Origin of the sequence: Streptomyces sp. NPDC051738, assembly GCF_044453205.1 — a bacterium.
Lineage (GTDB): Bacteria > Actinomycetota > Actinomycetes > Streptomycetales > Streptomycetaceae > Streptomyces.
In genome coordinates, this window is record NZ_JBITCM010000001.1 from 454660 (window position 1) to 510561 (window position 55902).

Below are 55902 nucleotides of genomic sequence, written 5' to 3' on the forward strand. Positions count from 1 at the left end.
GCGGGCAGCGCGGCCCGTGCCAGCGCTTCCGCGCTCGGGTAGCGTCCGATGAGGCTGACCACGTTCACCACGCACACCAGGTCCCCGTCCGGGGCATGGACGGGGTGGCCGAGGGCGATCAGGCCGGGCTCCAGCCACTGGTCGTCGAGAGACCAGCCGTTGGCCTTCGCGGCGGTGGCGCGTTCGCGGAGATCGTCCGTACACGCCTCGATGAGGTTCCCGCCGCGCACGCAGGGGTGGTGCGCCCGGTGGTGTTCCCATTCGGCGGGGCTCCAGGTGGCGGCCAGCAGCGCGCCCGGCGCCGAGGCGTCGAGTGGCAGCCTGTCGCCGATGCTGCAGACGATTCCCATCCGCCGGTCGCGCTCCGCCGAGTGGACGAAATGGGCGCCGTGCCGGTCCGGCACGGTCAGGGTGACCCCCTCGTCAAGTTCCTCGGCCAGCGCGTCGGCCCGTGGTCCCAGGAGTTCGGGAATCCTGGCAGCAGTCAGGTAAGCGTTGCCCAGCTCCATCAGTGGCGGGGCCAGCACGGCTCTACGCCCCTCGATGTGGACGTAGCCCATGGCGCCGAGGGTGACGGTGATGCGGTCGAGGGTGGCCCGTGCGAGGCTTGTGCGGTTCGCGAGCTCTTGCAGGTCCTCCTGCCCGCCGGCGTCCGCAAGAGCCTTGAGGACGGCGATCCCACGTATCAGAGGGCCGACCGCCTCGGTGGGCACCTGCTCCGTTGCGGCGCCGTCCACCTCACTGGCCGCGACCTCGGCCGTCATGCCGTCACTCCTTGCTTCGGTGCAGGCAACAGTAGCCGATCAGTCCTCCAGAGGGCCTGGGAGTCCGGGTCGCTCCGCCAAGGACGGGCGACGGAGCGCGGTTGTATCGGTCGGAAACCGGCGACGCAGAAATCCCTGGTACGAGTGTGTGTTCCGGGAGGCGATCCACCGGCTCGACGAGATTGAGCCGGCCTGCCTGGACCGTCGACGGGCGGGAGGCCGTCCCCGCCCGCTCGTCCGTGAATGCGTCGCCGACCGGAGCGCCGGTGTCAGTCGTTGAGTGCGCTGCGCAAGGTGGTGGCCATCAGATCGATGGCCTGTTTCGCCGCCGGCACCGGGCCGGTGTGGGTGAAGTAGTGGTCGACCCCCTCGAAGACACGGTGGGTGACCGGGACGCCGGCGGCCTCCAGAGCCTTGGCATAGGCGTCGCCTTCGTCGCGCAGGCGGTCGTTCTCCGCGGTGATGACCAGGGCGGGAGGAAGTCCGGCGAGGTCGTCGGAGAGTGCGGGAGAGACGAGGGGATGCGCGCGGTCGGCGGGATTCGAGACGTAGGCGGCGGTGAAGATCCGCATGAGCTGAGGGCTGAGCAGCGGTTTGGCTATGAGGGACTGCTTGGTGGCCGGGTCGGCGAGCTGGTCGAGCGGTGCGGAGTCGATGATCTGGAGGCGGGGCGAGAAGGTGCCGCGGTCCCGGGCCAGGCGGCAGACCGCGGCGGTCAGGTTGGCTCCGGCACTGTGCCCGCCCACCGCGAGGCGCGAACCGTCCCAGCCGCCCTCGGGACCGTGCTCGGCGACCCACGCGGTGACGTCGTACGCCTGGGTCACGGGACCGGGGAACTGCCGCTGCGGGGCGACGGCGTAGTCCACGTTGATCACCACACAGCCGGCCGTGGCGGCGATGGAGCGGCAGATGTGGTCGTCCTGCTCCGGGCGGCCGACCACGAAACCACCGCCGTGGAAGTTGACGTACACGGGAGCGAGGGATCCGGTCGTGGCCGGCGGGCGGTAGACGGTGCAGGTCACCGGTCCGGCACCGGTCTCCACCCGGAGGGTTTCGGTGCGCTTCGGGACGTCGGTGAAGCGCAGGTCCTTGTGCACGCGGGACATCATGCGGCCGAGCAGCAGTTGGATGCCTCTGGCCTGGACTCTTGAACTGAACGCCATGGCGTTGCCCACTTCTTCACGGTTCGAATGACAGGTTGGAGGGGCGGAGAGCACCGAGCCGACCACCGCGCGCGCCGCCGTACCTCGTGGCGCATCACCAGGGGTGCGTGCAGTGTCACGGGCCGGCCCCGTGCCGTGCGGTGTGTCAGGCCCCGGCCTCCTGTGCGGCGAAGTCCTTGCTGCGGTCGGGCGCCTCCGTGTCCGTGTCGCCGCTGAGGTGTTTCGCGCGTTGGATCTGTTCGTAGACGTGCGCGCGCAGTTCGGCGAATCGCGTGCTGGAGCGGGTGTGCAACTGGTCGCGCTCGTCGGGAAGATCGATGGTCAGATCCTCCTGCACGACGGTCGGCGACTTGGACAGGATGATGGTCCGCTGGCCGAGGTAGACCGCTTCGTCGATGTCATGGGTGACGAACAGGACGGTGACGCCCAGGTCGTGCCACAGGCGCCTGATGAGGTCCTCCAGCTCGGCGCGCGTCTGTGCGTCGACGGCCGCGAACGGCTCGTCCATCAGCAGCACCTTCGGTTCGAACGCGACGGCGCGGGCGATCGCGACGCGCTGCTGCATTCCTCCCGAGAGTTGCCAGGGGTAGGCATGGTGGGCATCGGCGAGACCGACCACCTCCAGCGCGTGGTCGACCAGTTCCTTCTCCCTGGCCTTGCCCAGCTTCTTGCGGCGAAGCGGCAGGGCCACGTTGTCGCGCACGTTCATCCAGGCGAACAGGGACCGGCCGTACTCCTGGAACACGACGGCCATGGCGGGTGGCGGTCCCGCGATGGGACGGCCTTCCAGACGGACTTCGCCGCTGGTGGGGTCGAGCAGCCCCGCCATGCATTTCAGCAGAGTCGTCTTGCCGCACCCCGACGGTCCGACCAGACACACCAGTTCTCCGGCAGCGATATGAAAGGTCAGGTTCCGCAGAGCTTCGACGCTGCGGTTGCGTCCGGTGTAGATCTTCTGCAGATTGCGTACGTCGAGCATCGACGTCTCCTTGTCAGGGATTGCGCTGAGCCCGGCGCAGGCCGTGGTACCAGGCCAGGACCTGGTTCTCCGTGAACCGGAAGAGCAGCGACAGGACGAAACCGAGCAGGCCGAGCAGCAGGACGCCGCTCCACATCTCGGGGATGGCGAAGGACCGCTGGAACTGCACGACGGCGAACCCGAGTCCGTTGCTGGCGGCGAACATCTCGCTGATGACCATGAGGATGATGCCGATCGACAGGGACTGACGCATGCCGGTGACGATCTGCGGGCTCGCCGAGCGCAGTACCAGGTGCCACAGGCGTCGAGTGCCGGTGATGCCGTACGAGCGGCAGGTGTCGCTGAGTACCTCGTCGACGGCACGGACACCCTCGACCGTGTTGAGCAGGATCGGCCACATGCACCCGCTGACGATGACGAGCACCTTCATGGTGTCGCCGATGCCCGCGAAGAGCATGATGATCGGTACCAGCACCGGGGGCGGTATGGCCCTGAAGAGCTCCATGACCGGCTCCAGGAAGTCGCGCACGAGGCGGCTCATGCCGATCACCAGCCCCAGCCCGACTCCGACGATGACGGCCAGCAGATAGCCGGCGGTCAGCCGAATCACGCTGGGCACCACGTCGGATGCCAGCCGCTCGCCCGTCCAGACGTCTGCGAATCTCCCCAGGATGGTGGAGAGCGGAGGGCTGTAGAAGTCGGTGCTGCCGGCGGTGAGGGACCACCACAGTCCGAACAGGACCAGGGGCAGGCCCAGGACCAGCGAGGCCCGACGGGCCGCGTTGAGGACAGTCGTCCGGATCATCCGGCTACCCTTCCCTGCGGATGGACTGATGCCAGTGCAGCGCCCGCCGCTCGACGGCACGGGCCACCAGGTTGATCGCGATGCCCAGCAGCCCGGTGACCAGGACCAGGGCGTAGACGTCGGGTACCGCGCCGGAGGTCTGGGCGACAGCGATCTGGTTGCCCAGCCCAGGCGAGCCGATGACGAGTTCGGCGGTGATCGCCAGGACCAGCGCCACGGTGGCGGCCAGCCGTACGCCCGTCATCACATACGGCAGCGCGGTGGGCCACATGACGTGGCGCACCCGTCCCCACGTGCCCAGCTGGTAGCTGCGGGCGGTGTCGTCGGCGACCGGGTCGACGTCCTGCATCCCGGCCAGCACCTGGACGAGGACCTGCCAGAAGGAGGCGTACACCACCAGCAGCAGTTTCGATCTCAGGTCCGTGCCGTAGAGCAGTACGGCCACCGGGATCAGCGCCACCGACGGGATGGGCCGCAGGAACTCGATCGTCGAGGCGGTCGCCGCCCGCAGCACGGGCACCGATCCGATCACGATGCCCGCCGTCACGCCCGCCACGACGGCGATGGCCAGTCCGATACCCCACCCGGTCAAGGTGTCGCCGAGCGCGGTCCAGAACGCGTCCTCGGCGAGCACCTGCCACAGGGCCCGGCCCATCTCCGACGCGGGCGGGAGGTAGTCGGCGGAGACCAGACCGGTGTGGGGCAGCACTTGAAGCAGGACCACCACGCCCACCAGGCCCGCTGCCCCACGCAACATCGTGGCGGCCTTCCCCGGAGAGCGCCGGGCACGTCGCGTGTCCGGCCCGTCGGGACCGCTGACGGTCCCGACGGCGCCGCCGCTCTTCGTCAGTACAGAGGTGCTCTGGGAACCGCTCATGAGAACAGGGCGTCCAGGTCGGGCTTCTTGCCGCCGAAGAGGCCGTCCTGCTCGCCGAGGGAGGCGAGCTTCTCCAGGGACTTCATGTCGTACTCCGCGGTCCAGCTCGGCAGCGTCAGGTTCTTCAGCACCTCACCGCTGATCTTGGTGTAGGTGGTGAGGATCTGGCGCGCTTCGTCGGGGTGTTCCGCGGCGTACTCCAGGGACTCGGTCATCGCCTCGGTGAACTTCTTCACCAGCTCGGGGTCCTCCTGCGCCAGCTTGGTGGAGGCGAAGTACGTCGCGACGGTGAGCTTCGGGTCGGTGTCGGCGAACGGGGACGCCACGACACGGGCGCCCTGTCCCTTGGCGATGGTCAGCGCCGGCTCGGCCATCCAGGCGGCGTCGACCCGTCCGCTGTCCAGCGCGGCCGGCATCTGGTCGAACGGCAACTCGACGAACTTGACCTTCGAGGGGTCTCCTCCGTCCTTGCGCACCGACTCCTGGACGGTGGTGTCCCCGATGTTCTTGAGGGTGTTGACAGCCACCGTCTTCCCGGCGAGGTCCTTCGCGGACTTGACCTTGCTGTCCCTCTGGACCGCGACTCCCGTGACGTCCTTCCCGGTGACGCCGGTGGAGGCGACACCATTGACCACGGACTTGACCGGCACACCCTTGGACTGCGCGATCATCAGCGAGGTGACGTTGCTGAACCCGAACTGGAACTCGCCGCTCACGACACCGGGGATGATCGCGGCACCACCCTGGGCGGTCACCAACTCCAGCTCGATGCCGCGACTGCTGAAGAAGCCCTTCTTCTCTCCCAGATACAGCGGCGCCACATCGACGATGGGAATGACCCCTACCTTGACCTGCGTTGCCTTGCCCCCGCCCGAGGGCGAGGAACCGCCTGCCCCAGAAGACGAGGATCCGCATCCGGTCGCGGCCGTGAACGTGACCGCTGCTATGGCAAGCCCGATGATGCCTCTTCGCATGGGCCTCTCCTGACGAGTGTGTGCGCTGTGCGAAATATTGTCCGTATCCCGAACGGTAGCGGGAGGCTATGGCCGGGTTCGCGGTGCGTCAATAGGTGGCGTGACACGGGTAGTGCTTGGTCAGGCAGGCGCGCGGCGAGCCGGATCCCCGCCACCGGCCGAAGTGCACTCCTCTGTCGGGGCGTTGCTGGTGTGCCGAGATCATCGCTCGGTCCGTAGCAAGGCTGTGCCGTTGGCCGTTCCGTCAGCGGCCTGACCCGAGCGGTGGGCGACCGTGCCGGACGTCTCGCCCAGCCGCGAGGTGCCACCGAGCGGCACCTTTCACCTTTCGACTTCTACGGAGGTGTGAGCAGTGCGAGTGGCGGCCAGGCGCAGGTCCGTGCGGAGATCGAGCGGGACCGCATCGCTGGGGCCGGCCGCCGCATGCCAGGAGTCGTCGATCGCCGAGGGGAAGAGGGCACGGGCGGCACGAAGGGTCGCCGCCGCGGGGGCAGTGGCCTGCGTCTTTTCTTCCGCGACCCATTGCCTCCGCGCTTCGGCGAGCCTCGGCTGGATTGGAGGAGTCAGGGCCACACCATCACATCTACGTTGTGCCGCCTCGCCGAGATGGGGCTGCCCGTCATCGAGGGCGCACCGCTGGACGCGCCGGTCACCGGGCGGTTGGACGGCCGGCCCTGGCGCGACGCGGCCATCGACTACACCGAGGCCGGCTTCCTTCCCCGGCACCTGGGCACGGCCTGCTTCATCGTGATCAGCTACCTGTCGGGGATGCGGGCAGGCGAAGTCCTCAGCCTGGAACGCGGCTGCGTCGAACGAGACCAAGCCCACGGCCTGGTCCTCCTGCGCGGCAGACACTGGAAAGGTGTCCGCGACGCTGCCGGCGACAAGATGCCTGAGGGTGAGATCCGGGCCGATCCGTGGGTCGTCACCGAGGTCGTCGCTACCGCCGTCGCCGTCCTGGAACGGCTGCACACGAGCACCTGGCTGTTCCCGGCGACGTTGTTCACCGACGGCCGTGACGGCGCGACCATCCTGCGCAGCCGCGTCGGCGGCTCCCGGTCGGAGACCCGGATCAACCACGACATCGCCGAGTTCCTGGCCTGGGTCGAGACCTACTGCACCGAGCACGGCCGCAGTGACCGCATCCCGCCCGACCCGGTCCACCCGGTCATCTACTCCGCTCGCCTGCGCCGCACTCTGGCCTGATTCATCGTCCGCCGGCCGCGGGGCCTGGTCGCCGCCGCGATCCAATACGGACATCTCCGCGTCCAGATGACCCTCGGCTACGCCGGAAGCTACGCCTCGGGCTTCCCCGACGACCTCGCGTTTGAGGACTGGTTGGCCCGGTTGGACACTCTCGCCGACGCACACCAGCGCCTACGTGAAGGCGAGCAGGTCAGCGGCCCGGCAGCCGAGACCTACCAGCACCGCGTCCAGGCCGCCACGCGCTTCGCCGGGAGAGTCCTGCGCACCAAGCGGCACGCCAACGCCATGCTCACCAACCCCGACTTGCAGATCTTCCCCGGCAAGGGCATGACCTGCGTCCTGGACCCGAAGCGAGCAGCCTGCCGCCTGCGGAGCGAGGAGGACGGCACCCGCCGCACCCCCGACCTCGACGACTGCCGCCCGAACTGCGTCAACATCGCGCGGACCGATCGCGACATCGAACACGTCCACGTCCAGATCGAGCGGCTACGGCCGCTCGTCGACGACCCGCTGGCTCCCGCCTTCCGACACGCCCGCGAACAGCACGAGCTCGACCGCCTGGAACGCATCGTCACCGCCCACGACCACACTGGAGAACCCCACGATGGCCACTGACCGCGACGCCGAACGCGACGCCATCACCGCAGCGATCCAGCGGCTGTTCGACGGCCGTCCAATCCGGTCCACGGGGGCGCTCACCACGCTGCAACTCGCCGCAGAGGCAGGCGTCAAGCGCTGGGTCCTCACGCATAAGCACGTCGACTTGAAAGAAGAGTTCACCCGCCGAAAGTCCGAGGCGAACGGCATCCCGCCCGCGTTCCAGCATCTGCACGCCCGCCCAGCAGACGCCGAAGCCGTCGCCCGCGCACTGCGGGAGGACAACGGCCGGCTCCGCGAGCGCGTCGCCGTCTATGCCCAGGTCATCCACGAACTCCGCACCGAGCTGGACCGGCGTACCGACAACAGCACCCAGCCCAGCCCCGTCCGGAGCCTCCCCACCAGCATCACCTGACGCGCGAGGCGGTCGCGGCGCTGACCCTTTCCCAAGCCTGGTACGTGTCACAAGAACTGCGATGCGTGTCTGGGATGGGGAACTCCGTCGACCGCATCAGCCGGTCGAGTGGTACCGGCCCGGCCGCTCGGGCTCCATCCGGAAGCATACGAAGCGGGTCTTCGCGGCGGCCGTGCGTAGCTCGTCGTCGGTGGGCTGCCGGTCGCCTGGGAGGCCGAGCATCAGCCCCTTGGCGGCCTTGGGCCCTTTGCGCCGGCCGAACTCAGCCAGCAGGGCGGCGACTTCCTCAGGGTCCTCGACGACCGTCGGGACGGCGCCGTGGTCCTGGCCCCGGATGCGCAGCCGGACGGCGGACCCTTGGCGCATGCTGGGGATCCAGCCGAGCTGGGAGGACATGGCGAGCACCGTGCCGGGATCCCAGTCGAAGTAGCCGATGGGGACCGTGAATTGGCGACCCGTCCTGTGCCCCTTGTACGTGAGCAGCATCAGGCGCCCGCTCAGCGGCTTGTGGAAGCGGGAGGCGAGCAGCGGCCGTACGATCTTGTTGGCGGCTCGGAAGATCTTCACCATGGGTGGCCTGGCCGTGTTCGCCGCAGGTGTGCCGGAGGTGCTCATCTGATGCCGCCGGGGGCGGTGTGGACGATCTCGGCCTGGTCGCGCTTGGTGTAGGCGTCCCAGTAGTGCTCGGCGATGGTCTCGGGCTCGGTGCCGGGACCGCTGCCGATGAACACCCCGATCGCCACGTGTGCGGCGTGCACCCCGTGCTCGGCGAGGTCGATGCCCAGGGCCATGGCGTAGTTGCGCAGGGCCGCCGCCGCGACGCCGATGCTGCCGAACGCGCCGCCGCTCGGCCGGATGGAGGAGGCGCCCGTGGAGAACAGCAGGGTGCCACTGCCGCGTTCGAGCATGGCGGGCAGCACCTGACGGACCGCGGCAACGGCTCCGTACAGGTAGTAGTCGAGCTGCTTGTGGAGGTCCTGCGCCGTGGCGTCGACGGCGGCGGCACCGGAGAAAGCGGGGTCGGCGGGCGAGTACTCCAGTACGTCGACGGCCCCGAACCGGTCGGCGACCGCGGCGAGCGCCGACTGCAGCGAGTCGGGACGCGTCACGTCCGCGGCGAAGCCTGCGGCCTCGATGCCGTCCTCGGCGAGCTGTGCGGCGAGCGCGTCGAGCTTGTCCTTCGTCCGGGAGACCAGGGCGACCTGGAAACCCTCCGTTCCGAAGCGGCGGGCGATGGACAGGCCCAGTCCGGGGCCTGCCCCGATGACGGCGATGACGGGCATGGGTGGTGCTCCTGTGGTCGGACGGGCTGGACGGATGAGGGGCGCCTCCCGCCACGACAGCGGTCAGAACTGAAAGTCGAGGGCAGCCTCATGTTCTTGGATCGTAGCAGAGAACATGAGGCATCCCTCCGGTTGGTAGCCTGAGTGACATGGCCATCGACCGTCCGTCCGCCTCCGCCGGGAACCCGGCCCCTGTCCGCCCCCTGCGGCGCGACGCGCAGCGCAATCGCGAGGCCCTGCTCACCGCGGCCCGCTCCTGCTTCGCCGAGCAGGGCCTGGAGGCCCCCCTGGAGCAGGTGGCCAAGCGGGCTGGGGTGGCCATCGGCACGCTGTACCGGCACTTCCCCACCCGGCTGGACCTGGTGCAGGCGACCTTCGCCGAGAAGCTGGCCCTCTGGCGGGAAGCCGCCGAGAAGGCCGTCACCATGGACGACGCCTGGGCGGGGCTGTGCCACTTCCTGGAGACCATGTGCGAACTCCAGTCACAGGACCGGGGGTTCAACGACCTGGCCTCCATGCGGCTGCCGGAGAGCGCCTGCCTGGCGGGCACCCAGACCCGCATCCATGAACTCGGTGTGCACATCGTCGAGCGTGCGCAGGAGCAGGGCAGCCTGCGCCCCGACCTCACCCCCGAGGACCTTGCCTTCGTCATCTGGTCGCACAGCCGCGTCACCGAGGCCACCCACGCCATCGCCCCGGACGCCTGGCGCCGCCACCTTTACCTTCTGCTCGACGGCTTCCGAGCCGACCGCGCCCACGCGCTGCCGGCGCCGCCGCTCACCGAGGACCAGCTGTACCGCGCCATGATCAGCCTCGGCGGAAACGGGGCCTGCGGCGCCTGACCGTCGGCACGCGTCGTTGTCCCAAGGCGCCGCGGGGGTGCCCCTTCCCGGCGACCAGGCCGAGCCGGTACGTGTTCCGTCCCCGCGCCGCAGAGTTCGCGGAGGCGTTTGGTGACCTCCGCGCGCACCAGCGACACGGCGCGCTCGAAGGCCGCCTCGTCGGCGAAGCATGCGCACATCCAGACCACGTCCGGGTCCTCGCTGCTGACATGCATCAGGTAGAGCAGCCACGAAGCCACGCTCTACAAAGACCGCAACACAGTCGAGCGCGCCATCAACAAGCTCAAGGAAGGGCGGAGGCTGGCCACCCGCCACGACAAGACACTTCCTCAGCGGCGCACGGAAGCCCGGTCGGCGTCACGCCGAGGAGGCGGCAAGGGCCCGCGCGCTGCTGAAGGCAGCGGGCGTTGACCAGTCCTGTTGGCGAAGGAGGTCCAGCAGGGCGGTTTCGGCTGGCCCCGGGTCGTGACGCACGCCGACCAGGACCCGTTCGGAGAGGGCGGGGGCCAGCGGCCTGGCCAGCTGGGTATAGGGGGGCGGGACGGTGGAGGCGGGGACCATGGTCACACCCAGGCCATGCGCGACCAGTTGTACCGCCGTGGCGATCTGAGAGGCGCGTGCCACGGTCGAGGGAGTGATCCCGACGCGCCTGAGAACCTGGCCGATCTGTTCGTCCAGGAGGCCGCCACGGGTGAACCGCACCCAGCCCTCGCCGGCCAGGTCCTCCAGTCGTACGGAGTCTGCCCGGTGCAGGGGGTGTTGGGGAGGAAGGATCACGGCATACGGCTCCTCGCCCAGTTCGTGGACGTCGTAGCCGCACTCGGGTGCGAGGTGGTGGTACAGCACCAGATCGACCGTACCCAGGTGGTCGAGGTGTTCCATCTCCACCGGCGTGGGTTCTTCCACGAGAGTCACATGAAGGCGCGGATGGATGCACCGCAACTCTCCCAGGGCGGCGGCAAGCTGGTTGGTCGCCAGGCCGGTTGAGGCGACCACGAGGATTTCGCCCGTCAGATCGCCTCCGCTGGCACGTGCCGCGGCGCGGGCTCGGCGGGCGGCGCTCACGGCGATCTCGGCCTCTTTGAGGAAGGCCCGCCCGGCGACGGTCACCGCGACTCCGCGCGGGATCCGGGTGAAGATGCGGACGCCGAGATCCTTCTCCAGCGCCGCGACCTGATGGGAGACCGTGGGCTGGGCGACGCCGAGCCGGGCGGCGGCCGCAGTGACAGAGCCCTCTTCGGCCACGGCCAAGGCGTATTCGTACTGGCGCAGGTTCATCGGTTTCTCCTCACGTGACCCATAGAAGCATTCTATAGCACGTAAGCAAATGGACTATTTGCTTCTATGGATAGTCACTCATACCGTGATGCTCATGGCGCGGTCAACACGAGGAATTTCCCGGTGCCGCCGTTCTGAGGAGAAAGCCATGGGACAGAAATCGAAAATCACGGACAGTGAAATTCAGGAGCTTGTTGACAAAGCTGCGGAACTCGTTCCCCGGCTGGCTGAAATCGGCAACCGCTCGGACAGCCTGAGTGAGGACCCGACGGAGGCGATGAAGCTGCTCAATGAAGCCGGCTTCTGGCGTCTGCAGGTCCCGGCCGCATACGGCGGGTACAGCGACGGCAGCGTCGCGTTCGGCCTGGAGGCCCTGTACAAGATCTATCTGTCTATCGGTCGAGGAGACGCCGCCGTCCTGCTCAACACCGTCGTCGGCTCCGTTGTCCTGGCCGAGCTCTTCAGCAGCGATCTTCCCGAAGCGACCAAGCGTCAGGTGGCAGAGGACATCGCCACCGGCCGGAGGTTCCGCTTCGTCGCGTCCGCCTCCGAGACCGGTGTCGCCACCGGCCCGACCACCGCGCGCAAGGTCGACGGCGGCGTGCTGGTCAAGGGCACCAAGTCCTTCAACAGCAACAGCGGCAGCGCGGCCGAGGGCTACGCGAGCGTCTCCGCCCAACTGGAGGGCTCGACGTCCCTGGTCACCGCCCTGATCCCGCTCGATGCCCTGGCCGTTCGCCTCCACGGCGACTGGGACGTCATGGGCATGCGCGGCACTCAGAGCCAGCGCATCACCTACGACGACGTCTTCGTCCCCGACGGCTGGTACACCGTCCAGGCCACGCGCGACCCCCTACTGTTCCCCGTGGCACAGGCCGGCCAGGCGATCATCGTTCTCGGCCCTGCCTACGGGGCACTGGACGCGGCGATCGACTACGTCAGGGCCTCCACCACTCCCACCGTGAAGATCTACGACTCGATCCAGACCGACCCGTTCGTCCGCCGGCGCATAGGCGAGTTCCGCATCAAGCTGGACGCGGCCCGAGCCCTGCTGATGGAACTCGTCCGTGCCGTGGAGAACGCCGACGACAAAACCGAGATCGCCCAGCTCATGATCGACGCGCTCTCCGCCAAGACCGCCGCGACCAGCATCGCCGTCGAGGTCGCGTCCGGGATCGTCGACCTCACCGGGACCCGCAGCGCCGCCGCCAAGTACAACATCGACCGTTTCTGGCGCAACATCCGCACCTTCTCCCAGCACGACCCCAAGGTCGATGCGGCACAGTACTTCGTCGGCGGCTACCACCTGGCCGGAGAAGTCCCCGGCATGGAGGTCTACGTCCGTGTCTGACAGGCTCGCCGGCAATGACCGCCTCGCCCAGCGCGGTACAAGAAGGGAAACTCCCGTGACCGCACCCGACGACCTCGAACTCGCCGGACGCTTCCGGGAGGCCATGGCCTCTTTTCCCAGCGGCGTCACCATCGTGACCACGGTGGATGAGGACGGACGCCCCTGGGGGTTCACCGCGAGCGCCTTCTCCTCGGTCTCGGCCGAACCGCCGCTCGTCCTGGTGTGCCTGTCCCGGACCGCCGAGTGCCACCAGGTGTTCGAGCGCTCCACGCACTGGACCATCAACATCCTCAACGACGGCCACCAACCGCTCGCCCGCCGGTTCGCGACCCGCGGCGCGGACAAGTTCGCCGGCGACGAGTTCCACCTCGACCCCGAGGGCGTGCCCTACCTACCCGACGCGTCGGCGCGCCTGCACGTCTCCGCATACGACCGTCACGTCTCCGGCGACCACACCATCCTGGTGGGACGCGTGCACGACGTCCGACTCGGACAGGACCCGGCGACCGTCTACTTCCAACGCGGCTTCCACGCACTGGCTGGCTGAGTCCGTCCTTCCGGCGAGCCAACCATCAAGGGGCCGCACACTGACCCCAGGTGTGCGGCCTCGGCCCGAGAACGGCCGACCGCGGGTGCCGGCTCCTGCAGCGGCCTGCTTTGTCGGCGAGTCACTGTGCAGCCGGTGGCCTGTGCACCACCGCTCCTGGCGTACTCGGCGTCCGCATGCGGGCGATGCACCGGGCAGGACGGGCGGTAGCCCCGGCAGGCGCCGCAGTCGAAGTTCTCGAGCTCGACCTGGGACCGGCCGTCGGCGCAGAGCGGCGTGAAGGTGTAGCAGTCGCGGACTTCGGTGATCCGGCCGGCGCGGGAATCGAAGGCGTACTACTCGCGTCGCGCAGGAATCCGCCGAGCCTGGTCTTGTGGCGAGTTCCTTCCTGTCCATGGACGACCGCGGCCGAGCACGTGCCGGAGATGTTCGACTCCGATCTGCATGGGCGACGCTCCGGTCGAGAACGTCGTCGAGGCGTTCGTCCGGGACATCGAGGGCTACGCCAAGTTCGGCATGAGACGGTGATGCTGCGTCCGCGCACGGGTGAGCAGGCGGCCTGGATCGAGCAGTTCGTGGCCACGGCGGTGCGGCGCGCGGCCGAGCTGGGCTGAGACCGGGGAACGGAAGGAGCGAGCGAGCTGAGGCCGGGAACCGGAAGAAGGGCCGGAGCCTATGCGGCTTCGGCCCTCGATCATGCGTACATCGATCAGGCGGCGACGGACGCGGCCTCGCCGTGGATCCGACCGATGACCTCGACCAGCTGCGTGGCGACCTCGGCGTCGTCGGAGGGGTGCGTCTGTGCGAAACGGACCACGGAACCGGCGATGGACAGCTTGACGTCCTCCAGCACCCGGGCGCCGGCGATGCCCGCGGCCTTGCGGGTCGCGTTCTGCGCCCAGACGCCGCCGAACCGGACACGGTCAACGAGTGGGCACTGTGCATCGTCACACCGTCAGGCCCTACCCACCCAACAACGTGACAGCGCCGGCAGTCGCAGTGGCAGGCCGAGATGGCCGGCATCCTCGCCCGACGCGCCGGAGTGGAGCCCGACGCCGACCTGAGCCCCGCACTTGCCGCCGGTGTCGCCCTCACCGCGTTCCAGACCGGGCTGCGCCGCTGGGTGGACAGCGACGGCACCAAGGCCATGGACGAGCTGGTCGACCAGGCTTTCGCGATGATCACCCCGGCGCTCGACCTGAGCACGGACCCGAGCTGAACCTGCCTGCGGCCGGGCAGGCGTCGGTCCCGCTGTCGAGGCCGAGCGCCTCCAGCGGCTGCACCCGCAACTCTGACGTGCAGACGCTCCGCCGGGACATCGGCCCCGTCGGCTCGTGAGGGCCGCGCACACGGCCGGACCGTGCCCGCAGCGGGACGTGCACTCCGTCCTGTGCCGCGTCCGCGCCCGCACGAGGATCCGCTCGCCCCTTGGGAAGCGGTCTCACAGGGCATGGGCATGCGGTGTCCGGTCCCCGATGCGCGGGCCGGGCACCGCATGGGTGGCTGGGTCAGACGGCCGACCAGCCGTTGTCGACGGGGAGCACGGCGCCGCTGATGTTGCTCGCCGCGTCCGAGGAGAGGAACACGATGGCCGCGGCGACTTCCTCCGCCGCGGCCAAGCGGCCCACGTTCTCCCGGTAGCGGCCTACGATCGAGGCGCCGTCGCCGTCGAACGTGACGGTGTCGGTGATGTGGGTCCGGGTTCCGCCGGGGGCGATGGCGTTGACGCGGATGCCGCGGTCCCGGTACATGACCGCGGTCGACTTCGTCAGGCCGATGATCCCGTGCTTGGAGACGGTGTACGCGGTGCCGGCGGCGCTGCCGCGCAGAGCCGCCTCCGAGGCCGTGTTGACGATGGCGCCGTTGCCGCGGGCCAGCATGTGGGGCAGGGCGGCGCGGGTGAGCAGGAACGGAGCGGTGAGGTTGATCCGTATGACTCGCTCCCATTCCGCGTCGCTCACGTCGGCGGTTGCGGTCATGGTGTCCATGATTCCGGCGTTGTTGACGAGCACGCCGAGGTCGCCGAAGGACTCGACGGCGGTGGTGATGACCTCGTCGACCGTGCCCTGGTCGCTGAGGTCGCCGACGACCGTGCGGGCGGTGCCGCCGTTCGCCTCTATCTCCTTGGCGACGGCCTCGGCGCCGACGGGATTGATGTCCGCGACAAGAACTTGGGCCCCCAGGCTCGCGAACCGCAGCGCGGAAGCGCGTCCGATGCCGGACCCGGCGCCGGTGACGACGACGCCCCGTCCCTCGAAGTCGGTGGTGTCAGTCATGCTGCCGCTCCTTCCAGGAGGGATGTCGCCTGGCGCCAGGGGGTGCTAGCGGCGATGGCCTGCTGCCAGGGGCGGGTGGTCTTGGGCGGCATGCCGACTGCCAGGACGCCGGTGAGACGGTCGCCGGTGCGGTAGACGGCGGTGAACTTGCGTTCTTCCAGGCTGCCTTCGGCGATCCGCATCTCGTCGTGGCCGCGCAGGTAGCCGTAGGCGCGGATCTTCATGTCGTACTGGTCGGACCAGAAGTAGGGGACGGGCGCGAAGGGCCGCTGGACGCCCAGGAGGTTGCGGGCGGCGGCCATGCCCTGTTCGGCGGCGTTCGTACGGTGCTCGATGCGCATCGACGTGCCGAAGAGCGGGTTGTGCCAGCGGGCCACGTCGCCCGCGCCGTACACGCCGGGTGCGGCGGCGCAGAACTCGTCGCAGACCAGCCCGTCGTCGAGGGTGAGGCCGCTGCCGGTCAGCCACTCGGTGTTGGGCCGGGAACCGACGGCCACCAACACCGTGTCGGCCTCGACCACGCTGCCGTCGTCGAGGCGTACGCCGCCGGGGACGACCTCGCTGACCCCGGTCCCGGTGCGCAGGTCCACGCCGTGGTCGAGGTGGGCCTGGGCGAGCATGCGGCCGACGTCCTCGCCGACCGCATGGGCCAGCGGGACGGGCGCGGGTTCCAGGAGGGTCACCTGGGTGCCCAGGCCGGCCGCCACCGACGCGGCCTCGGCGCCGAGGAATCCGGCGCCGACCACGGCCAGTGTGCGGCCGGGGCCGAGGCGGTCCTTCAGGGCGACGGCGTCGTCCAGGGTGCGCAGGACGTGGGCCGGTGTGCCGGGCAGGCGCCGGGGGCGCACTCCGGTGGCCACGATCAGTCCGTCGTACGGCACCTCTGTACCGTCGGCCAGCAGCACGGTGCCCTCGGCGACACTCGCGCCTATGGCCTCGCGGCCGTAGCGGGCGTCCAGGTCAAGGGCGTCGAGGTCGGCCGGAGTCCGCAGGGGCAGTCGGTCGGGGGGCCAGGCGCCGGAGAGGATCTCCTTCGACAGGGGCGGGCGGTCGTAGGGGGCGGCGGGTTCGTCGCCGATGAGGGTGAGGGGGCCGGTGTGGCCCTCCCGGCGGAGGGTTTCGGCGGCGGCGAGGCCGGCCGCGGAGGCGCCGACGATGACCACGCGGCTGGTCGTGGTCGCGCTCACGACTCCTCCAGGCGGATGGCGGCCGCCGGGCAGACGGTGGCGGATTCGCGGACGGCGTCGTGGAGTTCGGCTGGCGGGGTGTCGTCGAGGAGGACGACCATGCCGTCCTCGTCCCGCTGGTCGAAGACGTCGGGGGCGAGCAGTACGCACTGGCCCGACGCGACGCACTTGGGGACGTCGACTTCTACATGCATGATGTTTCTTCCCTGCTCTCGGTGGGGGGATCGGGGGGTTGCGGTCACCAGGTGACGGGCAGTTCGCGGACTCCGTAGACGGCGGTGGCCTGCTTGAAGGCGATCTCCTCCATCGGTACGGCGATCTTCAGGTCGGGAAGCCGGCGGAAGACCTCGGGCAGGACGATCTGAAGTTCGGCGCGGGCCAGCGGCTGGCCGAGGCACTGGTGGATGCCGTAGCCGAAGGCCAGGTGCTGGCGGACGCCTGCACGCTCCAGGTCCAGGTCGTCGGGGTTCGTGAAGAACTCCGGGTCGCGGTTGGCGACGTGGACGGGAATGATCACGCCCTCGCCCGCGTGGATGGTCACGCCGCCGATGGTGACGTCGTCGATGGCGGTGCGGCGCAGTCCGCCGTGCACGATGGACAGGTAGCGCAGGAGTTCCTCCACCGCGCTCGCGACCTGGTCCGGTCCGCCGAGGATGTGCGGGATCTGGTCGGGGTGGTTGAGGAGGGTGATGGTGCTCAGCGCGATCATGTTCGCCGTCGTCTCATGCCCGGCGAACAGCAGGAAGGCGCTCAGGTCGGCGGCGTCCTGGTCGGTGATGACGCCCTCGTCCACCTGTGCGGCGAGCCGGGTGACCACGTCGTCGCCGGGGGTGGCGCGCTTGGTCTGCACGAGGCGCAGCAGATACTCGCCGAGGTTGGCGAACGCCCGGGCGGCCTCCTCTCCCGTGGCATTCAGGTCTACGAGGGTCTTCGACTGCTCCTGGAAGAACGGGTGTTCCTCGTAGGGGACGCCGAGCAGTTCGCAGATGACCAGGGAGGGAAGCGGCAGCGCGAAGTGCTCCACGAAGTCGGCGGGGCCGCTCAGCTCGGTCAGGTCGGTGAGGAGTTCGTCGGTCAGGCGGGCGATGGCCGGGCGCAGCGTGTCGATGCGCTTGATCATGAACTCGCGGGTCAGGGTGCGCCGCATCGTCGCGTGGATGGGGTCGTCGTAGTTCTGGAAGAAGCCGCGCGGGGCCGGCTGCTCGTCTTCCTTGAAGTTGGGTGCGCCGGGGTGCGTCGGGTCGGTGCTGAACGCCGGGCTGCCCAGTACCGCCCGGGCGTCCTCCCAGCGGGTCACCAGCCACGGAGTGAGGCGCCCCTCCCACAGGGAGACACGCGTGACGGGCTGTTCCTCACGCAGCCGCTCATACAGCGGCGGGGGGGCCAGGGGAGCGTCCTGCGGGCGGGTGAGCGTGAACGCGGGGACGTTCGGCAATGAGGTCATGGCTGTGCCTTTCCACCATCGGTTAACGCCGTTAGTCGAAGCATTGTTAGACTAACACTGTTAATCGAGGGATCGGGAGCCGGCATCGGACCTGACGAAGCGCCGACTGCCGGAGGCGGAGTGCACCGAGGGTCGGTAGGCTGCTGCCGGCAGCGAGGAGGGGGCCATGAAGTCGCAGGTCAAGCGGGTACCCAATGTGCGGGGCGAGGGCGAGCGGCTGCGGCAGGAGATCCTCGACGCGGCGACCCGCATCCTGGAGGAGACGGGCCGCGAGGACGCGCTCTCCCTGCGCGGAGTCGCCCGCGAGGTCGGCATCTCCGCGCCCAGCGTCTACCGGCACTTCAAGGACAAGGCCGACCTGGTCTCCACCGTCCTCGACGCCACCTACCGCGCACTGGCCGTCGCGATGAGCGAGGCCGGCGAGTCGGCCGCCGCCGCAGGCGCGGACCCGTGGGCGCGCGCGCGGGCCACCGTCACGGCCTACCGCAGGTTCGCCATCGACAAGCCCCGCCGCTACCGACTGATGTTCAGCCTGGAATACGAGCCCGAGCACCATCCCTCCGCCGACCACCCCATCGGCACCGTGCTCCAGGCGTGGACCGATACGGCCGACGCCTACCTCACCGAAGCAGCCCCCGACCGTCGGGCGGAGGCGCAGGACTTGGGCATCCACCTGTGGACCGCCCTGCACGGCCAGCTCGTCCTGTGGCGCACCCTGCCGAGCCCCGTCGCCGGCAGCGAAGACGTCCTGATCGAACTGGAGGAGTCCCTGCTGCGACGCCTGCTCCCGACACCGGAGACTCCGAGCCCTACTGAGTGACAGGCCAGGAACACTCCCTGCTCCCGGAAGGCACGCGGGAGCGCCCGATCACTCGTTGAGCGCGGCCAGTTCGGCGGCGTCTGGGCGCAGAACGCGACCCGCAAGGCCGCGGGCATCGTCGGCGCCAGGGTGCTGGAGGACGCCAAGCCGTCCATCGCCGGTTCCGTGGTCCGTTTCGCCGAGACGCACCCCTCCGACGATGCCGAGGTCGCCGCGCAGCTGGTCGAGGTCATCGGTCTGATCCACGGCGAGGCCGCGTCCGTCGCCGCCTGATCGATGTGCGCATGATGGAGGGCCGATCCCTAGAAACCGCCCATGGGCTCCGGCCCTTCTTCCGGTTCCCGGCCTCAGCCCGGCTCGCTCTTTCCCGTGACTGAGCTGTGTGCGAGAACGTGCTGCTGTTCGAACCTGTCCCGTCCGCCGAACAGGGCCGCTACCGGTGCACCGGCTGCGGGCACGGCTGAGACCGGTACTCGGCGGGACATTGGAAGCAACAGCTCGCAATAGGCGAGAGAACCGGAGGCCGGCACACATACGCATCCGCAACCACGGCGGTCCTGGGTTCGAGACACCGGAACGCGGAATCCTCCCGAGGCCCGTGGCCCCAACCCGAGACCACTCTCTCGGGAGTCGTGCCCACAGCGTGCCCGTAAGGACGGAAAATCACGGTCAACAGCGGTGCGATCTAACCCACACGACCACCCCAAGATCAGGTAACTGCGCTGGTCAGAGCCATAGAACCCACCCAAGCGCCGTCGCTTCCCAAGCTGAGAGCGCGAGTTCGATTCTCGTCACCCGCTCCATGATGAAACCCCAGGTCAGTGACCTGGGGTTCGTTTGTTGTCTAGTCCAATTAAGGGTTGCGTGCCCTCCGCGTGCCCTAAGTCGCCCACGACGCAACGGATCGGCCGACAATCCCGCCGCTTATTGGCAGGCCGGAACGTAGCCGAGCTCGGGCAGGTCGTGCCGGGCGAACCCGGGAAACCGCCCGGCGGGCAGCTCCCCGTAACCGCCGTTCGCCAGGCCGTCGAAATCCTGAATGAGCCCGGTGATGCCACTCACGAGCCCGTCGAGGTCGAGGCCGTGACGGCGCATCAGGGTGTCGGCACCCTACTGGAGGGACCAGGGGACGGTGAGCCCGAGTTCGATCGCGCCGCCGCGCGTCACAGCCCGTCGTCCGGATCGGACCACGTGATCATCGGTGCGATGGCCTTCAGCTCCGGCGGCTTCGACAGCGCCGCCATCCACTGGGTGTTGCCGAAATAGCTGCCGCCGATCATGCCGACCGAACCGCTTGAGCCGGGGGGCGGCGGCCCACCGTACGGTGTCGTAGCCGTCGCTCTCCTCGTACGTGAACGGCTCCCACCCCCTCGGAGGCGAACCGGCCGCGGGTGTCCTGGATGACCACCATGAACCCGCGCCGGGCAGCCGCCGGCGGATCGAGCATGACGGTCATCACGGGTGTCTGCTTGCCGTACGGCAGCCGGCTCAGCAACACCGGCCACGGTCCCGCGCCGCCGGGCCGGTAGACATCCGCGCGCAGCACCGTGCCATCACGCATCCGCGCCGGAACGTCGGCCTCGATCTGGATCTCCGCCATGCACTGCTCCTTGGGTCAGTGGTCCCGGGGGTCAGGCCACCGCGTTCAGAAGGTCGGCCAGCACGTCGGGGCGCTCAAGGGCGATGAAGTGGCCTGCGTTGGGGACCTGTGTGAAGTCGGCGGCCGGAAGCAGTTGCTTGTTGGCTTCCCGGTCCGAGGGGCGGGACCAGTCCTTTTCGCCGTAGACGAGGTGGATGGGCGCCTTGATCTCGGGGTAACGCGGGCGGGCCGCGATGAGGCTGGGCAGGGCCTGGTACACGGCCCGGGCGACGGTCGGGTAGCCGGGGCGGCTGCCCACCTGGAGGAGCTCGTCCACGTAGTCCTCGCGCAGTGCGCTCTTGTCGCCGAGGCCGCCCTGAAGGATCTTGCGGAGGGCGGGCTTGGGCTCCACCCCCGCGATCACCGGGCCCACTCCGGGGGCGAGGACTCCGCCGACCACCACGCGGGCGAGGAGGCTCGACCGGGCGATGCCGCCGGGGAAGTCGTAGGTGTTCACCGCGACGACGTGTCGTACCCGCTCCGGCAGCTCAGCCGCGGTGGTCAGGGCGAGCACCGCCCCCATGGACTCCCCGACCAACGTCACGTCATTCAGGTCGAGTTCGGTCAGCAGCCGCTCGACGCCCGCACGCATCGCGGGCTCGTCGTACGACGCCCCGGGCACGATCTCGGAGTAGCCCATCCCCGGCAGGTCGAGGGCGTACACGGTGTACCGGTCCGCGATCAGCGGGATGAGGTGGCGGAAGTGCTCGGCCTGGGTGCGCACGGTGTGCAGCAGGACCAGGGGGGCGCCGGTGCCCGCCTTGAGGTAGCGCAGCGTTCCCCCGCGGCCGCCGGATCCCGCGCGCGGGGCAATGGTGCGGCTGGTGGTCCCCGAAATGTGAATCGTGGGACGTGACTCTTGGCTGGGCATCTCGCCGACTCCTTGTGTGTGAGGGGACTACCAAAACGGTCATGACTCTCACCGGAGAATGAGAAACCGATCAGTTTCCACTAAGGTAAACCGATCGGTTTCCAGGCGCAAGCCCGGCAGGCCCCCGGCTCCACCGGGGCGTTCCGCACCCCGTGGACACCTGGGATGACGAGCTCTCCACCTGCCTGTCCGGCCTGGTCGATGTCGGCGTCGTCCAAGCCCCGTTGGAGCTTGAGGTCGATGTGCTGGATCTGCGGCCGTCGGGTACGGCCATCTCCAGGTCGCGGATCGCGACGGCCGCCGCGGAGAACTTGAGCACCCGCTTGGCCCGGCGGCCGCGCCCATGGCCACCACGCCACCGAAGACGAGGTCACCCCCGCCGACCCACCGGCCAAGTACGCCCGGGCGTCCTGCGGTCTTGAAAGTGCGGCACAAGTTTGTCGACGCCGAACAACCAGTCGCCGGCGAGGCAGCCCCGTCGACCCAGAAGCGACCCGTTCACTTGCACCTAGGAAACCGATCTGTTTTCCTGAGTGGAAACAGATCGGTTTCCGATGACCGAGTCGGCCCATGACCAGCGACTAAGGGGAAAAGTGAGTACCACCTTCGACCGCGGAGCGCCCGCCTCCGGGAAAACAGACTCGGGCCGCCGCGGCTCGCATGCCGTGCGCTGGTGGGTGCTCGTCGTGCTGGGCGTGGCACAGCTCATGGTCACGCTCGACGCGACCGTCGTGAACATCGCACTACCCGAAGCGCAACATGACCTCGGTTTCAGTGACGGCAGCCGGCAGTGGGTCATCACGGGGTACGCCCTGGCGTTCGGCAGCCTGCTGCTGCTCGGGGGCCGACTCGGTGACCTGTTCGGCCGACGTACGACCTTCGTGACCGGCCTGATCGGTTTCGCGGCTGCATCCGTCGTCGGCGGCGCGGCCGGTAGCTTCGACATACTCGTCGCGGCACGCGTGGCCCAGGGCCTCTTCGCTGCGCTGCTCGCGCCCGCGGCGCTCTCACTGCTCAGCGTGACCTTCACCGACCCGGCCGAAAGGCCGAAAGCCTTCGGCATCTTCAGTGCGTTGTCCGGTGCGGGCGCCGCGGTCGGACTCCTGCTCGGCGGCATGCTGACCGAATGGGCGTCGTGGCGTTGGGTGATGTACGTGAACGTCATTTTCGCGGGCGTCGCGCTGGCCGGTGCGCTGCTGTTGCTGGCCAAGCCCGCGCTCACTGAGCGGCCCAAGATCGACATCCCTGGCACCGTCGTGGTGAGCGCCGCGCTGTTCGGCATCGTCTACGGGTTCGCGCACGTCGAATCCACCAGTTGGACCGACCCGGTCGCCCTCGGCTCCGTGATCAGCGGCGTGGTGCTGCTCGCGGTATTCGCCTGGCTGGAGCTCAGGGTCGCGCATCCGCTGCTGCCGCTGCGAGTCGTGCTGGACCGGACCCGAGGTGGTTCGTTCCTGGCCGTGTTCGTCCTGGGCATGGGGATGTTCTCGATCTTCCTGTTCCTGACCTACTACCTGGAGGCCAGCATCGGCTACTCGCCGATCGAGGCCGGTCTGTCTTTCCTGCCGATGGTCGGGGGCATCGTCGCCTCGTCGACCACGGTGCCTTCGCTGCTGTTGCCCAAGGTCGGCCCGAAGGTCGTGGTCAGCGCAGGCTTCCTGGTCTCCGCGTCCGGCATGGCCCTGCTGACCCGGCTCACGCTGAACAGCGGCTACGTCGCCGACATCATGCCGGGCATGATCCTGCTGGGCCTCGGTATCGGTGCGGTGATGACCACCTCGTTCCAGGGTGCGACCGCAGGCGTGCACCACGAGGACGCGGGCGTCGCCTCGGCGCTGATCAACACCAGTCAGCAGGTGGGCGGCTCGATCAGCACGGCGCTGCTGACCACCGTGGCCTCATCGGCCGCGACCGACTACCTGTCCTCGCACAAGCCCGGCGCGCTGACCGTGGCGCAGGCCGGGGTCGAGAGCTACACGGCCACCCTGGCGTGGGGCGCCGGGATCTTCGTGGTCGGTGCGGTGCTCACGGCGTTTCTGATGCCGAATGCAGCTCTGGCGCCGTCGGAGGGCGAGCCTGTGATCGCCCACTGAGCCTGAATCCACCGTGGCGAGAAATGTCCTGCGCTGATTGGTGCCCTCCAGGCACAACTCAGCGCAGGACAGGGGCATCTCCGAGACGGTCCCGTGCGTTCCGTCCTCAGCAGACCGATCATCGCTGGTCAAGGGCACGCACGATGTGGGCTGAGCTTCCGAGGCCGGTGAGACACACCGACCATTCTGGAGACTACGGCGGCGGCGCCGAACCGACTCGGCCGTGGGCGGTGCCGTAGCGCACCCCGACCAGCACCGTAAACCGATCGGTTTCCAATGGGCCGGAATCGAGTTAACCTCGCAATATGACCACCGAAGCAATGCCAAGCTCCCGAGAGCGACTGCTGGAGGCAGCGGCCACGCTCACCTACCGAGACGGTGTCAACATCGGCGTCGACACGCTGTGCAAAGCGGCGGGGGTGTCCAAGCGCTCCATGTACAAGCTGTTCGAGAGCAAAGGCGAACTGCTGGCGGCGAGCTTGGAGGAACGCGCCTCCGCCTATGTGACGACACTCCTTCCCGCGACGGACGACAACCGTCCACCCCGCGAGCGGATCCTGCACGTCTTCGAGCAGGCGGAAGCACAGGCGGGTGCACCCGACTTCCAGGGCTGCCGCTACCTCGTCGTGCAGATCGAGCTCAAGGACCCGAACCACCCCGCGAGCCGGGTGGCCCATCGGGTCAAGGAGAACCTGACAGCCTTCTTCCGTGCCGAGGCCGAGCAGGGCGGGGCGAGCGACCCGGACCTGCTGGCCCGGCAGCTGATCCTGGTCTTCGACGGCGCCAGCGCCCGTGCGGGAATCAAAGCCGACACGCAGGCCGGGCTCATCACCCCCACCGTGACCGCCCTGCTCGATGCGGCGGACATGCGCTGACGCATGGCGTGACGCGCAGCTCCGGCGAGCGATGCGCTCGGCGAATCGCAGCCGACCCCCGACGACCGAGCAACCCCCATGGGCTCCCACGCCCGTTGCCAGCCGAGTGCCAGCACCCGGCCTGACTCGCGGGCCGAGCCCTGATCGCCTGACGATCGATCGCCGACGCCCGCGAGGAACCTGATCGACGGCCCGAAGGGGACCGCTTGGGCTTGCGAACGGAAACCGATCGGTTTACGGTGGTGAAACTGATCGGTTTTCGCCCGTGGTGGCGAGCCTCGTACCCGCATCCCTAGGAGCACGGATGACTGTCGCGCGCGACGCCGAGGGGCAACCCACCCATCCCCCGCTTCCGGCGAAGCTGGCGGCCCACCCGTCGGTACGGGCCGTACTCGCCCAGCGCAGGGCCGGTGACGTGGCCCGCCCGCCCGCGGTGATCGACGCGGCCTGGCTGCGCGAGCTGTGTCTGGCGGCCGGCGCGGACGACGCCGCCGCGGTCAGCCTGGACCACCCCGACCTGGCCGGTGAGCGCGAGCACGCACAGGCCGCGCTGCCCGGCACCCGCAGCCTGATCGCGATGGCGGTCCGGATGAACCGCGACAACTGCCGCTCCCCCGCCCGCAGCGTGGCCAACCAGGAGTTCCACCAGACCGACGAACAGGCCAACCACGCCGCCCGCAGCGTCACCCAGGCCCTCCAGGACGCCGGTTACCGCGCCCTCAACCCGTCGGTCGGCTTCCCTCAGGAGATGGACCGCTTCCCCAGTGAGCGGATCTGGGTGGTGGCGCACAAGACGGTGGCCGTGGCGGCCGGCCTCGGTGTGATGGGCCTGCACCGTAACGTCATCCACCCGAGGTTCGGCAGCTTTGTCCTGCTCGTGACCGTCCTGGTGGACGCGGAGGTGAGCGAGTACGGGCAGGCGCTGAACTACAACCCCTGCATCGACTGCAAGTTGTGCGTCGCCGCCTGTCCGGTCGGCGCCATCGCCAAGGACGGCGCCTTCGACGCACTGGCCTGCACCACGCACAACTACCGCGAGTTCATGAGCGGGTTCACCGACTGGGCGCAGACCGTGGCCGACAGCGAGGACGCCGCCGACTACCGCTCCCGGGTCACCGACTCCGAGAGCGCCTCCATGTGGCAGAGCCTGTCCTCACCCCCCGGCTACAAGTCCGGCTACTGCCTCGCCGTCTGCCCCGCCGGCGAGGAGGTTCTGGGCCCGTACCTGGACGACCGCAAGTCGTTCATGGACACCGTGCTGCGGCCGCTTCAGGACAAGAAGGAAACCCTGTACGTCCTGCCGGGCTCCCACGCGCAGGAGTACGCCCGGCGCCGCTTCCCCCACAAGCCCGTCAAGGAAGTCACCGGTGGCTGGCACCCCCCGGCGAAATGACGGCAGGTCACCCAAGACGGGCCATTACCCGGAGCGGCCCCGGTGTGCGTCGCCCTGACGGGGACGCCAGGCGCGCACACCATCATGGCTCGGCGACGACCCTTCCCCCGGGCCGTCGCCGAGCCTCTGCCGGGAGCCTCCGGAAACTGATCGGTTTCCATTCGTCTGCTCCAGGCTAACCTCACGGCATGAGCACCGAAGTGAAACTGAGCCCCAGGGAGCGCCTGCTGGAGGCGGCGGCCACGCTCACCTACCGAGACGGCGTCAGCATCGGCGTCGAGGCGCTGTGCAAGGCGGCGGGGGTGTCGAAGCGCTCCATGTACCAGCTGTTCGAGAGCAAGGACGAACTCCTGGCAGTGAGCCTGAAGGAGCGCGCCTCCGCCTACGTTGCGACTCTCCTGCCTGCGATGGACGACGGCCGGTCACCCCGCGAGCGGATCCTGCACGTTTTCGAGCAGGTGGAATCGCAGGCAGGGGCGCCCGAGTTCCGGGGCTGCCGGTATCTGGCCGTGCAGGTCGAGCTCAAGGACCAGAGTCACCCGGCGAGCCGCGTGGCCCACCAAGTCAAGGCGAATCTGACGGCCTTCTTCCGCGCCGAGGCCGAGCAGGGCGGGGCGGGCGATCCGGATCTGCTGGCCCGGCAGCTCAGCCTGGTCTTCGACGGCGCGAGCGCCCGCGCGGGAATTCAGGCCGACAACCTGACCGGGCTCGTCGCGCCCACCGTGACGACCCTGCTCGACGCGGCAGGCGTGCACTGACGCATCGCCGCCCAGAAGACTCCCTCACCTCCCGGCACCCACCGGAAGCCCGATGGCCGTAAGCGTGTTGCCGAGCATGCCGCAAGCGAAGAAGCTTGCGGTCTTGTCGGCATCAGCGCCCAGCGACAGGTGCACGGTTTCCCAGATACTCATCCAGCCGGCCCGGACGACCTCACCGATCAGGTCATCGCCCTGCACCTCGGCGGCCGCCCTCTCGAAAGCCAAGCGAGCGTCTTCCGCGCTCCGCACCAGAGCGGCGACGAAGATCGCCTTCTTGTCCGGGAGAGCCGGAAGAGATACGGCTGCGTGACGCCGACCCGCTCGGCGATCGCGGCGGTGGAGGTGCCGCGGTAGCCCGTGCGCGCGAACTCGGCGATCGCCGCGCGGATGACGCTCTCACGCCTCTCCAGCGCACTGATCCTGCCCATGACGTCATTCTCCCTGCTTGAACTTGCACGCGGAAACCGATCGGTTTATCTTAGGGGAAACCGATCGGTTTCGAGTAAGTGCGGGAGTCCATGATGACGACAGATCGGCCGGTGGCCCTCGTGACGGGCGCCTCCTCCGGCATCGGGAAGGAAACCGCGCTCGCCCTGGTCGCAGCCGGATTCAACGTGGTCGGCACAAGCCGTGACACCTCACGCGTCACCCCGCTCGACGGCGTGACGTTCCTCGGACTCGACGTCGCCAGTGACGCCTCGGTCGCCGCAACGGTCCAGGAAGTGAGCGAGCGGTTCGGGCGGATCGACGTCCTGGTCAACAACGCCGGCGTCGGCTCGATGGGTGCGGCGGAGGAAACCTCCGTCGAGCAAGCCCAGGCCGTCTTCGACACCAATGTCTTCGGGGTCATGCGCATGGTGAACGAAGTCCTGCCGCACATGCGCGCTCAGCGACGCGGGCGCATCATCAACATCTCGTCCGTGCTCGGGTTCCTGCCCCAGCCCTACATGGCCGCCTACGCCGCCTCCAAGCACGCGATCGAGGGCTACACCGAGTCCCTGGACCACGAGATCCGTGACCACGGCGTCCGGGCACTCATCGTCGAACCTGCCTACACCAAGACCGGATTCGAGGCCAACAGCGCGAAGCCCGACACCCCCCTGCACGCGTACGCGAAGCAGCGGCAGACCGTCGACCGCGTGATGGCGGAAGCGGTCAGGAGCGGCGACGCCCCCGCCGTCGTCGCCAAGGCGATCGTCGCGGCAGCGACCGACACGAAGCCGAAGCTGCGCTACACCGCCGGCCCCCTGGCCGGACGCGCACGCGTACTGCGCCGCCTCGCTCCCGCCGCGGTCTTCGACAAGCAGATCCGCAAGATGAACCAGCTGGCCGGCTGACACACAGGCGCTGCCCAGGCTTTCCGAACAGCCGCGCCACCACCGGCCGACCAGCAACCTCCGCGAAAGGGCCCGCCGACTCCGTCGGCGGGCCCTCACGAACGATCGAGGCTAGGGCTTGAGCACCGCCAGTACATCGTCGAGCGAAACATCGGCGGGGTCACTCATATCGGAACCATCGAACGTCTGCCAGATATAGGAAGCCGTCCCGCTCTCCCGCAGCGGATGCAAGTCGGCAAGGTCCGGATCGTCTCGGAAGCTGTTGAACGCTTCTTCGGACTCCCATTCAACGAGGAACAGAACCTGCCGTGGCGCGAGGTCACCAGCTACGTTGTCCCGGAAACGGCCAAACGCCACCATTCGACCACCATATTGCGGAGCCGCTTCGGGCAAGCGACTGAAATACGCAAGGTATTTCTCCAAGTCGACCACGTCAAACATATTCAGGGCGTAAAACTTCTTCTTCCGCGAATTCGCGCTCATTACTAATACCCTCTCATTGTTGTTGACGATGACGTGAAGACCGAGGTCGCGGGAATCTGAGGACGCTTCCCTACTTGGCGAGCTGGGGGTACAGCCCTGCCAGGTCGCCGGCCAGACCCGCCTTGACCTGCCGGGAGATCTCGTCGGCGAGCACCTCGTGGGCGCCGGTCTCGACGCCGTCGAGGGCGAGGGAGGCGACATCACGGGGGTCGGACTTGGGCGCCTCCACGCCGGCCGCGAGGTCCGTGTCGACGTAGCCGACATGCAGTCCGGTGACGGCGATGCCGCGCGGCTGGAGTTCGAGGCGCAGGGAGTTGGTCTGCGACCACAGGGCGGCCTTGGAGGCGCTGTAGGAGCCGCCGAGCGCGATCCAGGACAGCACGGAGTGCACATTGAGGAGGTGGCCGCCGCCGTTGCGCTCGATGATCGGCACGAAGGCGCGGGCCACGAGGAGCGGGCCGTAGAAGTTGGTCTCGAACTCCCGGCGTACGTCGTCAATCGGGGAGTCGAGGAAGGACGCGCCGACCGAGGCACCGGCGTTGTTGATCAACACGGTGACGTCCTGCGCCTGTGCGGCGGCGGCCGCCACGGAGGCCGGGTCGGTAACCTCCAGCGCCACCGGGACCGCGTCCGGGTGCGTCACGCTGCGCGGATCGCGGGCCGTGGCGTAGACCTTGCCGGCACCGCGCGCGTACAGCTCTTCCACCAGGGCCTTGCCTATGCCGCGGCTGCCGCCGGTGACGAAGACGTTCGCGCCCTTCAAAACAGTCATGACTCTCCCCGGAGAATGAGAAACCGATCGGTTTCCAGAAGAGTAAACCGATCAGTTTCCCGACGCAAGCTCAAGCGTCAAGCCGAACCCCGCCGCATCGGCGGGTGCGCTCGGGCCGAGGTCCGGGGAGATCTCGTGAATGAAGAGAGGGCCCGGCTGCAGGTGCATCTGCCGAAGGCCGGGCTGCGCGACGGTCGGTGGGCCAGCCACCGCAGGGTCATCAACTTGATTCTGCATCGGAATGGACCGGGGTGCCGTTGAGGGATCTGCCTGCACTTTCTGCACGTTTCGGGAAGTGGAAGACCGTTTACGAGAGGCACAGATGCTGGTCGGCAGACGGCACCTGGGACAGGCTCTTCGCGGCCGTCCCGACCGACACCGACGCGGAGGGCCGCATTGACTGGTCCATGGTGCCCGTGGATTCCACCACCTGCCGGGGCTCACCAGCACGCGGCCGCGGCACGCAAGAAGACCCCGAGGGTGCCGGGAAAAGACGCACGCCCCGGCGGCACCGCCCCGACGAGGGTCTCGGACGCTCCCGGGGCGGCTTCACCAGCAAGCTCCGCCTCGCGGGCGAGGGCGGGTGACTCCCCAGAAGGGTCCAGCCATCCATGTGCACACACAACGGCTCCGCGCAGTCGGCCCTGGCACGGACGACCCCATGCCAAAGGTGGGCCACTTCAGTGCGGCACCTACCCGTCGCCGAGCGCCGTGCCCACAGCGTGCCCACAAGACCGGTAAACCACGGTCAACGACGGTGCGATCAGCCTCGTTCGATGAGCCGCGAGAAAGGTAACTGTGCAGGTCAGAGGCGTGGATCCGACCCAAGCGCCGTCGCTTGCCAAGCTGAGAGCGCGAGTTCGATTCTCGTCACCCGCTCCACTTTGAAACCCCAGGTCGGCGGCCTGGGGTTTGTTTGTTGCCTAGATCATGCTGGAGCGGATGCAGGCGACGCTCGGCAACGCGACCTCCTGCGCCGTATCCGGCCGGCCTTGCCCGCAGGCTCTAGTCGTTCCTCGTGAAGGTGCCGAGACCGGTCGTGTCGAGGTTCTCGACCCGGACCCTGTTGGCGCGTGCGCCGGACCCGACGGTGAAGGTCACGCCGGACAGGCCGACGGCCATTTCGCCGGTGGTGCGGTAGCTGAAGGTGTCACCGTCGTAGTGGCGCAAGGAGAACCGTTGCTTCTTGGGCCCAAGTTGCATGGTGAGTTCGTCCCCCTGGGCGCTGACGGTCATCGGGCCGTAGTAATCATTGGCGTACGTTCCGGTGTAGGCGCTGTTCGCCTTGGCGGGTGCGGGCGAGGCCGGAGGCTTGCTGTAGTCGACCGGCGATTGTTCCCCGTGCAGGGATTGCTTGAAGATCGGCCCGAGGAACGTCAGCCAGTCGACGGTCGGCCCGCCCGTCTGCGCGGTGTCGAGGAACGTGGACGCGATCGCCTCGGGCACGCCGATGGGCTCGCCGTTGGTCAGGACGACGATGCCGAGCTTCTCCGAGGGCAACAACGCGACGTTGGTGGCCGCCCCCAGCGCGAAGCCGCCGGAGTGGCCGAGCTTCAGCCTGCCCTGGTCGTCGTAGCTCACGTTCCAGCCGAGCCCGTAGAACCCGGACCTGCCCGCGGGCGCGTGCGGCGGCTCGGAGACCATGCGCGGCAGGTGGGTCTGCTCCAGCGCGTCGGCGTCGACGACTTGCCGCCCCTCGAATGTGCCGTTGCCCAGTTGCAGGCGCAGCCACTTCGTCATGTCCTCGGCCGTGGAGCTGGCCCCGCCCGCCGGGCTCTGGGCGTCCGCGTCGCGCACATGCTCGGCACGCCAGGTGTCACCGGTCTTCACATGCAAGGCGGCCTTGTTGTCCGCCTTCTCGTAGTCGGCGAAGGAAGAGCTGGTGGAGTCCATGCCGAGTGGCCGGTACAGCTTCTCGGCGGACAGCTTCTCCCAGCTGGTCCCCGCTGCTCGCGCGGCGGCGACTCCGGCTTCGGTCAGTCCGAAGTTGGTGTACGCGTAGTGGGCACGGAAGGGGGCCGACGGTTCGTAGCGGAGGTGGTCCAGGATGTACGAGCGGTCGTAGCCGAGGTCCTCCAGGAGGTCTCCGGCGTGGTCGGGCAGTCCGCTGCGATGCGCGAACAGGTCGGCCAGCGTGACATGGCCGGTGACCCACGGGTCCTTCAGCGCGAAGCCGGAGCTGTGGTCGACGACCGGGTCGTCCCAGCCGACGGTCTTCTCGCCCACGGCCGCGGCGACCACGGTGGAGGCAAGGGGCTTGGAGACCGAGGCGAGCTGGAAGACGGTGTCCGCTCCGACCTCGTCCTTCGTGCCTGCCTTCCGCACGCCGAACCCCTTCACATACAGCACCTCGTCGTCGTGCACCACGCCCACGGCGACACCGGGCACACCGGTGCGGCGCATGGCATCCCGTACGACCTCGTCCAGCTTGCTCACCGCGGCCTCGACCTCCGCCCGGGTGAGCTGTGGCGGTGGCTGGGCGGGTGGGACGGTGGGCAGCGGCGACGTCCCGACGGCCGCACGCCCGGCGACGGTGGTGTCGGCATCGGACCCGGTACAGCCGACGGCCAGTGCCGCTACCAGGCCCAGTGCCGCGGCGGAGCGAAGGGGGCGCGGGCATGCACTGTCGAGTCGGGACATGTCTTCCATGGAAATCCCGCCCCCGGCACCTGTCGCGCCTTGGCGAGCCGTTCGGGGGGTCCGGAATAACGCCGTCACGCTCGCCTGTTCAGGCCCAAGGCTGAGTCCCTGTGCACGGTGTCGTGCCCATAGTGTGCCCAAGAGAGCGGACAACCACGGTCAACAGCGGTGGGATCCGACACCACCTTCATCCCAGAGAGAAGGCATCTGCGCAGGTCAGAGCCATAGAGCCCACCCAAGCACCATCGCTTCCCAAGCTGAGAGCGCGAGTTCGATTCTCGTCACCCGCTCCAGGATGAAACCCCAGGCCAGCGGCCAGGGGTTTGTGTTTTCCCGACGGTTGTCCAGCAAGTTCCGGCCCGTCAGACGCCAGAATATTGGGCACGCAGAGGGCACCGGTTCCGGACGGCAGCCGTACGCGCAACGCCCCCAGTCTCGGAAGCCTGGCTTGACCTGGGGATTCACAGTTTGGGCCGGCACCTCTCCGCGTCAGGAGACCTCAGCCTGCTGTCCCTCCGCAAGTCTGAACGTCGTTGTGTGTACAGCGGCGGTGATGCTGACCGAAGTCCCTGAAGTCCGCATCACGGGTGCGGCGCGTGCAACCCGGGTTCTCTGTCGCAGCCTCGGCCCACCCACCACTCACGGACTCGGAGAGCGGTCCCGTCCAGAGCAAGGCGACCGGGGCCACCGTGCGCACCCTGTCCGGTGGCGCCACGCACGACGCGGTCCGTACGTCCTGGAACGGCAGGACGTCGACGGGCGCGTATGTGCCGAACGGCACGTACAGCTGGACGCTGACGGCGGCCCCGGCCGACAAGCTCGGTGCGTCGGCGACGGCGTCCGGCACGCTGAAGCTGACCGGTGGTGCCGCGGTGAGACGCGACCATGTCGGGTCGGACGGCATCGATGACCTGCTCACGCTCACTTCCCAGGGCGCACTCTCCTTCCATCGCGGCGACGGCGCCGGGAAGTTCTCGACGAAGACCTCGGCTTCGGGATGGCCGGCCTCGATCACTGTGGTGCCGTTCGGAGACCTGAACGGTGACCGCTGCAATGACGTGCTCGTGCGGTTCAGCAGCGGCGCACTGCGGGCGTACCGCCCGGGGTGCGGCAAAGCCCTGACGACATCCACGCCGTACACCACACTGGGCACTTCGGGCTGGAACCAGTACAACGTGCTGACCTCACCGGGCGACATCACCGGTGATGACCGGGCGGACCTGATCGCCCGCCAGGCGTCCACCGGTGACATCTACCTGTACAAGGCCACAAGCAGCGGAAAGCTCTCGGCACGAGTGAAGATCTTCTCCAAGTGGTCCGGTTACAAGAAGATCATCGGCGTCGGCGACCTCACCGGTGACGGGTACGGAGACCTGCTGGCGCAGGACACGTCGAACAGGCTGTGGCGGTATGTGGGCACGGCGACCGGCGGGTTCAGGGCGCGGGTCAAGGTGGCCGACAACTGGGGTGCCTCCTACAACGTCGTGGTGGGCGTCGGCGACATCACCGGGGACGGGAGGACGGACCTCGTCTCCCGCGACACCTCCGGCAAGCTGTGGCGCAACAACGGCGACGGCAAGGGCTCCTTCGGTCCTCGCAGCGGGATCGCCATTGGGTGGCAGGGCTACAAGGCCCTGTACTGACCGCCGCTGACAGATCGTGGCCGAGGGAGTGACAAACCCTTGACCACAGCGTCCGTGAGCTCACCGAGGCCGAGGCGTGGGCTCGTGATGTGCTGTCCGCGCGAAGCCTTCCGGTCTCAGCCACTCCGCAGATGACACTCGTGTGCAGTCGCACCGGCTCCGCTCACTCGCCCCGCGCGTCGACCAGCCCGGGAGGGCAGAGAGGCGAGACAGGCGCTGCACTCATTCACCCTGCGGGATCGTGCCCATAACGTGCCCTTCAGAGCGGAGCACCACGGTCAACAGCGGTGCCACCAAGCACTCACGCCTGCGGCGGTACAACGAATCCGTGCAGATCAGCAGCCATGTGGGTGCCCAAGCGCCGTCGCTTCCCAAGCCGCTGTGATTGATTACTCGTCGCGTGCCAGATTCGCGCCAGAACGCTGATCGTCTGGATCACTGGTGTCTGTATCTGGCATGACAGCAGCTTCCTGGCGTGCCTTGCGCACGCTCGCGTCGAGCCCGGCAGCAACTTCCTGTTGCCGCTCGTCGTCGCGTCGCCTTCCCGGTCACAGCGCCAGGGAGCTGGAGGAATGAGGATTTCGCCATGCTGTTCGGTCGATGAGCTGCATGCAAAAATGTCGCCCGTGACCGGATCGTCTTCCTCGCCTGTCGTCGACGGCACGCCTGGCAACCGCGGCCTGGGTTCCCGTGCCGCTGCCGTGCTTGTGTTCGGGTCCTCGGCCGCAGTCCTGGTGGTCGAGATCGTTGCTCTGCGGCTGCTGGCTCCCTACCTCGGCCTCACCCTCGAGACCAGCACCATGGTGATCGGCATCGCCCTCACCGCGATCGCCCTCGGCTCGTGGCTGGGTGGGCTCATCGCCGACCAGGTCAATCCACGTCGGCTCATAGCCCCCTCGCTCGGGGTGTCGGGAGCGGTCGTGGCGCTCACCCCCGCCGTGCTGCGCACCACCGCGGAGTGGGCACCAGCGGTGCTCTTGTTGATCGCGTCGCTGACCATCCTCGTGCCGGGCGCGCTGCTCTCCGCAGTGACGCCGATCGTGACCAAGTTGCGTCTTACCAGCCTCGCCGAGACCGGAACGGTTGTCGGCCGACTGTCCGGCGTCGGCACCGTCGGCGCCATCTTCGGCACCGTCCTCACCGGCTTCGTCCTCGTATCCCGGTTGTCGGTCAGCGGCATCCTGATCGGCCTCGGAACACTGCTGGTGGTCGGCGCGGCGCTGGTCGAGTGGCAAACGCGCGGGTGGAGCGGCACCCCGGCCCTCACCCTCGTGGTCCTCGCCGGCGGCCTCGCCACCACGGTCGCGCCCGGTGGCTGCGACACGGAGACCAAGTACCACTGTGCACGGGTCGTCGCAGACCCCGACCGGGGCAGCGGCCGCACACTCGTCCTGGACGGCTTGCGGCACTCCTACGTCGACCTCGACGACTCGACCTTCCTGGAGTTCGAGTATGTGCGCGCCATCGCGTCGGTGGTCGATGTCGCCTTTCCCGAAGGCGAACCGCTTGTCGCTCACCACCTGGGCGGCGGCGGGCTCACCTTTCCCCGTTACCTCGCGGCCACGCGGCCCGGGACGCGCAGCCTTGTGTCCGAGATCGACAGCGGGCTCGTGCGCATCAACCGCGACCAACTCGGGCTGAGATCAGGGGCCGGTATCGACGTACGCACCGAGGACGGCAGGCTCGGCCTGCGGCGACTGGACGCCGGCAGTCGTGACCTCGTCGTCGGCGACGCCTTCGGGGGCGTCAGCGTGCCGTGGCACCTCACTACGGTGGAAGCGATGACCGACGTACGACGGGTACTCAACGAGGGCGGCCTGTACGTCGCCAACCTCATCGATCACGGTGGTATGGCTTTCGCACGTGCCGAAGTAGCCACCCTCCGCGAGACCTTCGAGCACGTCGCCCTCGTCGGCGAACCCGCCGATATCGGCATCGACCCGACCGCCACCCCCGCGGGCGGCAATCTGGTGGTGCTCGCCTCCGACCGACCGGTCGATCTGCACGCGACCCAGGAAGCGCTGAACGCCCGGCAAGCGGGCTGGAAGATCGCCACCGGCGACGACCTCACCTCCTGGATCAGCGACGCCCAACTGCTCACCGACGACTACGCACCCGTCGACCAGCTCCTCCAGCCCTCCAGCACACGCGGCAGCCAGTGACCGGACACGCGTTGCCCACGCGTCACACGAACCCGACGGTCCACACCACTTGCTCCAGTAGCCGGGTCTCGGTCTCTCGCACTCGGGCCAGGAAGTCCAGGCTCCGTCCGGCCTCATGGGCGGTTTTCTCGAGCGGGAGGAACAGCAGCCCCAGTTTGAACTCCCTCACCTGACGGTCCAGTTCAGGGTCGGCGTCGAGAGTGCCGGCCGACGACTCGTGGAGGGCGCAGGAGTCGGCGAGGTGGTCGATGCGGCTCAGGACCATCCTCTTGTGTTCAGAGAGGAGATGGAACTTGCGGTAGTCCAGGCCCGCCGTCCCATTCCTTCACCTGGGCGAGGTGGAGGGCCAGATGGTCGTCCGTCTTCACCCCTCCACCCGAGCTGTCCGGTCGCCGCCGAGCACTCCTCCATGTGCTCTTGCAACAAAGCCCTTCCGGCCAACGCTCGCTTCCTGTGCTCGGCCGCTCGCCGACCACCCAGAGGAGCTCTCCACAGCTCCGAGCCGACGGCGTGCCCATAGCGTGCCCTCAGGACCGGTGAACCACGGTCAACAGCGGTGCGATCCCGCACTTCCGGGCGCCATACAAGAGCACGTATACCCAGGTCAGAAGGCACACGTCCCCAAGCGCCATCGCTTCCCAAGCTGAGAGCGCGAGTTCGATTCTCGTCACCCGCTCCATGAGGCCCAGATCATCGATCCGGGCCTTTTTGCTGTCCCGGGGGATCATTGCGTGCCAGACGGTTCACCGGAAGGCCGTGTCCCGGCGAGAGGCTTCCCAGGCTGGGCATGTGAACCCCCGGGCCAAGTGCAGAGCCCGTGCACGCAGCACTCTGGCCGCCGTTCCCCCAGGCCGGATGTCAGAGGCATGCGGCAGGATGTCGAAGGACGGTGCCGTCCCGGATCTGCCGGGGTCCGGCGAGGGAGCTCCGGGGGCGGACGATATGCCGAAGATCTCGAAAGGTCGGCGCGTGGGGCAGGCCGCCGTGAACGCGCTGCGCTCCCTGTTCGAAGAGCACGACCACATCGTTCAGGAAATTTCCGGGCAGAACGATTTCGGCGAGGACCTCTACGTCACCTTCACCCACAACGGGCATCTCACGAGCGACACGATCAAGGTTCAGGTCAAGGGTGGGAGCAGCCGGCGCCGAGGCAACGGCTACGCGGTGCGTGTCGACCAGCACGGCGACACCTGGGCGAACGGGAACATCCCCGTCTACTGCATGGTGTACGACCCTGACACCAGACAACTGCACTGGGCGAACGGAACCCAACAGCTCCGTCGGTCCGGTCCGCTGAGTCCGCCGCGCTTCATCGGCGTCAGCCCCAACGCGGTGCTGGACGACACCACCATGGAGTCCTTTGTCGCCCAAGCCCGCCGCTACGTCGGACGTTATCGAGATCGGCAGGCCGTCCTCACCCACCTCGGCGAGATGTCCGGCGTCGAATTCGACCCGGCGGACCACGTTCTGCACTTCGTCAACGGCTACGACGAGGACCTCATCTTCTGGAAGCGCCCGGGGGACCGTGTGGCGACGCTGCTGCTCAGCGCCCAGGACTGGGAACCGGTTCTCGTCACCCTGGAGTCCCTGATGCGCGGCCGGATCGACGTACCCGAGGAGATAAGAGGCGGTGAATCCCCGGACCCCGATCTGTGGACCGCCGAGGACCTGGAGCTGAGCCCGTCCGAGATCATGTGGGCCACCTCGTGCTTCATGTCCACCCGAGAGGCCGACGAGGGACCGGGGGACGACTCCGTCGGCCCCGTCGATTGCGCGGGGTGCCCTGACTGCACGGACGAGGGTCCTGTGGAGCACGGCCGGATCGAAGCCGACCTGCTCCACGACTACCTCCTCGCCCGTATCCTCGACCGGGTCGACGCCGAGCCCGACCTGATGCGGCGCTCGATCTTGGCCATGCGCGAGGACGGCGAACTCGGACCGGAGATCGTCGCCGAGCTCGGGCCTCTCGAAACTGAGCCCATTGTCGTCCGTCAGGTGAACAGGCTGGGCCGGGCGACGGTGTCGACGGTGGACGACATGGAGCCGGGGGCCTTCCAGCTGGCCGTCCTCTACCTCATACACCGCGTCTACATCGGCGGCCCCTCGCTCCCCCTCGACGAGCAGGTCCGCATCGTCTGGCGCATACCCGAGCCCACGGCATCCGGGAAGGCCGTCGAGAATGATCAGGCTCCGGCCGCCCGGACGTGACCAACCCGCTGAGTTGTCGGCAGAGTCGCACTCCGCGGTTGCGAGATCTCACCGTCGGGCTCCCAGCCGTACCGCCGCATGCGCTGTGCGTCCTTCGTACGGCCGGCCGACTGCAGCAGTTCCGCGTACTGACGCCAGGCGTACGGGTCACCGGTTTGCGACGTGCGGCGGAGCAAGTCGAGCGCCTCGTTCGTGCGTCCCGCGGTCTGCCGCAGGGCGTCCAACATTTCTCTCGTCCGCGTCCGCCGCCCGCTGGTACCACGTAGCGGCCTCCGAGGGCCTTCCCAGCTGTTCGTGCAGAGCGGCGACATGAGCCGCCACATTTCGTCGGCCGGCGTCGGCCTCCTCCTCGCACAACGCGAGTGCTTTTCCAAGTGGCCCTGCTGCCTGAGCGTCGCGGCGGTGCTTCCGTCCCGCTCCTAGTGGTCGCACTAGGCGACCTCCTCACCAGATCCAACAGGTTGGCCAACTCGCGCCGCACGGCATCGTCCTGCTCTTCCCCATCGACAAGACTCCAGAGGCGTCGCCGGAGTGCCGTGTCCACGATCAGATGCCTGAGCAATGCGCTCCATGCCCGGGGGGGATCTTCACGTCGTCCCCTCACCGGTGACGACGTGGGGCGCGTCATCAGAACCTTTTCCAAGCGCACGCCCTGAAGTGGGGCACCGTCTCTGCAAAGCGCCTCGGCTCAGACCTTCTCCGAACTCACGCGTGGGTGCTCGGCAGTGAGCAAGGCGATGTCTTCTACATCGGAAGTCAGGATCGTCACCTGGCCGGGATGCTGCAGGGCGGTCGCGCACAGCATGGCGTCGATTGCGTACTTGTGGCCGTGCAGTCCCGCTGCACGCAACAAAGCGGCCGCGGATTGCGCGACGGCCTGGGTCACCGGCTCGACACTCAGGCGGGACAGGGTCCACTTCAGTGCGGCTTCGTTGATCTTTGGGTGGATCACCTCGACCAGTACCGCTGCTGAGGTGATCACGGGCAGGTCCGCGTCGCGAGCCGCCGTCAGCCACTCGTGGATTTCCCGATCACGCTGTACGGCCTTCGCCAGGCCCTCGCTGTCCAGGACCAGGGCACCGCTCACGCGGCCGCCCCGGCATTTGAGGCCCCGCCGGTGAGCCGGGCACGCTTGGCCGCCACGGCCTCGGGGTCGGCCGGGCCGTGCACCCTGTCGAAGTCCGCGATCAGCTCGTCCAGGTTGTCCCGCTCGATCTGCCGCTGGGCCGCCTTCTCCAGGTACGCCGATACGCCCCGCTTGCCGACCCGCTCACGGATCGCCTGCAGAGTTCCGGCGGTCAGTGTGACGGAGATGCCACTGGTGGGGCCGTCGCCGGGCAGGAAGTCAACGTCGTCATCAGCCACACCACCCAGTATGCCATTAAAAATGGCATACTGGGTGGTGAGTGCACCACGAGGTTCTCCCAGCAGAGGACGGAGCAACCCGGTGCTGTGCAGCCGCAACGCCCCCTCGGCAGCCAGCCCCGCACCGGGCGGACCGCGCCTGCTTGTGCCCTCAGTGGCGCCGGTCTCCCCCTTCTGGGATTCCGTGCCCTCTGCGTGCCCGTAAGAGCGGAAACCACGGTCAACAGCGGTGCAATCCGACGCACACGACCACTCCAAGATCCGGGTATCCGCACTGGTCAGAGGCATGGGGTCGGTGCAAGCGCCGTCACTTTCCAAGCTGAGAGCGCGAGCTCGATTCTCGTCACCCGCTCCATGATGAAACCCCAGGTCACAGCGTGCGCTCGAAGATTGGGCACGTGGAGGGCACAAACGCTGGTTGAGACCATGCCGGGACTGCCCCCCATAGCGGCGCACACTGCTGACCTTTGGTTTCACGCCCGAGCAATGCAAGATCACGTAGAGAGCCCTCAGCCTGCCGCGCGACCGATGCTGACGCCCATGCGGGCATCCACGTCCCTCTGGACCAGCCCCTCCATGGTTTTCCAGTCCTGCGAGACCTTCTTGGGCATGCCCCTCCTCAGTACCTCGGGTCGCGGTGTTGTCGCGGTGGCTCTGCTCAGCCAGCGGAATCGAACAAGTGCCGTTCTGGGAAGTGCACTTGGCCCAGCCGCCGGCCGGGTTACCGAGGGGCGCGACGGAGCAGGACTTCATGATGTCGGCCGCCCGGGCGCGCCACCGAAGGAGGCGTTGGTGCAGGCGGTGCTGCCGATCGCCGTCTCGTACGTGTAAGTTCCGGCGCCGTAGGCCACCGCGCGGGTGCCGGTGAAAGTGCAGGTGCCGCCCTCGCTCGCGCACCGGCTGAAGCGCGGCGCAGGGGTTCGGTACCTGGCGCCCGGGCCTCACCCCAGCGCGGACTTCACCAAGGAGGCCGCGGCCTTCATGCCGGCCTCGTTCGGGTGGTATGTGGTCCGTCCCGAGGCCGGCTTGTACTTCTCCACCCACGGGTCGGCCGCGCAGGCGTCGTGACCGTGGCTGGCGGTGGCGAGGCGGACCAGGGTCGCACCGGTGTCGTTCGCCGCGGTGATGGTCGCCTGCGCCAGGCGTTGGGCGACGGTGCGCTCGAACACTCGCTGGTCGGCGGTGAGCGGTACACCGGCGCAACCACCGGTGTCGGGCAGGAGGGTGGAGTAGCTCACCAGGAGGACGCGGGCCTGCGGGGCCCTGGCGTGGACGGCGTTCACGACGTTCTCGATCCGCTGGCCCACCGCGCCGAGGGCGGTGTTGATCGCGGCCTGGTCCACGGTGCCGCAGTTCGTGCCGCCGCTGTTCTCGCAGGAGTACGTGACCATGCTCCCCAGGTAGTTGACGTCGTTGCCGCCGATGGTGATCGTGACCAGGTCGGTCCCGCTGTTCACGGCGTTGATCTGCGGCGGCTGCGAACCCTGGTTGGTGGTGAGGATGTTCGCCGTCGTGGCACCGCTGCAGGTGACGTCCGTCAGGTTCGCCCCGGTGTCGCGGGCCACGATGCTGGCGTAGTTGTTGGCCGACCGGCTGCATGCCGCCGCCCCGCCACTCGACTGCAGCGGCGGAATGCTCCTGATGGCTGTCGCGTGACAGAACCGCTCGACGTCATCCCCGCCGACGTACTCGCCGCCGCCGCACGCGACGGGCTGCTGGTCGGACGACTCGGCCTGACCGACGCGCAGGGCGGGCCCCTGTGCGGACGCGTCGAGCCCCCGCACATCACCTGGACCGCCGCACGCGCCGGCTGAAGAGCGGTTGCATACCGTCCCTCGCCGGCATCGCCTGCGCGCCACCCGCGGTCAGTGCTCACCGGTGGTGAGACTGAGCGAGACACAGCGATTCTCGTGGCGGCAGGCGCGGCACGATGTCGTCGCCGTACGGGCGGAACGCGGCCGGCAGCCTGGCGAAAGGGCCTGACCGACGAACTGGCCACCCGTCCGGTTGACGACGCGGGGTGCTCACGGGAGCCGCCGTGGCTGCGGCCGTCGGCGTCGTACCCTTCTGGCCGATGTGACCTTCATCGCGGTAGTGGGGTCTCGGCGGGGTACCCGTTGCCCCATCCGCTGATGACGATGGCAGCGGCGCATGGCTCATCGACGGAGGTCATGGCGCTGTGGCCGGAAGCGCTCGGCAGGAACACTGCATCCGCGCGGATCAATATCTGTATCCGTGAAGTGAGAAATAGGTGCGGCGCACAGCGAGTATTCCTCGATCACCGACCCTGGCGGAATTATTTCCCGCGCAGGGCCGATCGCGGCATGCTAATGTCGATCTCAGTTGCAGGTGTGGTTGCCAGAAGGTCATTTTCCGACGGGTTAATCAGCACGGCGACGCGGAATCCGCACAGGGTGAATTCCGCACATCGTCTCCGAAGGAGAAATGACATGGCTACTGGCACCGTGAAGTGGTTCAACGCGGAAAAGGGCTTCGGCTTCATCGAGCAGGACGGCGGCGGCGCCGACGTCTTCGCCCACTACTCGAACATCGCCACCCAGGGCTTCCGCGAGCTGCAGGAAGGCCAGAAGGTGTCGTTCGACATCGGGCAGGGCCAGAAGGGCCCGACGGCCGAGAACATCGTTCCTGCCTGACACCGGCGGCAACGCATACTTCGCAGCTGGGGCCCGCACCTTGGGGTGCGGGCCCCAGCTCGCTGCATTTCAGGGCGCATGACGGGAAGGCCTCACCGCATCACCGAACGGTGACGCATTCCCCCGTCGATCCGAATCGGCGCCCATCACCTCCGGCCCGTTCTCGCGATTCTCTGCGCCGTTCATTTTGCTGCGGAATCTCCTTGCTACGTGCCCACGTGCTCACATCGAGGAAAGGTTCCGCTTGAACCGCGCACGCACCGCACGCACGACCCGCACAACCCGCACCGACGACCGCTCCCGGGGTTCTGCCGCCCAGCGCTCGGGAGCGCCGCGGCGTTCCCAGAGCTACGGACGTCGACAGGCCGCACCCCAGGGCGAGTTCGCGCTGCCGAAGACGATCACGCCCGCGCTGCCCGCCGTCGAGTCGTTCGCCGACCTCGCCCTGCCGGCGCCGTTGCTGGCCGCGCTCGGGCACGAGGGCGTGACCGTACCGTTCCCCATCCAGGGAGCGACCCTGCCGAACTCCCTCGCCGGACGTGACGTGCTCGGCCGCGGTCGTACCGGATCGGGCAAGACCCTCGCTTTCGGTCTTGCGATGCTGGCCCGTACAGCGGGCCGGCGCGCGGAATCACGGCAGCCGCTTGCCTTGGTCCTCGTCCCCACCCGCGAGCTGGCCCAGCAAGTGACCGACGCGCTCACCCCGTACGCCCGCTCCGTGCGCCTGCGGCTGGCGACCGTGGTCGGCGGGATGTCCATCGGCAGGCAGGCCGGGGCGCTGCGGGCCGGGGCAGAGGTCGTCGTCGCGACGCCGGGTCGGCTCAAGGACCTCATCGGCCGTGGCGACTGCCGGCTGGACGACGTCGCCATCACCGTCCTCGACGAGGCCGACCAGATGGCCGACATGGGCTTCATGCCGCAGGTCACCGCCCTGCTCGATCAGGTGCGGCCCGAAGGACAGCGGATGCTCTTCTCCGCCACCCTGGACCGCAACGTCGACCTCCTCGTCCGCCGCTACCTGACCGACCCGGTAGTCCACTCCGTCGACCCCTCCGCGGGAGCGGTCACCACGATGGAGCACCACGTACTCCACGTGCACGAGGCGGACAAGGACCGGACGACCACCGAGATCGCGGCACGAGACGGCCGGGTGATCATGTTCCTGGACACCAAGCACGCCGTGGACAAGCTCACCAAGCACCTGCTGAACAGCGGCATCCGCGCCGCGGCCCTGCACGGCGGCAAGTCCCAGCCCCAGCGCACCCGGACCCTCGCCCAGTTCAAGACCGGACATGTGACGGTACTGGTGGCGACGAACGTCGCCGCCCGCGGCATCCACGTCGACAATCTCGACCTGGTCGTCAACGTCGATCCGCCCACCGACCACAAGGACTACCTGCACCGCGGCGGCCGCACCGCCCGCGCCGGCGAGTCCGGCAGCGTCGTCACCCTCGTCACCCCCGGCCAGCGCCGCGGCATGAGCCGACTGATGGCTTCGGCCGCCATCACCCCCCGGATCACCCCGGTACGTTCGGGTGAGGAGGAACTGAGCCGCATCACCGGCGCCCAGGCCCCTTCCGGAATTCCCGTCGTCATCACCGCCCCCGTCGCGGAACGCCCCCGCCGCGCCGGGTCGTCCGCGGCTTCCTCGCCCCGAGGCCGCCGCGCCCGCCCCGCCCAGGGGCACGCCACCGGACGAGCGGGGCGGCGCAGGACGCAGCGGCCCGCCTTCGACCCGGCTGCCTAGAGGCATCGATCAGAAGCTCACCCATCCCCGAGGAGACAGCTTTGACACCGGTACAGACGCGGCGGCAACGAACGGTTCCCTCCCCCCGGAGCGCAGTCGACGACATGGACGCGGCCGGGCCCCGGGTCCGGGACGACATGACCGTCGAGGTCGCCCTGGCCGTCATGGCCAGTGCCGGTGTCGAGTACCTCCTCCTGTGCGACGGGGACGACGAGTGCACGGGCTCGATCACCAGGGCCGAACTCGCCGTTCACCGCCGCGGTTCCACGTACACGGACCGGCTCCGTCTACGGGACGTCCTCGACGGACCGTTCACCTCGCCCGCCCCTCGGCCCGTCGCCGTCGGGGAACACGGGCGCGCCCCGGGCCTCCTCGCCCTCTGCCGCTGACCCGCCTCACCCCGGTCAGCCGCCTCACCCCGGTCAGCCCGTTCTCCTTCTCTCTGTGAGGGCATCATGCGCTGTGTCATCGCCCGGTACCCGTTCGACCTGACCAAGAGCGGAGTGCTGGCCTCGATGAGGGGCGTCACGCCCGAGATCGTCACGGGTGAGTCCGTGACCATCGGCCGCCGCCGCTACCCCGTCAAGCAGGTAGGCGAGGTCATCACCCGACAGGACCGCCGCGACTTCTCCGGCGGCGAAGTCATCCGGGCCATGACCCGCCTCGGCTTCACCTGCCATGCCCGCCCCGACGCCGCGCCCGTGCGTGTCCCGACTCCGCTCCAGACCGCGTCGACACTGCTCGGCGCCGCCTCCATGGACGTGTGAGGCCGGGCGGCAAGCCGCCATCAGGATTCCCGTGAGGGCCCTGCCGACATGTGTCGGCAGGGCCCTCACGGCCGTTTCGACGCCCGTTCTCCGCGACTGGACCGCCGGCCACAAGGGCCTGCGTCACCCGTTGTTGCAGGTCACAGGCTATCTGTTCCCCCAAAGAGCTGAAATCTACTCTTGCCAGAGTAGACATTGAGCTCTGGCACGGTTAGCCTTTTTCTCGTTGACACCGGTCAAGCGAAACCCGGCAGACACGAACTGGCGGGTTGCAGTACATGAAGTTCGCAGGCCAGTGCGGCTCTGGAGTCCCGAAGCCAAGTGTTCGTAGAACGGTGACGGGACTGAGGGCCGCACTGGGCGGCCCGCAGGTCGAGGGGCCGCCGACAGCAGTACCGCAGTACCAGTTCACCAAGCGGTTGGTTCAGAGGAAGGACGGAGGACACAGACGCCATCAGGATCGCCCGGCCCGGGAAGCACTCGGCCGGGTACCGCAAGACCCAGGATTGGAAGGTGGTCCCCGGTCACGCAGCCGCGATCCCCGCATCCCCCCTTCTGCAGGGCTGGTAGCGGAAACAGACGGTCGGCACAGCAATAGGGCCGACAGATGGTGTTGAATTTCCTTCGGGGCCCTGGTGCCGTACGGCACCAGGGCCCCTCGACGCGTTGCACAACGAGGTGACATGACAGCAGATATCCCCCTGAGTGATCGTCTGGACGACGACGACTACCCCGCATACACGATGGGGCGGGCCGCCGAGATGCTCGGAGCCACCCCGGCTTTCCTCCGAGCCATCGGTGAGGCCCGTCTGATCACTCCGCTTCGCTCGGAGGGCGGACACCGCCGGTACTCCCGCTACCAACTGCGGATCGCGGCGCGCGCCCGCGAGCTCGTCGACAGGGGCACCCCGATCGAGGCTGCATGCCGCATCGTCATCCTTGAGGACCAGCTCGAGGAAGCTCAGCGCATCAACGCCGAGTACCGGAGCCGTGCCGAGCACGAGGCGCCCCACAGCTCCCTTCCCGGTGACAGCTGATCACGTGGGCGCGTGCCGGTCGGCTCGAACACGCGCGACGCCCGATCGCCCCTGAGCGCCCGCCTGGGACAGCAGGTCGTGCCCCGCGGGTCAGCCTCCCGGCAGCGGGCGGCGGCAGCTTCCGCGGTCGACGGCGGTCTTGGCGCCCGCGAAGATCACCAGTCGGACTCCCCCACTACGGCGCCGTGCCCCCAGCGTGCCCGTAACAGGGGACGACAACGGTCGACAGCGGTACGAGCCGGGACTCACACAGCGCTATCCGCAAGCCACATAAGTGCAGGTCAGCGACCACGTGGCCTTCCAGGCGCCGTCGCTTGCCAAGCTGAGAGCGCGAGTTCGATTCTCGTCACCCGCTCCATGGCAACCCCCAGGTCAGCGACCCGGGGGGGGGTTATTTGCTGTCTAGTCCAATTTTGTGAGACCGCAGGCCGCAAGCAGGAGGGGCAGCTGAGAACCGGCGCCGTACTCGCCCCGCTTCTTCGCACAAGCATCACTCGCAGCACATCTTTCTGATCAGCGGCGGAGGTAGTGCGGATCACCTGCTCGTCGCCCTTCACCAGCGGGCGGACGAGCTCCCTGCGCTGTCGACGAAGTCGCACCGCAGCACCGGTGCGTACTCGTGGTAGCGCCTCGCGGGTGGCGTATCCGATCAGCGACTTCTGCGTTTTATTTATCGTCCGTCCGGACGTGTTGCGCGTCATCGCACTCGGCGCGCACAAAGTGGGGGGAGGCTTGGTGCGCATCACCATCGATTCTGACGAGCAGGACGACACCGGCGTGGCGGTCGCCGATCTCTATGGCTGGCTGCGTGGCGACACGGAGTTCCGGCGGGAGGTGGAGGCGCTCAGTCTCCAGAGCCGTGGCGAACCAGGCGCGATGGGCGCGAGGGACATCATCGAGCTCGTGCTGGACCAGGGAATCGCAGCGCTGAACCTTGCGGTGGCATACGCCACCTGGCGTGCGGCGCGTCCTTCCGCGCCCGCGGTGACCATCACCTTCCCCGGTGGGGCCTTAACGGTCCAGGACGGGAACGAGGAGACCGTGCGGCGCATCGTCGAGGCGCTTCGCACCGCCGTGGAAGCCGAGTCCGGGGCTGCGTCGCAGACGGCGGGTACCGCCGAAGCCACAGGTACTGCAGGGGGGACCGCGGAAGGCCAGTAATGCACCTGCCCGATACCGCCACATCGCGAGCCGTCATCATCGGCGTCTCGGACTACACGGAACTCGGCGCTCTGCCGGCCGTCGCCAACAACGTGGCCGACATGGGTGCCCTCTTCACCCACGGTGATCTTTGGGGCCTTCCCAAGGAGCACTGCACCACACTGCTCAACCCCGCCACCGGCGGAGAGGTCCTGGAGGCGGTCCACGACGCCGCGGCCGAGACGCGCGACACCTTCGTGCTGTATTTCGCCGGGCACGGCCTGCTCTCCCGCCACTCCGAGCTCTGCCTCGCACTGCCGGACACCCACCCCGATCGGCTCTACCGCGCCCTGGAGTTCTCCAAGCTGCGGAACTTGATGCTGGACGCGGGCGGCGGGGCACGCAACAAGGTGGTCATCGTGGACTGCTGCTTCAGCGGGGCGGCGCTGGAAGGCCACATGGGCCCCGCGGTGGAGATGGCGGATCACGCCGAAGTCGACGGCTCCTACGTCATGACCGCGTCCGCGGAGAACAGACCGTCGCTGGCACCCCCGGGCGAGCGCTTCACTGCTTTCACCGGTGAACTGCTCAGGGTTCTGTCCGAGGGGATCCCCGACGGCCCAGAACTCTTGGACATGGAGACCATCTACAGGTCCGTGCTGGGTGAGCTGCGGGCGAAAGGCCATCCCATTCCGCAGCAGCGGATCCGCAACGGCGGTCGCTCCATCACGCTCGTACGCAACCGGCGGGGGCTACGGCTCCCCCTCCCCGCTGTGCACGAGCACGTGGACCTGCCCTCCAGCCACGCCAACGCCTTGCGCGACACCCCCGCCGAACTGGCCGGTTACGCCGAGGACTTGCGTCATCGCCGCGCGGAGGGGCAGGCCGACCAGCTCCTCGCGGCCGCCGCAGCCCGCTGGCCCGTCCAGGAGGTCGCGGCCCTCTTGCTGCATCTGGAGAGAGCGGACCGGCGGGCTGAAGCCGGACACGTCTGCACGGGCCTCTCCTTGCGACAGGCGTCCGATGCCGTCGGGTGCCTGCTCGTTCTGACCCGGCTGGGCGCTGACACTCTGGCCGACGAGGTGCTGTCCCGCCTGGCGTGCCGGAACCCGGCCGATGTGGCGGCGAGCACCCTGCTGCTCGTGCGGGAGCAACAGACGGCCGCCGCGGTCCGGCTGATCTCACTCGTCATGATCCGGCAGCCTCCGTTGGACGTGACGCGGCTGATGGAGTCCCTGCAGGGGAAAGTCAGGAGTGAGGTCCTGTATCAGGCGCTCGACGCGATGTGGACGGAGCGCTCGGCGGAGGAGACGCTCACCATCGCGGATCTGTTGCGAGCCGCCGGAGTGAAGGGCCTCGCCTTCCGGCTGTTCCGGCGCCTGCCGGCCGCCCTCGCCGCCGTGAAGTCCCAGCAGGAGATCGCCTTGCTCCTGCGGGAGATGGTGGACAGCGGCCACTTCGACGGCACCCGGGAACTCCTCGGAGCCCTGCTCAATGGAGGACCCGCGCCACTCCACCAAGTGCGTTGGGCCTTCGCGCTGCGGTCTTTGGATCTCGACTGGGCCGACCAGGCCGCCCGCGAGGCCGTAAGCCGGGCCACCCCCGAACAGGTGCTGGACGCCGCGGCGCAACTGCGCCGTGACCACCCGGGCAGACTGCTGGATCTGTTCCTGTGGGCGAGCGAGGGGCGCGACGCCTGTGATGTCGTACGCCTCGCCGATGCGCTGCGGGACGTGGGACGTCCGCTGGACAGCCAGCGACTGCTGGAGACCACCGCGGAGCGCGGGCCCGTCGTGGCCGGGCTGCTCGTCGCTGCGCTCCGGGGCTCCCCACACAGTGAGCCCGAGCGGCTCCTCAAGTGGTTGGCGCGGCAGCCCGCTGTCTTTTCCGCAACCGCCGCCCTGACCCTCCGGGACGCCGGACTCACGGACGATGCCGGGACCCTCGTCGCCGCTGCTCGGAACCGCCCGCAGAAGGAGGTACTGGAGGCCCTCGTGCCTCTCACCGACGCCATGGGCATCGACGTCCTGCACGCGGAAGTCGCCGCTCACGTACCGGGGGCACGGCTCGAACCGCTGCTCGGCCACCTCTGGACGAACGGCCGCCTGGCGGAGGCCGATCGACTGCTCGAACTGCTGGCAGACGGGACGGGGACCGCCCTCGAGGACCTGCTCAGCGCCGCGGCCCAGCGCCACAAGGGGTGGTCGCAGCTGGTCAAGTTCCTTTTCCCTGCCATGGGACGCCTGACTGGCACCGCCGTTGTCCGCGTGCTGCGTTGCTTTGCCGACAGACCGTCGTCGCGGCGCAGGAAACTGCTCCTCGCCATCGGCCGGATGCTCTACGAAGCACCACCCGAGGGACTGGCCGGACTCATCCGCCATGTGCGCGAGCAAGGCGGGCGAGAGGCACTCGGTCTGCTGGACGTGCTGGTCCAGGAGCTCTTCAGCGATCTTCCGGGACCGGATGCCGGGCGCTTGTACGCAGCGCTGGCTCCCGTCGAGGGGTTGGATGTCCAGACAGGGGTGGCTTGTTTGGCGGACCGACTCGACTTCCTGGAAATTCTCCAGGATTCGGCGATTCCAGAAGCCGCCGCCACTCGCCTGTGGAAGCTGCGAGCCCAACGGGTCGGGCAGGCACAGGCGTGGCGGGAACAAGGGCGGGACGCCGACGCGGTGCGGGCCTGGCAGGAGTGGTCTTCGCCGGGGAACACACGTCACGGCGTTGGCCGTCGGATGGCCCCGGAACGGCTGAGGCAAGCAGGGCGCGAGCTGTCCCCTGCGTCGTTGTCCGACCTTCTGAGCCTCCTGGAGACCACGCCCGACGCAGCAAAGCACATGGAGGCCGTGTTCCTGGGGCTGAGCTCACGTCAGGACTCGGACAGAGAGGTAGCGCACGTCGTACAGGCGCTCCATGCTGCGAAGCGGCAGCAACAGATCAGACGTCTGAGCATCTGGATGGCTGAGCAGAACCGTCCCTGGCAGGTGGCCAAGATGGTGCGCTCGTTGCGTGACCTCGGCATGGAAGAGACCGCTGAGGAGCTGATGGGCCACTTCGACGCAGACCGAGGCAGCCGTGGTCGAGCCCCGGCAAGAATCCGTCCGGCGAGGAACGAGGACGAAGGACTCTCTGCGAAGAAGCCTCCGGCACCTGCGTCAGCGTCGCCCCCACTCCCCTCCGGTGGCGACGCCACACGAACAGACGACCCACGTGAGGACAGTGCGCAGCCCGCCGGCGGCACTGCTGCCGGGGGCGGCGAGACCGTGCCCAAGGGGATGCGGTGGCGTGTGCTGTCAGTGACGGTCGCAGGCGTTGTCGGGGTGGGCCTGGGGCTCGAGTTGCTGCTGGTTCCCGGGGGCTCCAAGAGCCCGGCAGGCCATGGGGCCTCGCCGTCGTCATCGTCGGCCTCACCGACCCGCACCGCGCTGCCCGGTCGGCCGGCCGCAGATGACGTGGCCGACATCGGCAGCCAGCCGGTCAACACGGCAGCGATCATGGAACTGAGGGCATGCACCGGCACCGACATCACCGTGCGGCTGGCCTCGGTTCGCAACAGCTACGCCGACGACGACCCGCACCTGAAACTGACGGTGCGGGCGGACACCGGTGTCGGCGGCTCGTTGCCGTGCCGGATCAACCTCAGCCGTACGAATGCCTACCTCTTGGTGACCCGAGCCGCGGCCTCCGGGGAGATGTGGAGGTCATCTGCCTGCACGTCCGGCCATGACGGGCAGCGCTGGGTACAGCTTGCGCGCAGCAAGCCCGTCACCGTCGACTTTCACTGGGACCGCACGTCCAACACCAAGGGCTGCGACCAGGCCGGGACCGCCTCCTCCGACACGTACCTGGCCGAGGCGGTTGTGCTGAATGAGAAGGCGACAACAAGCTTCGTCCTTGAACAACTGGAACAACTGGAACAAGAAGTGGCCGCCTCATCGTCAAACACTCCGTCGCCCAGCCGATCCGCGTCCACAGCCCCCAGCGGCTGGGGCGGTGGCACCACCAACGTCGGTGGCACCACCAATGGGGGCGGAAACGACGAGAAGTCCGCCACGCCAACTCAGAGCGCCTCTGATCAGCCGACAGAAACCGCCGAACCAACCAGCACCGACAGCGGGGGAGGCAACGGCGGCCTATTCGGCGGCGCCGACGGCGGATGAGCGAGCCGGTCATGTGTCGGACGTACCGACTGGTCGAGCTCGTCCGGGACGACGCGCTCTCGGAGCGGGCACATCCAGGGCAAAGCTCAACGGAAAACACCACGGACCAGCGATAACCACCGAGCATGGTTGCCCCGGTCCGCCCGCAGTGTTTCCGATGCAGCCGGAACGCACGCACAGGATGTCCCCGGGGCTGAGACGGAACCTTGTCAGATCGCGGGCGCGGAGCGAACCTTGGCCGGCAGGCGTGTGTAGGACGGACCAGCCATGATGTCGACCAGTTCTCCCAGCGGAACCCGACGCCAGTCATGAGGTAGCCCGTCGTACGAGAACACGGTGGTTGTCGGCAACGGGCCGCACGAGAGCGCATCGACCGCGCCGTCCACGGCTTTCGTTCGACCGCAAGATGGCCCACACTCTGACGCCCGAGGCGGAATCCGGTCCCTCGTCGCCATGCGCGCAGGTCATGTCCCTGGACGTCTGGCTCATGAACGGCGCCTACAACACCCCGGTCGCCCCCGCCGTGTACGACCCGCCGCGCCCGACGGACGTCGACGCCCTCGCCAACCATGACTTCGCCGCCGGGGACCTCACCGGATGGACCGTCGTCTCGGGCACCACCTTCAGCGACGCCGGCGTGACCACCCGCACCGACCGGGGCTGGGGCTGGAGTGGACCCTTTTACCAGGCCGAGACGGAGGGCGACGCGTCCGGCCACCACCCGTGGTGCTCAGCGCCAGTCGTCGATCACGTAGGCGTCGGGGTGGCTGTAGCCGGGTTCGTTGGGCCTGTGCATGGCCACGCCCTGCAACCAGGTGCGGAAACCGCGGTCGACCATTCGCCGGTAGGCATCCTGGCGGGCCAGGTTCATTCCGGCGTCCAGTTGCCCCAGGCCGCGCTCGGCGGCGAGCCGCTCGCACGCGGTGAGCAGTCGTTCGAACCGGTCGGCCGCCTCCGGGCCAGGACGCACGGCGCCGAATTTGACGAAGCACACGTCTTCTCCGGCCTCCGACCCGGCTCCGCAGTGGCAGACGGCCAGGCCATCGAGCTCTGAGCCGGCCCCCTGGAGCAGGATGGTGTCACCGAGTCCCTGCGCGTGCGTGGCAACGATCTCGCGTTCCACGCTCAGGCCCTCGAACACGGCCCCGGTCAGTGTGCGACAGAGGCTCAGGGCGTCGAGCCGCCCGGTGGCGGGAAGCTCGCCGTACAGCACTCGGCCGGGGACCGCGGCACTGCCTGCGACCTGCTTCTTCATGATGGCTGTGAGGAATCGGGGCCAGAAACCGTACCGGCGGTAGAGCTCAAGGTGCTTGGGACTGTGCGAGAAGGTGAACAGGCCCAGGTGTCGGTTCTCCCAGGTCTCGAAGCAGTCCATGACCGGCTCCATGAGGCGCCTGCCGACGCCCTGGTCCCACAGGTCCGGACGTACGCTCAGCGGGCCGAAGTACCCGACGCTGCCCCAGTTGACGGCGAAGTTCGATCCAACGACTTCGCCCTCGACCGTCGCTGCGAAGGCCGCCTGTGGATCGGCCGCCCAGCGAGTGCGGACGTAGTCGGCGGTCCCGAAGAACGTCTTCGGCTCGGGAGCCCCGAGGAACGTCCCGAAGGCGACCCTGAAGACCTCGTCGGCCCGATCCAGGTCCGCCTCACCCAGCGGGCGGACCGACACAGGGCCCGTGCCACTCTTGCGCTCCCCTGCCGGTGGGATCATCGCTCTCTCCTTCCCGACCTCCTGTTTCATCGCACCACGGGCGTGCGCCGCAAGCGAGGCGGAAGGTCCACCGGTACCCAGGAACCGAGGGCCGGCCGGTCTGCCCTGCCTGTCCGCCGGGAACTGCAGCAGTCGCGGGTACCGAGGCCCAGGACGGCCACCCCCTGCCCGGACGGGGAGTCAGTCGACGGGTGCTGTCCGTTCTCGTGAACATCGACTCGGCCCTCACCCGCTCCACGTGCCCCAAGCCGCAGCAAAGCGGCCCCATCGACGATGCCGAGACCGCCGCGCAGCTCACCAACCAGCTGCGCGCGCACGGACACAAGGGTCGCTGACATGCTGGTCACCATCGACCGCTCCTCACCCCTGAGCCTCGCGGAGCAGATCGCCGCCTCGGTTCGCCGCACCATGGCCGACGGCAGACTCCGCAAGGGCGACCGTCTGTCGCGGCACTCCGGGACGATCCGCACCGGCGCCCGGCCAGTAGAGTTGCCTCGGTCCTGGGCCGGCTGCCTGCCGTGCCCGTTCCCATGGTGCGGGATGCCGTTCCGTGGCCACGTGACCATCAGCCCTGTCGGGGTCGACGAAGCCCCCGGCGAAGACCGTAGTCCGCAGGAGAGAGCGAGCGCATGCCCATGATGCCCGGCGTCGCCGCTGCCTGCCCACCATGATCCTTCGCCCCGGAGCAGCGACCGGACTCCCTCGTGGGTCGCTTCGCCGCTGCCCCCTGACGTCGATCCGCCGTTCGCGGACTTCGTGACCGGCCGCCCCGGTCTGCCACGCCTTCCTGCGCGCCCGCCGTGATGCCGGGTGTGCCCGAGCACGACAGGTTCCCCTCGTCTTGTCTTCCTCCGTACTGTCCCCGGCCGCCTGGCTGCGCGGCTCCCGACGACCGTCCTGGCTGTCCGACCCGAAGGTGCTGCGCACCGAGGTGCTGGGCGGTCTCGTGGTCGCCCTGGCGCTGATCCCGGAGGCGATCTCCTTCTCGATCATCGCCGGAGTCGATCCGGCCATCGGCCTGTTCGCCTCGTTCACCATGGCCGTGACCATCGCGATCGTCGGCGGCCGCCCGGCCATGATCTCCGCGGCCACCGGTGCCGTCGCCCTGGTCATCGCCCCGCTGAACCGCGAGCACGGCTTCGGGTACCTCGTCGCCGCCGTGATCCTGGCCGGCGTCTTCCAGATCGTCCTCGGCGCGCTCGGAGTGGCCAAACTGATGCGGTTCGTGCCCCGCAGCGTGATGGTCGGCTTCGTCAACTCCCTCGCCATCCTCATCTTCATGGCGCAGGTGCCGGAGATGACCGACGTGCCGTGGGCCGTCTATCCGCTGATCGCCGCCGGTCTGGCCCTCATGGTGTTCTTCCCCAGGCTCACGACGGTGGTCCCGGCACCGCTGGTGTCGATCGTCATCCTCACCGTCATCACGGTCGCGGCCGGCATCGCGGTGCCGACCGTCGGCGACAAGGGAGACCTGCCGTCCTCCCTCCCCGTGCCCGGCCTGCCGGACGTGCCGTTCACCCTGGACACGCTCACCACCATCGCCCCGTACGCGCTCGCCATGGCGCTGGTCGGCCTGATGGAGTCGCTGATGACGGCCAAGCTGGTCGACGACATCACCGACACCCATTCCTCCAAGACCCGCGAGTCCGTCGGGCAGGGCGTCGCCAACATCGTCACCGGCTTCTTCGGCGGCATGGGCGGCTGCGCGATGATCGGCCAGACGATGATCAACGTACGGGTCTCCGGCGCCCGCACCCGGTTGTCGACGTTCCTGGCGGGCGCGTTCCTGATGGTGCTGTGCATCGTCTTCGGGCCGGTCGTCTCCGACATCCCCATGGCCGCGCTCGTCGCCGTCATGGTCATGGTGTCCGTGGCCACCTTCGACTGGCACTCCATCGCCCCGAAGACACTGAAGCGGATGCCCGCCGGGGAGATCACCGTCATGGTGATCACCGTCGCCTGCGTCGTGGCCACCCACAACCTCGCCATCGGCGTCGTCGTCGGCTCGATCACCGCGATGGTCATCTTCGCCAAGCGCGTCGCCCACCTCGCCGAGGTCACAGCCGTCACCGACCCCGACGACAGCACCGCCGTCTACCGGGTCACCGGTGAGCTGTTCTTCGCCTCCTCCAACGACATCGTCGGCCGGTTCGACTACGCGGGCGACCCCGACAAGGTCGTCATCGACCTGTCCGCCGCCCACATCTGGGACGCCTCCTCCGTCGCCACCCTGGACGCCATCGAGACCAAGTACGTCCAGCGCGGCAAGACCGTCGAGATCATCGGGTTGAACGAGCCCAGCGCCCGGATCCACAAGACACTCAGCGGCGAGCTGACCGGCGGCCACTGACAGACGTGCACGCGCGAGATCGCCGTACCCGCCACCGCATGTGGTGCGGCAGATCGCGCCGTCAGCTTCGCGAACGCTCCGGCCAGGGCCCAGTGGTCGAGGTCGGAGGTGAACGAAGACGGCGATGACCAGGATCGCGCCGAGGTCGTCGAAAGCGATGTCGGTGGCCATGGGTACTGCCCAGCCGTCCATGCTGCCCGCCCCGGCCGTGACGGTGACCGCGTACGGGGCGGCGGGTATCACCATGCCGCACAAGGCGGCGATGACCGGCAGCACTGCCGTGGCCGGTGAGGGCCGGCTACCCGTGCGGGTCCGCACAGCCTGCGCGGGACAGATGACGCAAGTCGTACGCCTCGGGCATGAGCGCCTCAGCGGTGTTCGGGGTTGGCCGCGTCGGCACGGCAGCCGGCGTCCCATGCCGAGCGCTGGTTGCCATGGGCCGGCACGCCACCCGAGCGCTTGAGCAGAGCGGCCAGGTGCAAGAGGTTCCAGGTCATGAAGGCGGTGTTGCGGTTGGTGAAGTCGTTCTGCGGGCCGCCCGAGTCCGGGTCGAGGTACGACGGTCCGGGGCCGGCCGCGCCGATCCAGCCGGCGTCGGCCTGGGGCGGGATCGTGTAGCCGAGGTGCTGGAGGCTGTAGAGGACGTTCATCGCGCAGTGCTTCACGCCGTCCTCGTTGCCGGTGATCAGACAGCCTCCGACGCGGCCGTAATAGGCGTACTGGCCCTGGGAGTTGAGCAGTGAGGAGCAGGCGTAGAGCCGCTCGATGACCTTCTTGGTGACGGAGCTGTTGTCGCCGAGCCAGATCGGGCCGGCCAGGACCAGGATGTCGGCGGCCATCACCTGCTCGTACAGCGCGGGCCACTCGTCGACCGCGAAGCCGTGCTCGGTCATGTCCGGATACACGCCGGGGGCGATGTCGTGGTCGACGGCCCGGATCTCGGATGTGGTGACCCCGCGCTCCATCATGACCGCCGCGCTCTTGTCGATCAGGCCCTGGGTGTGGCTGAGCTGCGGGGACGGCTTGAGCGTGCAGTTGATGAACAGGGCGGTGAGGTCGTCGAAGCGGTAGGAGTCGTGCGAGGAGGGGGCAGGCGACGTTGCCATGGGGGTCTCCCTGGGCGGCGATGAGGGGCGCGTACGGCAGCGTCTCGCGGGGGTGCCGTTTTGTCCCCTTCCGACGCGCCATCCGACGCGCCTTCGACGTCTTACGGAGTGATGACGTGCCGGGCCGGTCACGGGGCGCGGCACCGCCACGGACCTAGCGTGGCCGTATGCGTGTACTGGTCACCG

51 protein-coding genes and 8 pseudogenes (2 of these 59 cut by a window edge) are annotated in these 55902 nt (G+C 68.5%); 30 read left to right on the forward strand and 29 right to left on the reverse strand.

Annotated features, from left to right (window positions below; all coding sequences use genetic code 11):
* The 6 genes from ACIA8X_RS01960 to ACIA8X_RS01985 all read right to left on the reverse strand — a co-directional run.
* A protein-coding gene (locus ACIA8X_RS01960; RefSeq protein ID WP_399457564.1) for an IclR family transcriptional regulator C-terminal domain-containing protein crosses the window boundary here: on the reverse strand, window positions 1-764 show its 5' portion. The gene continues 877 nt to the left of window position 1, outside the view; only the first 764 of its 1641 coding nucleotides appear in the window; its start codon is at window positions 762-764; its stop codon lies off the left edge, out of view.
* A 269-nt stretch (window positions 765-1033) separates the two neighbouring features.
* Window positions 1034-1927 carry an alpha/beta hydrolase gene (locus ACIA8X_RS01965; RefSeq protein ID WP_399457565.1) on the reverse strand — a complete coding sequence of 298 codons (894 nt, stop codon included), beginning with the start codon at window positions 1925-1927 and terminating at the stop codon, window positions 1034-1036.
* A 145-nt stretch (window positions 1928-2072) separates the two neighbouring features.
* Window positions 2073-2906, reverse strand: coding sequence for an ABC transporter ATP-binding protein (locus tag ACIA8X_RS01970; protein WP_399457566.1), 834 nt, complete (start codon window positions 2904-2906; stop codon window positions 2073-2075).
* 13 nt (window positions 2907-2919) lie between these two features.
* A complete protein-coding gene (locus ACIA8X_RS01975; protein WP_399457567.1) occupies window positions 2920-3711 on the reverse strand; it encodes an ABC transporter permease in 792 nt (263 codons plus the stop codon).
* A gap of 4 nt (window positions 3712-3715) precedes the next feature.
* Complete coding sequence (locus ACIA8X_RS01980) at window positions 3716-4468, reverse strand: ABC transporter permease (protein WP_399457761.1); 753 nt, start codon at window positions 4466-4468, stop codon at window positions 3716-3718.
* Between the two features lie 116 nt (window positions 4469-4584).
* Window positions 4585-5562 (reverse strand): ABC transporter substrate-binding protein, encoded by a 978-nt coding sequence (locus ACIA8X_RS01985; RefSeq protein WP_393449981.1) that lies wholly within the window; start codon window positions 5560-5562, stop codon window positions 4585-4587.
* A gap of 606 nt (window positions 5563-6168) precedes the next feature.
* Here ACIA8X_RS01985 and ACIA8X_RS01990 point away from each other — a divergent pair.
* The 3 genes from ACIA8X_RS01990 (at window position 6169) to ACIA8X_RS02000 (ending at window position 7780) form a co-directional block, all read left to right on the forward strand.
* On the forward strand, window positions 6169-6768 hold the full coding sequence (locus tag ACIA8X_RS01990) for a hypothetical protein (protein ID WP_399457568.1): 600 nt from the start codon (window positions 6169-6171) through the stop codon (window positions 6766-6768).
* Between the two features lie 66 nt (window positions 6769-6834).
* The gene (locus ACIA8X_RS01995; protein WP_399457569.1) at window positions 6835-7383 is read left to right on the forward strand and encodes a hypothetical protein; all 549 of its coding nucleotides are present in this window, start codon (window positions 6835-6837) and stop codon (window positions 7381-7383) included.
* Window positions 7373-7780 (forward strand): hypothetical protein, encoded by a 408-nt coding sequence (locus ACIA8X_RS02000; RefSeq protein WP_005483543.1) that lies wholly within the window; start codon window positions 7373-7375, stop codon window positions 7778-7780. Before ACIA8X_RS01995 ends, ACIA8X_RS02000 begins: the two co-directional genes overlap by 11 nt.
* 96 nt (window positions 7781-7876) lie before the next feature.
* Here the strand turns inward: ACIA8X_RS02000 and ACIA8X_RS02005 are convergent, their stop codons facing one another.
* Window positions 7877-8350, reverse strand: a complete 474-nt coding sequence (locus tag ACIA8X_RS02005; RefSeq protein WP_399457570.1) for a hypothetical protein — start codon at window positions 8348-8350, stop codon at window positions 7877-7879.
* A 41-nt stretch (window positions 8351-8391) separates the two neighbouring features.
* Complete coding sequence (locus tag ACIA8X_RS02010) at window positions 8392-9063, reverse strand: SDR family NAD(P)-dependent oxidoreductase (protein WP_399457571.1); 672 nt, start codon at window positions 9061-9063, stop codon at window positions 8392-8394.
* 149 nt (window positions 9064-9212) lie between these two features.
* Here ACIA8X_RS02010 and ACIA8X_RS02015 point away from each other — a divergent pair, with 149 nt between their 5' ends.
* Window positions 9213-9905: a TetR/AcrR family transcriptional regulator gene (locus tag ACIA8X_RS02015; RefSeq protein WP_393450002.1), complete on the forward strand. Its 693-nt coding sequence runs from the start codon at window positions 9213-9215 to the stop codon at window positions 9903-9905.
* Window positions 9906-10262: 357 nt separating this feature from the next.
* Here ACIA8X_RS02015 and ACIA8X_RS02020 read toward each other — a convergent pair whose 3' ends face one another.
* On the reverse strand, window positions 10263-11183 hold the full coding sequence (locus ACIA8X_RS02020) for a LysR family transcriptional regulator (RefSeq protein WP_393450005.1): 921 nt from the start codon (window positions 11181-11183) through the stop codon (window positions 10263-10265).
* 277 nt (window positions 11184-11460) lie between these two features.
* On the opposite strand from ACIA8X_RS02020, the gene ACIA8X_RS02025 reads away from it, so the two are divergent.
* Together ACIA8X_RS02025 and ACIA8X_RS02030 are read left to right on the forward strand one after the other, a co-directional pair.
* Window positions 11461-12534: an acyl-CoA dehydrogenase family protein gene (locus tag ACIA8X_RS02025; RefSeq protein ID WP_393454745.1), complete on the forward strand. Its 1074-nt coding sequence runs from the start codon at window positions 11461-11463 to the stop codon at window positions 12532-12534.
* A 55-nt stretch (window positions 12535-12589) separates the two neighbouring features.
* Complete coding sequence (locus ACIA8X_RS02030; protein WP_393454742.1) at window positions 12590-13081, forward strand: flavin reductase family protein; 492 nt, start codon at window positions 12590-12592, stop codon at window positions 13079-13081.
* A gap of 709 nt (window positions 13082-13790) precedes the next feature.
* Here the strand turns inward: ACIA8X_RS02030 and ACIA8X_RS02035 are convergent.
* A pseudogene (locus ACIA8X_RS02035) lies at window positions 13791-13997 on the reverse strand (FMN reductase); the annotation flags it as partial.
* 84 nt (window positions 13998-14081) lie between these two features.
* Here ACIA8X_RS02035 and ACIA8X_RS02040 point away from each other — a divergent pair.
* A pseudogene (locus tag ACIA8X_RS02040) lies at window positions 14082-14300 on the forward strand (TetR family transcriptional regulator); the annotation flags it as partial.
* Window positions 14301-14589: 289 nt separating this feature from the next.
* Here ACIA8X_RS02040 and ACIA8X_RS02045 read toward each other — a convergent pair.
* The 4 genes from ACIA8X_RS02045 to ACIA8X_RS02060 are packed head-to-tail and all read right to left on the reverse strand — an operon-like array spanning window position 14590 to window position 17988.
* The gene (locus ACIA8X_RS02045; protein ID WP_399457572.1) at window positions 14590-15357 is read right to left on the reverse strand and encodes an SDR family NAD(P)-dependent oxidoreductase; all 768 of its coding nucleotides are present in this window, start codon (window positions 15355-15357) and stop codon (window positions 14590-14592) included.
* Entirely contained in the window at window positions 15354-16544 is a 1191-nt protein-coding gene (locus ACIA8X_RS02050) for an NAD(P)/FAD-dependent oxidoreductase (RefSeq protein ID WP_393454736.1), read from the reverse strand. The genes ACIA8X_RS02045 and ACIA8X_RS02050 overlap by 4 nt, the downstream gene beginning before the upstream one ends.
* Window positions 16541-16738: a ferredoxin gene (locus ACIA8X_RS02055; RefSeq protein ID WP_004003374.1), complete on the reverse strand. Its 198-nt coding sequence runs from the start codon at window positions 16736-16738 to the stop codon at window positions 16541-16543. The genes ACIA8X_RS02050 and ACIA8X_RS02055 overlap by 4 nt, the downstream gene beginning before the upstream one ends.
* Window positions 16739-16782: 44 nt before the next feature.
* Window positions 16783-17988 carry a cytochrome P450 gene (locus tag ACIA8X_RS02060; protein ID WP_393454733.1) on the reverse strand — a complete coding sequence of 402 codons (1206 nt, stop codon included), beginning with the start codon at window positions 17986-17988 and terminating at the stop codon, window positions 16783-16785.
* A gap of 166 nt (window positions 17989-18154) precedes the next feature.
* Between ACIA8X_RS02060 and ACIA8X_RS02065 the strand changes: the two genes are divergently transcribed.
* Both ACIA8X_RS02065 and ACIA8X_RS02070 read left to right on the forward strand, forming a co-directional pair.
* Window positions 18155-18808, forward strand: coding sequence for a TetR/AcrR family transcriptional regulator (locus ACIA8X_RS02065; protein WP_393454730.1), 654 nt, complete (start codon window positions 18155-18157; stop codon window positions 18806-18808).
* Between the two features lie 63 nt (window positions 18809-18871).
* Window positions 18872-19081 (forward strand): annotated as a pseudogene (locus ACIA8X_RS02070) (FMN reductase); the annotation flags it as partial.
* Between the two features lie 651 nt (window positions 19082-19732).
* Here ACIA8X_RS02070 and ACIA8X_RS02075 read toward each other — a convergent pair.
* From ACIA8X_RS02075 to ACIA8X_RS02090, 4 genes are all read right to left on the reverse strand, one after another.
* Window positions 19733-19903 (reverse strand): hypothetical protein, encoded by a 171-nt coding sequence (locus ACIA8X_RS02075; RefSeq protein ID WP_393454727.1) that lies wholly within the window; start codon window positions 19901-19903, stop codon window positions 19733-19735.
* 68 nt (window positions 19904-19971) lie between these two features.
* The gene (locus ACIA8X_RS02080) at window positions 19972-20088 is read right to left on the reverse strand and encodes a CocE/NonD family hydrolase (RefSeq protein WP_399457573.1); all 117 of its coding nucleotides are present in this window, start codon (window positions 20086-20088) and stop codon (window positions 19972-19974) included.
* Entirely contained in the window at window positions 20085-20408 is a 324-nt protein-coding gene (locus ACIA8X_RS02085) for a CocE/NonD family hydrolase (RefSeq protein WP_399457574.1), read from the reverse strand. The genes ACIA8X_RS02080 and ACIA8X_RS02085 overlap by 4 nt, the downstream gene beginning before the upstream one ends.
* A gap of 31 nt (window positions 20409-20439) precedes the next feature.
* Entirely contained in the window at window positions 20440-21318 is an 879-nt protein-coding gene (locus tag ACIA8X_RS02090; protein WP_399457575.1) for an alpha/beta fold hydrolase, read from the reverse strand.
* Window positions 21319-21872: 554 nt separating this feature from the next.
* Between ACIA8X_RS02090 and ACIA8X_RS02095 the strand changes: the two genes are divergently transcribed.
* From ACIA8X_RS02095 to ACIA8X_RS02110, 4 genes are all read left to right on the forward strand, one after another.
* Window positions 21873-23411, forward strand: a complete 1539-nt coding sequence (locus ACIA8X_RS02095; protein WP_399457576.1) for an MFS transporter — start codon at window positions 21873-21875, stop codon at window positions 23409-23411.
* Window positions 23412-23716: 305 nt separating this feature from the next.
* Window positions 23717-24286, forward strand: coding sequence for a TetR/AcrR family transcriptional regulator (locus tag ACIA8X_RS02100; RefSeq protein WP_393454712.1), 570 nt, complete (start codon window positions 23717-23719; stop codon window positions 24284-24286).
* 304 nt (window positions 24287-24590) lie between these two features.
* Entirely contained in the window at window positions 24591-25679 is a 1089-nt protein-coding gene (locus ACIA8X_RS02105; RefSeq protein WP_393454709.1) for a 4Fe-4S binding protein, read from the forward strand.
* Window positions 25680-25867: 188 nt separating this feature from the next.
* Complete coding sequence (locus ACIA8X_RS02110; protein ID WP_393454706.1) at window positions 25868-26437, forward strand: TetR/AcrR family transcriptional regulator; 570 nt, start codon at window positions 25868-25870, stop codon at window positions 26435-26437.
* Between the two features lie 24 nt (window positions 26438-26461).
* Here ACIA8X_RS02110 and ACIA8X_RS02115 read toward each other — a convergent pair.
* Window positions 26462-26865: pseudogene (locus tag ACIA8X_RS02115) on the reverse strand (TetR/AcrR family transcriptional regulator).
* Window positions 26866-26958: 93 nt separating this feature from the next.
* Here ACIA8X_RS02115 and ACIA8X_RS02120 point away from each other — a divergent pair.
* Window positions 26959-27774: an oxidoreductase gene (locus ACIA8X_RS02120; protein WP_393454779.1), complete on the forward strand. Its 816-nt coding sequence runs from the start codon at window positions 26959-26961 to the stop codon at window positions 27772-27774.
* 111 nt (window positions 27775-27885) lie between these two features.
* Here ACIA8X_RS02120 and ACIA8X_RS02125 read toward each other — a convergent pair whose 3' ends face one another.
* Together ACIA8X_RS02125 and ACIA8X_RS02130 are read right to left on the reverse strand one after the other, a co-directional pair.
* On the reverse strand, window positions 27886-28257 hold the full coding sequence (locus tag ACIA8X_RS02125) for a DUF1330 domain-containing protein (protein ID WP_393454703.1): 372 nt from the start codon (window positions 28255-28257) through the stop codon (window positions 27886-27888).
* Between the two features lie 70 nt (window positions 28258-28327).
* The gene (locus tag ACIA8X_RS02130) at window positions 28328-29029 is read right to left on the reverse strand and encodes an SDR family oxidoreductase (RefSeq protein ID WP_393454700.1); all 702 of its coding nucleotides are present in this window, start codon (window positions 29027-29029) and stop codon (window positions 28328-28330) included.
* A gap of 96 nt (window positions 29030-29125) precedes the next feature.
* Between ACIA8X_RS02130 and ACIA8X_RS02135 the strand changes: the two are divergent.
* Window positions 29126-29613, forward strand: a pseudogene (locus ACIA8X_RS02135) (transposase); the annotation flags it as partial.
* Between the two features lie 421 nt (window positions 29614-30034).
* Here the strand turns inward: ACIA8X_RS02135 and ACIA8X_RS02140 are convergent.
* Window positions 30035-31669 carry a serine hydrolase gene (locus tag ACIA8X_RS02140; RefSeq protein ID WP_399457577.1) on the reverse strand — a complete coding sequence of 545 codons (1635 nt, stop codon included), beginning with the start codon at window positions 31667-31669 and terminating at the stop codon, window positions 30035-30037.
* Between the two features lie 689 nt (window positions 31670-32358).
* On the opposite strand from ACIA8X_RS02140, the gene ACIA8X_RS02145 reads away from it, so the two are divergent.
* Both ACIA8X_RS02145 and ACIA8X_RS02150 read left to right on the forward strand, forming a co-directional pair.
* A complete protein-coding gene (locus ACIA8X_RS02145; protein WP_399457578.1) occupies window positions 32359-33312 on the forward strand; it encodes an FG-GAP repeat domain-containing protein in 954 nt (317 codons plus the stop codon).
* A gap of 626 nt (window positions 33313-33938) precedes the next feature.
* Entirely contained in the window at window positions 33939-35474 is a 1536-nt protein-coding gene (locus tag ACIA8X_RS02150; protein WP_399457579.1) for a fused MFS/spermidine synthase, read from the forward strand.
* A 22-nt stretch (window positions 35475-35496) separates the two neighbouring features.
* On the opposite strand, the gene ACIA8X_RS02155 is transcribed toward ACIA8X_RS02150, so the two are convergent.
* Window positions 35497-35739, reverse strand: a complete 243-nt coding sequence (locus tag ACIA8X_RS02155; protein WP_399457580.1) for a hypothetical protein — start codon at window positions 35737-35739, stop codon at window positions 35497-35499.
* Between the two features lie 704 nt (window positions 35740-36443).
* Here ACIA8X_RS02155 and ACIA8X_RS02160 point away from each other — a divergent pair.
* Complete coding sequence (locus tag ACIA8X_RS02160; RefSeq protein WP_399457581.1) at window positions 36444-37682, forward strand: DUF4365 domain-containing protein; 1239 nt, start codon at window positions 36444-36446, stop codon at window positions 37680-37682.
* Window positions 37683-38370: 688 nt separating this feature from the next.
* Here ACIA8X_RS02160 and ACIA8X_RS02165 read toward each other — a convergent pair.
* The 3 genes from ACIA8X_RS02165 to ACIA8X_RS02175 all read right to left on the reverse strand — a co-directional run bounded on the left by ACIA8X_RS02165 (window position 38371) and on the right by ACIA8X_RS02175 (window position 40612).
* Complete coding sequence (locus tag ACIA8X_RS02165; RefSeq protein WP_399457582.1) at window positions 38371-38769, reverse strand: PIN domain-containing protein; 399 nt, start codon at window positions 38767-38769, stop codon at window positions 38371-38373.
* Entirely contained in the window at window positions 38766-39047 is a 282-nt protein-coding gene (locus ACIA8X_RS02170; protein ID WP_393454679.1) for a hypothetical protein, read from the reverse strand. Before ACIA8X_RS02170 ends, ACIA8X_RS02165 begins: the two co-directional genes overlap by 4 nt.
* A gap of 941 nt (window positions 39048-39988) precedes the next feature.
* On the reverse strand, window positions 39989-40612 hold the full coding sequence (locus ACIA8X_RS02175) for an SGNH/GDSL hydrolase family protein (protein ID WP_399457583.1): 624 nt from the start codon (window positions 40610-40612) through the stop codon (window positions 39989-39991).
* A 99-nt stretch (window positions 40613-40711) separates the two neighbouring features.
* Between ACIA8X_RS02175 and ACIA8X_RS02180 the strand changes: the two are divergent.
* The 9 genes and pseudogenes from ACIA8X_RS02180 to ACIA8X_RS02220 form a co-directional block, all read left to right on the forward strand.
* Window positions 40712-40861: pseudogene (locus tag ACIA8X_RS02180) on the forward strand (DUF5990 family protein); the annotation flags it as partial.
* Window positions 40862-41058: 197 nt separating this feature from the next.
* A pseudogene (locus ACIA8X_RS02185) lies at window positions 41059-41127 on the forward strand (twin-arginine translocation signal domain-containing protein); the annotation flags it as partial.
* Between the two features lie 370 nt (window positions 41128-41497).
* On the forward strand, window positions 41498-41701 hold the full coding sequence (locus ACIA8X_RS02190) for a cold-shock protein (protein ID WP_093912074.1): 204 nt from the start codon (window positions 41498-41500) through the stop codon (window positions 41699-41701).
* Window positions 41702-41945: 244 nt separating this feature from the next.
* Entirely contained in the window at window positions 41946-43448 is a 1503-nt protein-coding gene (locus tag ACIA8X_RS02195; RefSeq protein WP_399457584.1) for a DEAD/DEAH box helicase, read from the forward strand.
* A 104-nt stretch (window positions 43449-43552) separates the two neighbouring features.
* A complete protein-coding gene (locus ACIA8X_RS02200; protein WP_399457585.1) occupies window positions 43553-43837 on the forward strand; it encodes a CBS domain-containing protein in 285 nt (94 codons plus the stop codon).
* 66 nt (window positions 43838-43903) lie between these two features.
* Window positions 43904-44215, forward strand: coding sequence for an SCO5918 family protein (locus ACIA8X_RS02205; protein ID WP_393454665.1), 312 nt, complete (start codon window positions 43904-43906; stop codon window positions 44213-44215).
* Between the two features lie 683 nt (window positions 44216-44898).
* The gene (locus ACIA8X_RS02210) at window positions 44899-45252 is read left to right on the forward strand and encodes a MerR family transcriptional regulator (RefSeq protein WP_393454662.1); all 354 of its coding nucleotides are present in this window, start codon (window positions 44899-44901) and stop codon (window positions 45250-45252) included.
* 636 nt (window positions 45253-45888) lie between these two features.
* Window positions 45889-46413, forward strand: a complete 525-nt coding sequence (locus tag ACIA8X_RS02215) for a hypothetical protein (RefSeq protein WP_393454659.1) — start codon at window positions 45889-45891, stop codon at window positions 46411-46413.
* Complete coding sequence (locus tag ACIA8X_RS02220; RefSeq protein WP_399457586.1) at window positions 46413-50549, forward strand: caspase family protein; 4137 nt, start codon at window positions 46413-46415, stop codon at window positions 50547-50549. The genes ACIA8X_RS02215 and ACIA8X_RS02220 overlap by 1 nt, the downstream gene beginning before the upstream one ends.
* 730 nt (window positions 50550-51279) lie before the next feature.
* Here ACIA8X_RS02220 and ACIA8X_RS02225 read toward each other — a convergent pair.
* Window positions 51280-52260: a GNAT family N-acetyltransferase gene (locus ACIA8X_RS02225; protein WP_393454653.1), complete on the reverse strand. Its 981-nt coding sequence runs from the start codon at window positions 52258-52260 to the stop codon at window positions 51280-51282.
* A gap of 191 nt (window positions 52261-52451) precedes the next feature.
* Between ACIA8X_RS02225 and ACIA8X_RS02230 the strand changes: the two genes are divergently transcribed.
* Complete coding sequence (locus tag ACIA8X_RS02230; RefSeq protein WP_393454650.1) at window positions 52452-52595, forward strand: hypothetical protein; 144 nt, start codon at window positions 52452-52454, stop codon at window positions 52593-52595.
* A 506-nt stretch (window positions 52596-53101) separates the two neighbouring features.
* Window positions 53102-54610 carry a SulP family inorganic anion transporter gene (locus ACIA8X_RS02235; protein ID WP_399457587.1) on the forward strand — a complete coding sequence of 503 codons (1509 nt, stop codon included), beginning with the start codon at window positions 53102-53104 and terminating at the stop codon, window positions 54608-54610.
* 62 nt (window positions 54611-54672) lie between these two features.
* On the opposite strand, the pseudogene ACIA8X_RS02240 reads toward ACIA8X_RS02235, so the two are convergent.
* Together ACIA8X_RS02240 and ACIA8X_RS02245 are read right to left on the reverse strand one after the other, a co-directional pair.
* Window positions 54673-54913: pseudogene (locus ACIA8X_RS02240) on the reverse strand (Na+/H+ antiporter NhaA); the annotation flags it as partial.
* A 65-nt stretch (window positions 54914-54978) separates the two neighbouring features.
* Window positions 54979-55716, reverse strand: coding sequence for a flavodoxin family protein (locus ACIA8X_RS02245; RefSeq protein ID WP_399457588.1), 738 nt, complete (start codon window positions 55714-55716; stop codon window positions 54979-54981).
* Between the two features lie 167 nt (window positions 55717-55883).
* Here ACIA8X_RS02245 and ACIA8X_RS02250 point away from each other — a divergent pair, with 167 nt between their 5' ends.
* Window positions 55884-55902 carry the start of an NAD-dependent epimerase/dehydratase family protein gene (locus ACIA8X_RS02250; RefSeq protein ID WP_399457589.1) on the forward strand. Its footprint extends 986 nt past the window's final position, so the window shows 19 of its 1005 coding nt (coding positions 1-19); it begins with the start codon at window positions 55884-55886; its stop codon lies off the right edge, out of view.

What these genes read in the sequence shown, in the direction of transcription:
- ACIA8X_RS01965 (WP_399457565.1), bottom strand. Translation starts at nt 1,927, where the DNA reads ATGGCGTTCAGTTCAAGAGTCCAGGCCAGAGGCATCCAACTGCTGCTC.
- ACIA8X_RS01970 (WP_399457566.1), bottom strand. Translation starts at nt 2,906, where the DNA reads ATGCTCGACGTACGCAATCTGCAGAAGATCTACACCGGACGCAACCGC.
- ACIA8X_RS01975 (WP_399457567.1), bottom strand. Translation starts at nt 3,711, where the DNA reads ATGATCCGGACGACTGTCCTCAACGCGGCCCGTCGGGCCTCGCTGGTC.
- ACIA8X_RS01980 (WP_399457761.1), bottom strand. Translation starts at nt 4,468, where the DNA reads ATGTTGCGTGGGGCAGCGGGCCTGGTGGGCGTGGTGGTCCTGCTTCAA.
- ACIA8X_RS01985 (WP_393449981.1), bottom strand. Translation starts at nt 5,562, where the DNA reads ATGCGAAGAGGCATCATCGGGCTTGCCATAGCAGCGGTCACGTTCACG.
- ACIA8X_RS01990 (WP_399457568.1), top strand. Translation starts at nt 6,169, where the DNA reads ATGGGGCTGCCCGTCATCGAGGGCGCACCGCTGGACGCGCCGGTCACC.
- ACIA8X_RS01995 (WP_399457569.1), top strand. Translation starts at nt 6,835, where the DNA reads ATGACCCTCGGCTACGCCGGAAGCTACGCCTCGGGCTTCCCCGACGAC.
- ACIA8X_RS02000 (WP_005483543.1), top strand. Translation starts at nt 7,373, where the DNA reads ATGGCCACTGACCGCGACGCCGAACGCGACGCCATCACCGCAGCGATC.
- ACIA8X_RS02005 (WP_399457570.1), bottom strand. Translation starts at nt 8,350, where the DNA reads ATGGTGAAGATCTTCCGAGCCGCCAACAAGATCGTACGGCCGCTGCTC.
- ACIA8X_RS02010 (WP_399457571.1), bottom strand. Translation starts at nt 9,063, where the DNA reads ATGCCCGTCATCGCCGTCATCGGGGCAGGCCCCGGACTGGGCCTGTCC.
- ACIA8X_RS02015 (WP_393450002.1), top strand. Translation starts at nt 9,213, where the DNA reads ATGGCCATCGACCGTCCGTCCGCCTCCGCCGGGAACCCGGCCCCTGTC.
- ACIA8X_RS02020 (WP_393450005.1), bottom strand. Translation starts at nt 11,183, where the DNA reads ATGAACCTGCGCCAGTACGAATACGCCTTGGCCGTGGCCGAAGAGGGC.
- ACIA8X_RS02025 (WP_393454745.1), top strand. Translation starts at nt 11,461, where the DNA reads ATGAAGCTGCTCAATGAAGCCGGCTTCTGGCGTCTGCAGGTCCCGGCC.
- ACIA8X_RS02045 (WP_399457572.1), bottom strand. Translation starts at nt 15,357, where the DNA reads ATGACTGACACCACCGACTTCGAGGGACGGGGCGTCGTCGTCACCGGC.
- ACIA8X_RS02055 (WP_004003374.1), bottom strand. Translation starts at nt 16,738, where the DNA reads ATGCATGTAGAAGTCGACGTCCCCAAGTGCGTCGCGTCGGGCCAGTGC.
- ACIA8X_RS02060 (WP_393454733.1), bottom strand. Translation starts at nt 17,988, where the DNA reads ATGACCTCATTGCCGAACGTCCCCGCGTTCACGCTCACCCGCCCGCAG.
- ACIA8X_RS02065 (WP_393454730.1), top strand. Translation starts at nt 18,155, where the DNA reads ATGAAGTCGCAGGTCAAGCGGGTACCCAATGTGCGGGGCGAGGGCGAG.
- ACIA8X_RS02075 (WP_393454727.1), bottom strand. Translation starts at nt 19,903, where the DNA reads ATGCGCCGTCACGGCCTCGACCTCGACGGGCTCGTGAGTGGCATCACC.
- ACIA8X_RS02080 (WP_399457573.1), bottom strand. Translation starts at nt 20,088, where the DNA reads ATGATCGGCGGCAGCTATTTCGGCAACACCCAGTGGATGGCGGCGCTG.
- ACIA8X_RS02085 (WP_399457574.1), bottom strand. Translation starts at nt 20,408, where the DNA reads ATGGCGGAGATCCAGATCGAGGCCGACGTTCCGGCGCGGATGCGTGAT.
- ACIA8X_RS02090 (WP_399457575.1), bottom strand. Translation starts at nt 21,318, where the DNA reads ATGCCCAGCCAAGAGTCACGTCCCACGATTCACATTTCGGGGACCACC.
- ACIA8X_RS02095 (WP_399457576.1), top strand. Translation starts at nt 21,873, where the DNA reads ATGACCGAGTCGGCCCATGACCAGCGACTAAGGGGAAAAGTGAGTACC.
- ACIA8X_RS02100 (WP_393454712.1), top strand. Translation starts at nt 23,717, where the DNA reads ATGACCACCGAAGCAATGCCAAGCTCCCGAGAGCGACTGCTGGAGGCA.
- ACIA8X_RS02105 (WP_393454709.1), top strand. Translation starts at nt 24,591, where the DNA reads ATGACTGTCGCGCGCGACGCCGAGGGGCAACCCACCCATCCCCCGCTT.
- ACIA8X_RS02110 (WP_393454706.1), top strand. Translation starts at nt 25,868, where the DNA reads ATGAGCACCGAAGTGAAACTGAGCCCCAGGGAGCGCCTGCTGGAGGCG.
- ACIA8X_RS02120 (WP_393454779.1), top strand. Translation starts at nt 26,959, where the DNA reads ATGACGACAGATCGGCCGGTGGCCCTCGTGACGGGCGCCTCCTCCGGC.
- ACIA8X_RS02125 (WP_393454703.1), bottom strand. Translation starts at nt 28,257, where the DNA reads ATGAGCGCGAATTCGCGGAAGAAGAAGTTTTACGCCCTGAATATGTTT.
- ACIA8X_RS02130 (WP_393454700.1), bottom strand. Translation starts at nt 29,029, where the DNA reads ATGACTGTTTTGAAGGGCGCGAACGTCTTCGTCACCGGCGGCAGCCGC.
- ACIA8X_RS02140 (WP_399457577.1), bottom strand. Translation starts at nt 31,669, where the DNA reads ATGTCCCGACTCGACAGTGCATGCCCGCGCCCCCTTCGCTCCGCCGCG.
- ACIA8X_RS02155 (WP_399457580.1), bottom strand. Translation starts at nt 35,739, where the DNA reads ATGGTCCTGAGCCGCATCGACCACCTCGCCGACTCCTGCGCCCTCCAC.
- ACIA8X_RS02190 (WP_093912074.1), top strand. Translation starts at nt 41,498, where the DNA reads ATGGCTACTGGCACCGTGAAGTGGTTCAACGCGGAAAAGGGCTTCGGC.
- ACIA8X_RS02200 (WP_399457585.1), top strand. Translation starts at nt 43,553, where the DNA reads ATGGACGCGGCCGGGCCCCGGGTCCGGGACGACATGACCGTCGAGGTC.
- ACIA8X_RS02205 (WP_393454665.1), top strand. Translation starts at nt 43,904, where the DNA reads ATGCGCTGTGTCATCGCCCGGTACCCGTTCGACCTGACCAAGAGCGGA.
- ACIA8X_RS02210 (WP_393454662.1), top strand. Translation starts at nt 44,899, where the DNA reads ATGACAGCAGATATCCCCCTGAGTGATCGTCTGGACGACGACGACTAC.
- ACIA8X_RS02220 (WP_399457586.1), top strand. Translation starts at nt 46,413, where the DNA reads ATGCACCTGCCCGATACCGCCACATCGCGAGCCGTCATCATCGGCGTC.
- ACIA8X_RS02225 (WP_393454653.1), bottom strand. Translation starts at nt 52,260, where the DNA reads ATGATCCCACCGGCAGGGGAGCGCAAGAGTGGCACGGGCCCTGTGTCG.
- ACIA8X_RS02245 (WP_399457588.1), bottom strand. Translation starts at nt 55,716, where the DNA reads ATGGCAACGTCGCCTGCCCCCTCCTCGCACGACTCCTACCGCTTCGAC.